Below are 40,917 nucleotides of genomic sequence, written 5' to 3' on the forward strand. Positions count from 1 at the left end.
CAACGCATCTGATTGAATGCAACGATCAGGATCTGGCACAGGAAGTGATCCTCGACGGGCTGAAACGCCAGTACGACGATCGGCTGGTCGCGCTGATGCCGAAGCTGCGTTCGGGTAATCCTGAGCAACTGGAAAAAACACTGCGTCAGTTGATCAAACAGAATGGCACAACGCCGCTGCTGAGCAGCACGCTAGGTCAGTTGCTGATGAAACACGGTGAATGGCAACAGGCGAGCGAAGCCTTCCGTGAGGCGCTGAAACAGCGTCCTGACGCGTATGATTACGCCTGGCTGGCTGATGCGCTGGACAAGCTGCATAAACCGGCAGAAGCAGCGGAGATGCGCCGTGAAGGGCTGATGCTAACCCTGAATAATTCGCAGCAACAGTAATAACCTTGCTGTCTGTAAAAGGCTCCTTCGGGAGCCTTTTTTATGTCGGTCGTAAATTTCAGACAAAAAAAACACTTGTCTGGAAGACAAGTGTCTAAAAACAATCAGGTCTAGGACAACAGATTTAGTGCCTCACTCAACGTTTTGCCTTCTGGATGATAGCGCTTGCGCGTTATCGGTCAGGATGACAATAGGCACTGTAAATTGGCTCTGCATCATTCCCAGGTTTATGAAGCCGGAGCAAACATAATAGGTGGAATGAGCATCTACGGCGAGAATATTGCAGGACGCGTGCCAATATGGCAAGAGTCCGTTTAAAATTTTTTATTTAACTGATAATTAACAGCTTTATTTTCACTAACCCTCAGCAGTCAATTTTTGGAAAGCCAGAGACTTCCCGTTAAACCGCCATTCTGTCGCCAGTGAGCGACGTGTGAATGTCAGCTTATGTGAAGCTTTATTTATCAATAAGATAAGTGTCTCCTGCAAGAGACAGGCATACAGCGGAATGTCGCAGATAAACAACAGGGTGAGTTGAGAAACTCCAGACGAAAAAAAACCTGCTTTAAAAAAGCAGGTTTCTTCGAATGTGGTCGGCGAGAGAGGATTCGAACCTCCGACCCACTGGTCCCAAACCAGTTGCGCTACCAAGCTGCGCTACTCGCCGATGTCGTGCATCTTACTACTTTCTGACGCTAACTGCATCATTTAAATGTATTTTGTGTGTGGTGCGAAGGGAGGGACTCGAACCCTCACATCCGAAGGACACTAACACCTGAAGCTAGCGCGTCTACCAATTCCGCCACCATCGCATGTCACAATCACAAAATCATTTTTAGAGTGGGGTGGCTAATGGGACTCGAACCCACGACAACTGGAATCACAATCCAGGGCTCTACCAACTGAGCTATAGCCACCATATCTCTAACTAACGTGAATTGTCTGACTTCAACATTCCACCGCAACTCTAGCGCATACTAAATGGTGCGCCCGACAGGATTCGAACCTGAGACCTCTGCCTCCGGAGGGCAGCGCTCTATCCAGCTGAGCTACGGGCGCTTAGCGCCGTTGCGGGTGGGGATACTACGGTTTTAACGCTTGGCTGTCTAGTGCTTTTTATCAGAAATATTGCGTTTGATTACGCTTTATCCAATACGCAGTAAAAGTAAGCATCTTGCCTTCCCCACCCGTGACTTACGACGTTATTTTGCTTTTTCTGCCGTCAGCGCAGCGCGCTTATGCATGCCGAGACCGAAGTATATCAGCGAGACTGCCGCGATAAAAATACCGCCGACCAGTAAAGAAACCCGCGTATCCGGATTAATCGCCATACCGACCAGCACACATGCCAGGAAAATCAGCGTCAGGTAGTTGGTATAAGGGAAGAGAACCGATTTAAACGGATGGTTTTTCAGTTTCTCTTTATGTGCATCACGGAAACGTAACTGACTGATCAGCACCACAAACCACGGCACCATGCCCGGCAGTACGCTGGCACTGTAGACATACACGAACACTTTCTCAGGATTCGGGATGATGTAGTTCAGGCACGAACCGACCAGCAGACACAAAATGGTGATGGCAATACCGTAAACCGGCACACCACTTTTCGAGACATTGCTCAGAAACGCAGGCAACTGCCGATTCTTCGACAGTGCATAAAGCATACGTCCGCAGCTGTACATACCGCTGTTACAGCCGGACAACGCCGCCGTCAGCACCACGAAGTTGATAATGCCAGCCGCCGAAGCAATGCCAATCTTCGCGAATGTCAGGACAAACGGGCTGCCGTGTGTGCCCATTTCGTTCCATGGGAAAATGGTGATGATGACGAAAATCGCACCGACGTAGAAAATCAGGATACGCCACAGGATATTGTTGATAGCGCGTTTGAGCGTAACCTGCGGATTCTTCGCTTCACCTGCGGTAATCCCCACCAGTTCCACGCCCTGATAGGACGCCACAACGATACACAGCGCAAACAGGAAACCTTTCCAGCCGCCTGCGAAGAAACCACCGTGCGCGGTCAGATTGGCAAAACCGACAGCTTCGCCGTGATTGCCAAAGCCGAAGAAGATTACCGCCAGCCCCACCACGATCATCACAATGATGGTAGTGATTTTGATCAGCGCAAACCAGAACTCCATTTCGCCATACAGTTTAACGGCGGCAAGGTTCGCGGCGGCTACAATCGCCACAGCCATCAGCGCGGGGATCCACTGTGGTAAATCCGGGAACCAGTATTGGGCGTATACTCCGATAGCGGTGATTTCAGAAATCCCCACTGCTATCCACATAAACCAGTAACTCCATGCGGTCAGGTAGCCGTAATATGGCCCAAGATATTTATGGGCGTAGACGGCGAACGAACCGGCAACGGGCTCCAGGTGCAGCATCTCGCCCATCGAGCGCATGATAAAGAAGACGAACACGCCCGCCAGAATATAGGCCAGCAATACTGACGGCCCGGCCCATTTCAGGGTACTGGCCGCGCCCATAAATAATCCAACCCCGATGGTGCCGCCGAGCGCTATCAGCTCAATATGTCTCGCTTCAAGCCCCCGGTGTAGCCCACCCTTTTCCTCTTGATTCGCCATAGTTCCTCAGTTTCTCTTTAATTGTGTTTGCCTTCCGGAATGACCGAAATGTTATTTTTATTTGTGATGATGCCCATATAGGGCGGAAAAACGGCGCTATGGTTCCGCATTTCAGCATGAGTTGCAAATCACAATTGAGAAAGATCCGCACGGGTAGACATGTCAGGGTGAAAACGACAGTAAACGATGGAGTGAAATGAGAGGTAAAACGCCGCGCTGAAGATCAGCCACGGCGCAAGTATTACAGACGACCGGTGTAGTAATAACGGATAAATTTAAGCAGTTTGAGCTGACGACGTAAACGGCTCGGCTGTAAAATCAACCGGTAGAGCCATTCCAGCCCCAGATTTTGCCAGATTTTAGGCGCACGTTTAACATGTCCGGTAAAGACGTCATAGGTTCCGCCGATGCCCATATAAAGCGCATCAGGATGCACAAGGCGGCAATCGCGCATCAGGATTTCCTGTTTTGGTGAACCCATTGCCACGGTCACGATAGCCGCGCCGCTGCTTTTCACCCTTTCGAACAATGCCTCGCGCTGTTCCGGCACAAAATAACCATTCTGGCTACCGACAATATTGACGTTCCACTTGGCGCGCAGCTTTTCTTCTGTCTGCGCCAGTACTTCCGGCTTACCGCCTATCAGAAAGACCGGTGTTCCTTCACGGCCTGCTCGCTCCATCAACCCTTCCCAGAGGTCAGCACCCGCGATACGCGAGACGTGTGACTGCGGGTATTTACGCCGTATAGCCCGCACAATGCTGATCCCGTCAGGGTACTTAAATTCCGCGTGCTCGATCAGCGTACGCATTTCAGGATTGCTTTCGACCGTCAGCACTTTCTCTGCATTTATCGCCACCAGCGAACCGTTTTTCACCTGATGACCGGCAAAAAGATAATCGAGAAAATGCGCCATATTGCGAAAGCCCCAAAGGCGGATCCCACGGATGTCGTATTGCGGGATTTTATTCTCCAAATTCATCCATCTTCCTTACTGCCAAAGGCTCCATGAGGTTTTTCCTGACCGGCATTTTGGCACGTATCAGCCCGGCAGCGTCAAACATCCAGTACAACAGTTTTGCGACAATCAGGCAGGCGCCGAATACGACACAGAAAAACACCACCCGCGAGAAAAAGGAATCCACGCCTTCGCGGGCAAGTACGATCATATTGAACACAGCACCAAAGCAAAAACTTTGCAAAATGGCGGCCTTATAAATGTTGGTGTCGGCTTTGCCTTTTTCATAAAGCCAGTCGAACCATTTAATGATCATGCCCACAGCCACTGCGCCAAGCGGGATAAACCAAACGCCGCCCATCACAACCAGTGAGCCAATTAGCGTCGGCGAAATGGCCAGACCGGAATGGTTGTCGAGCACATCCCAGGTGAAATAGTTGGCCGTGTTGAGCACTACGCCCGGACGGTCATGCCACAGCCAGCCGGGGATAAAGACGTAGAAATCACGGACAATAGGCGCCAGCCCCTGAAAACTAATTTTGTCGTAATTTTGCAGCAACAGCCCCAGATTTTCCCATGGCGAGAACGTATCACGCGTCAGATAAAGGAACGTGTAAATCGCCTCAGGGCCGCTGACATTCAATCCGTAGCGTTTAAGTGCCAGCCAGAACATACCAACGATACCCAGTACGCCTGCCGCCGCCAGCATCCACAAACTAATCCAGCCGCGTACAATGCCGATAAACAAAAACAGTGCGAACGCGATGATAATATTCGCGCGCGTCCCGCCGACGATGATGTACGTCAGCAGGCCAAATGCGACGGTACTCACCAGGAAAAACAGCCAGCGCTGCGGATTGGGTTTGAGGAAGAACACCACCAGCATCGCCGGCAGGAAGAAATAGAAGAAGCGTTTAAGCGCAACTCCGGACACATCACTGGAAAAAATCTGGCTGTACGACTTGAGCTTAAACAGCAAAAAGCCGTTATGCGCAAAGAAAATAGAAACCGTCACCACCGCAATCAGCGCCAGCAACATCCAGGTGAGATGGGTTTCGACACGGTTCATCGTAAACAGCGGGCGGGACGGGCCTTCATGTTTCGCCCTGAGCCGCGTTTTATAGCTGACATAATAAATACCGTAAAAACAGGTTGCGGCCAGCATCGCCTGTAACAGGTTTTCAACCGGTACGACGTTGACATCGAACTGGAAAACCAGCAGACAGGTCAGCGGAAAACCAAAATAAAATGTCAGCAGATACAACAGCGAAAACAGGACGTTGAAGTTAAAACGCACGCGGCGGAATTCTTTATAAGTCAGCGTCAGAATGAACAACAGCGAGAACGCATAAACGACAGACAGGCCGCCAAGCTGTGCCATTGTCATGATGTTTCTCCTGCCGCCAGCAGTAATGCCTGTTGCCAGCCCGCGATGTAATTCGGGTTGAAGAAGGCGATATTCTCCCGATCCGTGTTCAGCAACTGACGGCGCGCTTCGGCCACGGTTCTGGCATCCAGCGCATCACCATAAAACAGTACCGGCAGATTTTGCTCCGCCAAATCCTGCCAGAACGGGTTCTGACGGCTTACCACAAACGGCACGCCGAACTGAATCAGCAAACACTGCGTCCCGATACCCTGCTGGCGGTCGAAAATAAAATACCCCAGCGAGCAACGGCGCAGCACATCAAGATAATCAGCAAAAGGCATCGAGCCAGTCATCACTTCAATGTTTTCGGGCGCAAACAGTTTCAACGCTTCACTGTGAACCTGGTCGATGTACGCATGATTATTGGCCGGATACCCCATCGGGATAATCACCCGGATATCCGCACCAAACTGCTGATGCAACGAACGCAGTGCTTCAACATGTCGGTTAGTGCGGTCACCGGAATTGCCGACCAGCACCGTCATCGGCCCTGTCGGTTCAGGCTGACCGGCTGGAAGCGTCAGTGACGGATCCATGCGCGTCGGAAAATACAGTAATGAGGACGGTACACGCGGATGTCGCTGATGGAAATAAATCAGATCGCCGCGGGTAGCGAAAACATGGCCGATACGTCCCTGTGCCAGACGACGCATCAGATAGAACAGACGGAATTTCAGACCACCTGCCGATTCATAAAGATCGGCACCCCAGATGTGCCAGCTGGCCTGTTGCGACTTAATTTTGCCGGTCAGCAGCGCCAGCCAGAGCGTCGGGTTGAACTGACCATGGAAGAAGAAGTGATGTGTGCGATCCTGGGCGCGGGAAATAACCGCATCGGCCAGCGATTTTTTGTCCGGATAAACACGAATATCCAGACGAGTGAATTCAGCAAATGCTGATGCATCCGCTGCCGCCACCATAAAATGATAAATCAGCTTTTCAGGCGCACATTCGGCCAGAACATCATTAAAAAAGCGCAGCACGGTGACATTATGGTGGGGAATGTCAGATCCCAAAACGTGAATCAGCGTTGTCATGCTCGTCTACGATAAATAACAAATACGGTACAGCACAGGGCGAAATAAACGACATACGTCGCCATATACGCTTGCGCGGCGCCAAGAGAACCCCGTATCGGGATCAACCAATGTGAAAAACCCGTCAGTAACGCAAACTGGCTGATTTCAGTCAGCACGTAAAAGCGCAGAGACGCTCTCGCAATCACCAGATAGCCAAAAACATACGAGCCGACTTTCAGTACGTCACCGACTAACTGCCAGGCAAACAAATCGCGCATTGCGATAAATTGTGTTGAAAACAGCAACCAGATGGCGAAGTCGCGCAGCAGCCAGACAGTAAAACTGACGGCCGCCACGGCGGGCAGAACAAATTTTAGCGACTTAACGATTTCACGCGAGACATCGCGTTTGTCAGTCATGCGCGATAACGTCGGCAATAAATACACGCTGAAAGAAGCGGTGATAAACTGCAAATAGGCATCAGAAATACTGCTGACGCCCTGCCAGATCCCCACATCCTTCCAGCTGTAATGCTCCGCCAGCAGATTTCGCATCATCACATACGCCACGGGCAACGTAACAGACGTGATCAGCGCCATCAGGGTAAATTTCCCCAAATGGCTGGCGATAAAGCGATCCCAGCCCGGTTTTAAGTAGGCCAGCGGAAAGGATTTTCGTCGCCACACCATGCCACCCGCAGGGAGTATTACCAGTGCAGGCACCAGCGCCAGCCCGGCCAGCGCGCCTTCATAGCCACCCAGTTTGAAACACAACAGATAGGCCAGTAAACCAATCAGACTGCCGCCAATCACGGCCAGCGCATTACCCATCGCATCACGATAACCTTTCAGGATGGCCTGAAAGTAGTTGGCGTAAGCAATGCCCATCTGGATAAAGGCCACGGCCCGGACAACGGCCTGATAGCGATCGTGCCCGAACAACCCGACACTGATGGGCCCGGCGGCCAGCAAAAAGATGGCGGCCAGCAGCGTCGAGAAACCCAAAATCAGCGAAGACGACGTGCCGAGTACGGCTTTAAGCCGCTCAGGATCCTGATGATATTCGGCAACGTATTTGGTTATACCATTGAAAATACCTGCACCGGACAGAACGCCAAGTACGGTTACGAGCTGGCGGAAATTGCCTGCCTGCCCCACGCCTTCAGGGCCGAAGGTTACGGCCAGCAATTTCACCACCAGCAACCCGGCACCAATTTTAATCAGCGTAGAACCGGCGGTCCAGACTGATGCTTTTGCCAGCGACATATCAGGCGAAATATTGCAGCATGGCCGCAATCACGACGCGCTGCGTGTCATCGGTCATGTTGTAAAACAACGGTAAACGCACCAGCCGCTCACTCTCTTTTGTCGTGAAACGATCGACACCCGCGAAACGACCAAAATTTTCGCCCGCCGGACAAGCATGCAGCGGGATGTAATGGAATACGGTGAGAATATCGGCCGCTTTCATGTGACGAATAAACGCGTCGCGGTCGTCGATATCGTTCAGGCGCACATAGAACATATGGGCGTTTTGCACACAATCTTGTGGAACCGAAGGCAACTGAATGCGGCCTGCATCGGCCAGATCCTGCAACACCTCATAATACTGATTCCAGATTGCCAGACGGCGCTGATTAATCTTTTCAGCCGCATCCAGATTTCCCCACAGATACGCAGCCTGCAAATCGGACATCAGATAACTGGAACCGATATCACGCCAGGTGTATTTATCCACCTGACCGCGGAAGAACTGGCTGCGGTTGGTGCCTTTTTCACGAATGATTTCAGCACGATCAATCAGGGCCGGATCATTAATCAGCGTGGCACCGCCTTCGCCGCCCGCCGTGTAATTCTTGGTTTCATGGAAACTGAAGCAACCGATATGGCCGATAGTGCCCAGCGCTTTGCCTTTGTAAGTCGACATCACGCCCTGCGCGGCATCTTCCACCACAAACAGATGATGTTTTTCGGCGAGCGCCATAATGGTGTCCATTTCACAGGCCACGCCCGCGTAATGCACCGGGACAATCACTTTCGTTCTTTCCGTGATAGCCGCTTCAATCAGGGTTTCATCAATATTCATGGTATCCGGGCGGACATCCACAAACACGATCTTCGCACCGCGCAAAACGAACGCATTGGCCGTCGAAACAAACGTGAAGCTCGGCATAATCACTTCGTCGCCGGGCTGAATATCCAGCAGCAACGCGGCCATTTCCAGCGAGGCCGTACAAGACGGCGTGAGCAAAACTTTCGGACAGTTGAAACGCTGTTCAAACCATTTCTGGCAGCGCAGGGTAAACCCGCCGTCACCGCACAGTTTGCCGCTGTTCATCGCCTCGCGCATGAAATCAATTTCAGTACCCGCAATCGGTGGCGCATTAAAAGGGATCATCGTTTCACCTGTACAACCAGTACGCCGTGCGGATAACTTTGCCACCGCTGGCGAGATAAAGATTTAAGGCCGCGATATTGCCGGTTTGCGTGGCCACATACATTCGCGACACGCCCTGTTCAGCACACCATTTTTTCGCAGCCGCCATTAACTTTTTGCCCGCTCCCTGCCCCTGATATTCAGGTCTGACAGCCAGCAGGCCAATTCTTGCTTCGTCTTGCGAAATACGACGCAAGGTGACAAAACCCAGCGCATTGCCCTGCTCGTCATCGGCCCAAAGACAAAGATGGTCGAACGTACCCAGCACCGCCTTTTCCGCCCACATCGCATAGAAACGGGCGCTGTCATCAGGCTGATACCAGGGCGCGCGAAAACGGCTGAGATGAAAAGCCTGACGGGCAATCGCGGTCACATCCGCAATATTGTCCGGTACCGCCAGACGCCCGGCCATCAGCGCATTATCTTGCGTCGTCACCGCGACACAAATGTCCGTTTCACCTTCTGCCAGCCGGAAACCCAGCGCAGAAAGTGCGTCCAGCGTGTGCGTTTGTGACGCATCCACTTTCGACTGCACCAGCGCATATTGTTCCAGCCTCTGCGGCGTGATTTCACCGGCAGAGGCCTCTGGCGTCAGACGCGCACTGTTGAGCTGGAAGAAATCACTCTCCCATTCGAGCGGGGCGATATTGCCGTGCAAAGGCAGGTTTATCGCCATACGCCTTTGGTATCCACAATCCATGACTGCCGGACCTGATCAGCAGGGATCGCTTTGAACGGCTTGTGATCGACTAACATCACCAGCAGATCGGCTTCTTCCAGCGCGCGATCAAGGGGATGTAACGTCACTTTGTCCGCCAGAGAAGCAGGAAGCTGATGCACATTAGGCTCAACCGCCCAGGTTTCTCCGGCGTGCCAGTCGGCAATCAGGTGCGTCACTTCCACTGCCGGGCTTTCACGGAGATCGTCAATATTCGGTTTAAACGCCAGACCAAAGCAGGCGATTTTGATGTCGGCTGCACGTTTGCCCGTGGTAGTCAGGCAATCTGCCAGTGCCGCTTTCACGCGCTCCACCACCCAGTGCGGTTTGCTGTCGTTCACTTCACGCGCCGTGCGGATAATTCTTGCCAGCTCAGGGTTTTGCGCAACAATGAACCACGGATCAACCGCAATACAATGCCCGCCCACACCCGGCCCCGGCTGCAAAATATTTACCCGCGGATGGCGGTTCGCCAGGCTGATCAGTTCCCAGACGTTAATGCCCTGCGCATCGCAAATCAGCGACAATTCATTAGCAAAGGCAATGTTTACGTCGCGGAAACTGTTTTCCGTCAGCTTGCACATTTCGGCAGTGCGGGAGTGGGTAATAACACATTCGCCTTCGAGAAAAATGTTATACAAATCGCTGGCACGCCGTGAACAAACTGATGTCATGCCGCCAATCACGCGGTCATTTTTAATCAGTTCAACCATCACCTGCCCTGGCAACACGCGCTCCGGGCAATAGGCAATATTGATATCGGATTGCTCACCGGCCTGCTGAGGGAAGCTCAGGTCAGGGCGGACTTCTGCCAGCCAGGCGGCCATTTGCTCTGTCGCACCCACTGGTGACGTGGATTCCAGAATGATCAGATCGCCTTTTTTCAGAACCGGCGCCAGAGAACGTGCCGCAGATTCGACGAATTTCATATCCGGTAAATGATCGCCCTTAAATGGCGTCGGGACAGCGATCAGGAAAGCATCCGCAGGTTCAGGCTGAGTCACTGCCCGCAAAAATCCCGCATCAACCGCCTGTCTGACCAGAAGGTCGAGATCGGGTTCAACAATGTGGATCGCACCGCGGTTAATCGTCTCCACGGCATGCTGATTGATATCAACACCCACCACCTTTTTCTGGCGTGAGGCAAAAGCGGCGGCGGTTGGCAGACCGATGTAGCCCAGTCCGATAACAGAGATAGTGTTAAAACTCATTGTGATACCCAATGATTTTTCAATGCGTCAAGAATGTGGCGGCAGGCATGCCCGTCGCCGTAAGGATTGTGCGCCCGGCTCATGCTGTTGTATTCGTTTTCATCGTTCAGCAGACGGTTCACTTCCTCGACTATTTTAGCGGGATTTGTACCCACCAGCCGGACTGTTCCGGCATCAACCGCTTCCGGACGTTCTGTGGTTTCACGCATCACCAGCACGGGCTTGCCCAGTGAAGGCGCTTCTTCCTGCACGCCGCCGGAGTCGGTCAGGATCAGATAGGCTTTATCCATCAGATAAACGAACGGCAGATAATCCTGAGGATCAATCAGCACGATATTGTCGATGCTTTGCAGAATGCGGTTCACCGGCTCGCTGACATTGGGGTTGAGATGCACCGGATAAACAATTTGTACATCAGGGTGCTTGCACGCAATTTCCGCCAGGGCCGAGCAAATCCGCTCAAAGCCTTCGCCAAAACTTTCACGGCGGTGGCCCGTCACTAAAATCAGCTTTTTGTTCACATCAAGAAATGGATAGTTATCAGCCAGTTGTTGGGCCAGCGAGGCATCGCTGTTAAAGCGGTCGCGAACCCAGAGCAGTGCATCAATCACCGTATTTCCAGTGACAAAAATATTCTCTCCGGCAATATTTTCCCGCTGCAAATTGGCACTGGCATTCTCGGTGGGCGCAAAGTGCCATTTCGCCAGATGACCTGTTAACAGGCGATTGCCTTCTTCCGGCCACGGAGAAGACAGATCTCCGGTACGCAGGCCTGCTTCAACATGCCCGACGGGGATCTGGTGATAAAACGCCGCAAGGCTGGCGGATAACGTCGTGGTGGTATCACCGTGAACCAGCACAATGTCAGGCCTGAACTCATCCAGAACAGGCTTAAGCCCGGTCAGGATCCGGCTGGTAATTTCTGTCAGACCCTGCCCTGGTTTCATGATGTTGAGATCATAATCCGGAGTAATTTCAAAGAGGCGCAATACTTGATCGAGCATTTCACGGTGTTGAGCCGTAACACAAACTTTAGATTCAAAAGCCGCATCCTGCGACAAAGCAAGCACCAGCGGGGCCATTTTGATGGCCTCCGGACGAGTGCCAAAAATCGTCAACACTTTCACAATGTGTTTCTCTTATTTTTACGGCGAGTCAGGGCAACGCCAGCCCCGATTAAACCACCGACAATGCCCCACATAATCATCAGTAATGCCCGGCGCGGGCTGTCACGTTTTACAGGTTCTTCAGGCGTTCTCAAATAACGATAAGTCTGGAATTTTGCCGTAAGCGTTGGCCCGACGTTGAGGGTCGACAGCATCGCACGGTTCTGATCGTAGTCCAGATCATACCCCGGACCGGATGCTTGCAGTAATTCAAGACGGGCCTTGAGCATGGGCACACCCAGCAGGAACATATCGGAATCCGGTAATTCTTCAGCGGGGGTGTCAGTCACACTTTTATGAATGTTTTGCTGCTGAGCAATCTTCAGTGCCTGCTCAGTATTATGCGTGGTGCGCTTGAAAATAGTCTGAGCAACTTCTTCCTGACGTTTGACCTGCGCTTTCATTGACTGCGTTCGTGCCGCCCACGCACCTTCCAGTTCATCATACAGATGCTGTGCAGCACGCTGGCTGGCAAAATCGACATACTGGCGTAAAAGCTTATTAGCATCAGCGGCGTTTTCCGCAGTGAGTTTCACAATATCGTTCGGCACTTTCGGTACATCACGGGCAGTAAACTGAATGTCATTGATCATTTCATCCAGCAAAACGGCATCAGCACGCGCATCATTTTCCTGACGTTGCTTGTAATAAGGGCTATGCAGCCAGAAATCCCGGCGGGTGTCATAAGCCGCGAGTTGCATGACAAACTCGTTGTAGGCTTCATCAGAAATGGGTGGCCTGCTGGCGTCTGACTGCGGCGCGTTATGCACATCCAAATTACGCAGAAACTGTGCCTGCGAGAAATAGGACGAAAGATTATTGACCGTAGGTCGATCCGTGATCGCCGTGGAACTCCATTCCTGTTTCATCAGGTAAGACGAACCCAGGGCGATTAAGGCAAAGAGTATCGCCAGACCTGCAATCCAGAATTTTCCGTTCCATAAAGTGCAGCACAACCCACGGATATCAAGCTCGTTCTCGATGGCGTGTTCGTTCTGGTTTCTCATCATTTCTGGTTTATCCACAGCCAGTATGCCCTTGCTTAAAAGAGTGATTATTGATTAGAGGAACGGCGCAAACGTCTTTTAACCCGTTTAATAAACCGCGCCACGCGCCAGGCGTGCTTGATGCAAATGCCGTACACCAGGAAGGCAACGAAGAATAAAGCCAGCATTATCCATTCGGGAACAAAACTCAGATGTTCGCCCACCACGCCAATCCCCGCCAGAATGGCGGCAGCGACGGTAATTAAGACGAAAGCCTGGCGAGAAGTAAAACCTGCACGCATGATCAAATGATGAATGTGCTGACGATCCGCTGAGAACGGGCTCATTCCTTTGCGAAGGCGTCGGTACATGATGGCAACCATGTCCATCAGGGGAATAGCGATAAGCCAAAGTGCCGTCACCGGATTCATCGGATGAGATTCACCTTGCGTACTTTGCAGGAGGATCCAGATGACAGTAAACCCTATCAGCGTGCTGCCAGCGTCACCCATAAAGACTTTGTAACGGGGCCCTAAAACACCCAGATTGAGTAAAATATAGGGGATGATCGCGGCAATCATCGCGAAGCACCAGAACGCGAGTTCCATGTGTCCGCTGTCGTACATGATAATGCCTAACGAACCAAAGCTGACACAAGACAAGCCACCCAGTAAGCCATCAATACCGTCGACCATGTTGAAGGCATTAATAGCAGCCCAAACGGCAAACAGGGTGACAAGATAGCCAAACGGGCCTAATACCATTTCCCAGGGACCAATCAGATGTCCGAGGCTGCGAAGGGTGAGGTTAGCAAAACTCATCATCGCAACAGCGACCACAGCCTGAACCATCGCCCGGGTTTTGACACTGATATCGAAACGGTCATCCAGACCACCGACTAATACCAGTAGTCCGGCGCAGGCAAGGTAAAGATAGCCATGGGGGATGGTATAACTGGTGATCAGAAAGGCAAAGCAAACGCCAGCAAATACAGAGATCCCACCCACCAGTGGGATCAGTCCCTGGTGACGCTTACGAAAATTTGGCTTATCAACAAGTCCGATTTTATTCGCTACCTTCCGGGCAACGAATAAAAAGAGGAATGAAAATACGAAAACAACAGCTAGCTCAGTACTCATATTGAGTAAATTCACAGTTAAGAATTCTCTTCTGCAAAAATAAGGTGTGTGGAGTCGAAAGCATCATAAACCTCACAGCCTTAAATCATATCCTATGGTGGCAGTTATGGTTTTGTCTCGGGCAAGACCTTATCTGCTGCCATTTCTTGGGCAATCAACCGACAAAGTAAAGAAAGGGCACGTGGAAAACCATCAGCTATTATCCGAATAGTCTGACAATCTTCCCAAAGTAGCATTATGGTAGCCACCAAAAGCAAAAAACGCCACGACTGTGCGTGGCGTTGATCTGACGTTACACCAAATTACGAACGTTTCATCATGTCGAAGAAGTCGTCATTTGTCTTAGTCATTGCAAGCTTGTTGATGAGGAATTCCATCGCATCAATCTCACCCATCGGATGAATGATTTTACGCAGGATCCACATTTTTTGCAGTTCTTCAGAAGTGGTCAACAGCTCTTCTTTACGGGTACCAGAGCGGTTGTAGTCGATGGCAGGGAATACACGTTTTTCAGCGATTTTACGCGCCAGATGTAATTCCATGTTGCCGGTACCTTTAAATTCTTCATAGATAACTTCATCCATTTTAGAACCGGTATCGACCAGCGCAGTAGCGATGATGGTCAGGCTGCCGCCCTCTTCCACGTTACGCGCAGCACCGAAGAAACGTTTTGGACGGTGCAAGGCGTTGGCGTCCACACCACCGGTCAGTACCTTGCCTGAAGCCGGTACCACGGTATTGTAAGCACGTGCCAGGCGGGTAATGGAGTCCAGCAGAATGATCACATCTTTCTTATGCTCAACCAGACGCTTCGCCTTCTCGATCACCATTTCGGCGACCTGAACGTGTCGGGATGCCGGTTCGTCAAAGGTGGAAGCGATAACTTCGCCTTTCACCAGACGCTGCATCTCGGTCACTTCTTCCGGACGTTCATCAATCAGCAGAACCATCAGTACGCAATCAGGATGGTTATACGCAATGCTGGTCGCGATGTTTTGCAGCAGCATGGTTTTACCGGCTTTCGGCGGCGCAACAATCAGACCACGTTGGCCACGGCCAATTGGAGACGCTAAGTCCAGTACGCGAGCGGTCAAATCTTCTGTTGAACCGTTACCCCGTTCCATACGCAGACGTGAATTTGCGTGCAGAGGGGTTAAGTTTTCAAACAGGATTTTGCTGCGGGCGTTTTCTGGTTTGTCGTAGTTAACTTCGTTAACTTTCAACAGGGCAAAATAACGTTCACCTTCTTTAGGTGGGCGGATTTTACCGGAAATGGTGTCGCCAGTACGAAGGTTGAAGCGGCGGATTTGGCTTGGAGATACGTAGATGTCGTCGGGGCCTGCGAGGTAGGAACTGTCTCCGGAGCGGAGGAAACCAAATCCATCCTGCAATATCTCCAGTACGCCATCACCGAAGATGTCTTCTCCGCTTTTCGCATGCTGCTTCAATATTGAAAAGATAATGTCTTGCTTGCGCATGCGGGCCTGGTTTTCCAGTCCCATATTTTCGCCGAGTGCAATCAGGTCAGAGACCGGCGTATTCTTTAATTCGGTAAGATTCATAATGGTGGGTTCTTAAACTCGGGGTATGTCTCGAACATCTGTCGTGAATGGGTATGGCAGGGTCATCCATGCCTGTTTATTGTATGACACTTAAATAACAGCCCGGAAATCCAGCCGCAGGTAGTCGCTCGCGGGCGATTCTTGAGGGATAGTGCTGATATTGAAGGTGTCTTAAAGCCGATTTTGTCAAAACCGTTAGATGGTCAAGCACAGTGCCAGTTCAATTTAATTATTATTCAAAGAAACTTTATAGGCAGATGTTTTTGACACAACAGAGTAAAACGTAAGAATCAAACTACAGGTAAGCTCTATTTGCAGTAAGCGTAAACTTAGCACGCTTCTTGACAGGCGTCTAGCGGACAATGTGAAAAACACGACAGCCCGCTAAACACCTGGCTTGGGTCATCCCGACCGATTACAGATTAGCTGTTAAGAACTCTTTCAGCTGACCTTTCGACAGTGCGCCAACTTTAGTTGCTGCGACTTCGCCGCCTTTAAATAACAGCAGGGTAGGAATACCACGGATGCCGTATTTAGGTGCAGTACCTGGGTTTTCGTCGATATTCAGTTTCGCGATGGTCAGCTTGCCTTCGAACTCAGTGGCAATTTCATCCAGAATTGGAGCGATCATCTTACATGGTCCGCACCACTCTGCCCAAAAATCGACCAGCACCAGCCCTTCGGCTTTCAATACGTCGTTGTCGAAACTGTCATCGGTCAGGTGAATAATTTTATCGCTCATGTTTACTCCAAAGGATTATCTTTACCTTGTTGATGTAGCATTAACCAACATCAGGTTGACTTTATTTCACCGGATACGCTTTCGTAAAGCAATAGTTAGCTGATATTCTACCACACTATGAGCAAAACACACTTGACCGAACAGAAGTTTTCCGACTTCGCCCTGCACCCGCTGGCAGTAGAAGCCCTTGAAAAGAAAGGGTTCCATTACTGTACTCCTATTCAGGCATTGGCATTGCCAATCACGCTCGCTGGGCGTGATGTTGCAGGTCAGGCGCAAACCGGTACCGGCAAGACGCTGGCTTTTTTAGCGTCTACTTTCCATTATCTGCTTTCTCACCCTGCTGCGGAAGGTCGTCAGACTAACCAGCCGCGTGCCTTGATCATGGCACCTACGCGTGAACTCGCGGTGCAGATTCACTCCGACGCCGAAGCATTATCTGAATCTACCGGGCTGAAATTAGGTCTGGCGTATGGCGGCGACGGTTACGACAAACAGCTTAAAGTGCTGGAAAGCGGCGTGGACATCCTGATCGGAACCACCGGCCGTTTAATCGATTACACTAAACAGAACCACATCGACCTGGGCGCGATCCAGGTGGTGGTACTGGATGAAGCAGACCGTATGTTCGATCTGGGCTTCATCAAAGATATCCGCTGGTTGTTCCGCCGGATGCCTCCTGCTAATCAACGCCTGAACATGCTGTTCTCAGCAACGCTTTCCTATCGTGTGAAAGAACTGGCGTTCGAAAACATGAATAATGCCGAGTCGATTGAGATCGAACCGGAACAAAAAACGGGCCACCGTATTCAGGAAGAGCTGTTCTATCCTTCAAATGAAGAAAAAATGCGCCTGTTACAGACGCTGATTGAAGAGGAATGGCCGGATCGTTGCATTATTTTTGCAAACACCAAACACCGTTGTGAAGATGTCTGGGGCCATCTGGCTGCCGACGGACACCGCGTCGGTTTGCTGACCGGTGACGTCCCGCAGAAAAAACGCCTTCGCGTTCTGGAAGACTTCACTAAAGGCACGCTGGATATTCTGGTTGCGACCGACGTTGCTGCCCGTGGTTTGCACATTCCTGCCGTGACACACGTCTTTAACTATGACTTGCCTGACGACTGTGAAGACTACGTGCATCGCATTGGTCGTACCGGCCGTGCGGGTCTGAGTGGTCATTCCATCAGCCTGGCGTGTGAAGAATATGCCCTGAATCTGCCCGCGATTGAAACCTATACCGGCCACAGCATTCCGGTGAGTAAATACAACAGCGATGCGCTGTTAACTGATTTGCCTCCTGCAAAACGTCTTGCCCGCTCGCGCACCGGTAACGGCCCGCGCCGCAACAGTAATTCGTCTTCACGTCGCAGCAGTGCACCACGTAGCAACCGTAAACGTCCGGGCTGATAACCTATGTTAAGTTCCACCTCACTGTATGCAGCGATTGATCTGGGCTCTAACAGCTTTCACATGCTGGTTGTTCGTGAGGTGGCAGGCAGTATCCAGACCCTCGCCAGAATTAAGCGCAAAGTGCGTCTGGCAGCCGGTCTGGATAAACAAAACCTGCTTTCTCAGGAAGCGATGCAGCGTGGCTGGCAATGTCTGAAACTATTTTCTGAAAGATTGCAGGATATCCCGCGCGACCAAATTCGTGTGGTTGCCACCGCAACGCTGCGTCTTGCCAGCAATGCCGATGAGTTTCTGGGTAAAGCTCAGGCAATTCTCGGTTGCCCGATTCAGGTCATTACCGGTGAAGAAGAAGCACGTCTGATTTATCACGGCGTTGCTCACACCACGGGCGGGCCAGATAAACGTCTGGTGGTCGATATTGGTGGTGGCAGCACCGAACTGGTGACCGGCATTGGGGCTCAGGCCACCACGCTTTATAGCCTTTCGATGGGCTGCGTCACCTGGCTCGAGCAGTATTTTGCAGATCGAAATCTGGCAAAAGAAAACTTTGATCAGGCTGAACAGGCTGCGACCGACATGATCCTTCCTGTGGCACCTGAGCTGATTGCCAATGGCTGGCAGATTTGTGTCGGCGCTTCAGGTACCGTGCAAGCCTTGCAGGAAATCATGGTCGCTCAGGGCATGGATGAACGCATCACTCTGCCTAAACTTCAACAGCTCAAACAGCGCGCCATTCAGTGCGGCAAGCTGGAAGAACTGGAGATTGAAGGTCTGACCCTTGAACGTGCGCTGGTTTTCCCGAGCGGACTGTCTATTCTGATCGCCATTTTCAAAACGCTGAACATCGAGATGATGACACTGGCGGGTGGTGCACTGCGTGAAGGTCTGGTTTACGGCATGCTGCATTTGCCGATCGAGCAGGATATCCGTCAGCGTACGCTACGTAATCTGCAACGCCGTTATCTGCTGGATAACGAGCAGGCCGAGCGCGTGGCGCAACTGGCCGAGAACTTTTCGCTGCAGGTGGCTCAGGAATGGAAGCTGGATGCCCGTGCCCGTGAATTGCTCAACAGTGCCTGCCTGATCCACGAAATTGGTCTGAGTGTCGATTTCAAGAAAGCACCGCATCACGCAGCCTATCTGATCCGTCATCTGGATTTACCGGGTTTCACGCCGGCGCAGAAAAAACTGCTGGCGACGTTACTGCAAAACCAGAACAACATGCTCGATTTACCGTTGCTCAATGAGCAAAACGCCGTGCCGCCGCGTCAGGCACAACGTCTTTGTCGTATTCTGCGCCTGGCGATTATATTTGCCAGCCGTCGTCGCGACGACACACTGCCGGCTGTGCGTTTACGTGCTAATGATGATGAACTGAGTGTGATTGTGCCGCAGGGTTGGCTGGAACAGCATCCTTTGCGCGCTGAAGAATTAGAGCAGGAAAGCCACTGGCAAAGTTATGTCCACTGGCCGCTGTTTGTCGAAGAACAGTGATGAGCAGTTGTAAAACGTTAGAAAAGCAGAGACCTGATTCATCAGCCTCTGCTTTTTTAATGGCTCATGTTTAATGCCTAATTGCCGCCTTTCGCTTTCGCCAGTTGCTCGCGAATTTTCTCCAGATGGCTTTGCCCTTTCACCATGCGTTCCTGCGCACTTACCACTTTACGTTCGCTTTCCCAGGCCAGGTCATCCTGCGGTAACTCCAGCAGGAAGCGGCTCGGTTCCGGACGGATCAGCTCGCCGTACTGACGGCGTTCGCGACAGAGTGTAAACGTCAGCTCTTTTTGTGCCCGGGTAATCCCCACATAAGCCAGACGCCGCTCTTCATCCACGTTGTCTTCATCGATACTGCTCTGATGCGGCAGCAAACCTTCTTCCATACCGACCAGATACACATACGGGAACTCCAGCCCTTTCGAAGCATGCAGCGTCATCAGCTGAACCTGGTCCAGCTCTTCGTCGTTCTCACCGCGTTCCATCATGTCACGCAGCGTGAAGCGGGTGACCACCTGCGTGAGCGTCATTGGCTCATCCAGATCGGTACCCTCAAGCATTTCCGTCATCCAGCTGAACAGCTGATTAACGTTTTTCATGCGCATTTCAGCCGCTTTCGGGCTTGGCGAGGTTTCAAACAGCCAGCTTTCATAGTCAACGCCGTGGATCAAATCCCGGACAGCCGCAACCGGCTCACGTTCGGCCAGCTCAGAGATATTGCCCATCCAGTGCGTGAAACGTTGCAGGGATTCCAGCCCGCGTCCGGTCAGAGACTGGCTCAGCCCCATATCAAAACTGGCTTTGAACAGCCCTTTGTTGCGCTGATTGGCCCACTCCCCCAGTTTCTGCAGGGTGGCCGCGCCGATTTCACGACGTGGCGTGTTAACGATGCGCAGGAATGCGCTGTCGTCGTCCGGATTGGTCAGCACACGCAAATAGGCCAGCAGATCTTTAATCTCCGGTCGGGAGAAGAAGGACGTGCCGCCGGAAATCCGGTACGGGATGCGGTTTTGCATCAGCATTTTTTCAAACAAACGCGACTGGTGGTTACCACGGTACAAAATCGCGTAATCGCCATAAGCGGTTTTGTTGATGAAATGATGAGCAATTAGCTCACCGACCACCCGCTCGGATTCATGATCTTCATTATTCGCCGTCACGACCTTCAGCGTTTCGCCATAAGCCAGTTCAGAGAACAAGCGCTTCTCGAACACATGCGGATTATTGGCAATCAGAATGTTGGCAGCTTTCAGAATACGCTGGGTGGAACGGTAATTTTGCTCAAGTTTGATGACCTGTAACTGCGGGAAGTCTTCTTTCAGCAGCACCAGGTTTTGCGGTCGAGCACCGCGCCAGGAGTAAATCGACTGGTCATCGTCACCAACAACGGTGAAACGTGCGCGGTTGCCAACCAGCAATTTCACCATCATGTACTGGCTGGTGTTAGTGTCCTGATATTCATCGACCAGCAGATAACGCAACTTGTTCTGCCAGCGTTCACGCACTTCTTCATTACTTTGCAGCAGTAACGTAGGCAACAGGATCAGGTCATCGAAGTCGAGAATATTACACGCGCGCATATGATCGTGATAAAGGCTGTAGCAGTGCGCAAAGATTTGATCACGTTCAGATCGCGCCAGCCCGGCGGCATGCGAAGGATCAACCAGATCGTTTTTCCAGTTGGAGATCGTGGAAACCAGCTGCTGCAATAATGTTTTATCGTTCTCCAGCCATTTTTCGCTCAGCTCTTTCAGCAGCGCCAGCTGGTCCTGATCATCAAATAAAGAGAAGTTAGATTTCATCCCCAGGGCAGCAAATTCGCGTTTGATGATTTCCAGCCCGAGCGTGTGGAACGTTGCAATAAGCAAGCCCCGCGCTTCTTTGCGACCGAGGGTTTGTGCAACACGCTCTTTCATTTCACGCGCGGCTTTATTGGTAAAGGTGACAGCCGCAATGTGACGTGCCTGATAGCCACATTCACGGATCAGGTGTGCGATTTTATTGGTAATTACACGGGTTTTACCGGAGCCAGCCCCCGCCAGAACCAGGCAGGGTCCGGTGACGAATTCGACGGCGTGTTGTTGGCTGGGGTTTAATCGCATGGCGTATTTTTGCTCACCTGATAGACAAGGACGGCGATTGTAGCAGAAACATCGCCTGAGATTGACAGGCTTTAAGGCGCAATTTGTGATGTATGGAATGCAGGCCGGATTCCCCCCGCAGTGTTTCAGATGTTACATTACGCCTCTGGAAACACTCTCGCAAAAAGGTCTTATCATGGCAAAAACTGCCGCAGCAATGCATATCCTGGTAAAGGAAGAAGCACAGGCACTTGATCTTCTGGAACAACTGAAGAACGGTGGCGATTTTGAGAAACTGGCTAAAAAACATTCCACCTGTCCGTCAGGCAAGAAAGGCGGCCATTTAGGTGAATTCAAGCAAGGCGCAATGGTGCCAGCTTTCGATAAAGTGGTTTTCTCTGCGCCGCTGATCGAGCCACAGGGCCCGCTGCACACTCAGTTCGGTTACCACATCATTAAGATTTTGTACCGCAACTAAGTTCTGCCTCAGACAGAACCAAAAGAAAGGGCACCGCATTTTCATGCAGTGCCCTTTTTATTTCTATTTCATACCTGAGGGTTAATGAATTAACTCGCTACAGCAATGCGTTTCATATCGGTCATATAGCCACGCAGGGTGCGGCCGATGGACTCAATCGGGTGATTGCGAATCGCTTCGTTAACATCGCGCAGCTGCGCGTTATCAACCTGAGTTTCGGCAACTGATTTGCCCAAATCGCCTGCCTGCAGAGTGGTCATGAACTCTTTCAGCAACGGTACGGCAGCGTTAGCGAACAGGTAGTTACCGTATTCAGCCGTATCGGAGATTACCACGTTCATTTCGTACAGACGCTTACGTGCAACGGTGTTGGCGATCAGCGGCAGTTCGTGCAGTGATTCGTAGTAAGCAGATTCTTCGATGATGCCGGAAGCTACCATGGTTTCGAAAGCCAGCTCAACACCTGCTTTCACCATCGCAATCATCACAACACCGTGGTCGAAGTATTCCTGCTCGGAGATTTTACCTTCGAACTGTGGCGCGTTTTCGAATGCGGTTGCGCCCGTCTCTTCACGCCACGTCAGCAGTTTCTTATCGTCGTTCGCCCAGTCAGCCATCATGCCGCTGGAGAATTCGCCAGAGATGATGTCGTCCATGTGTTTCTGGAACAGCGGCGCCATGATCTCTTTCAGTTGTTCAGACAGCGCATAAGCACGCAGTTTCGCCGGGTTAGACAGACGGTCCATCATCAGCGTGATGCCGCCTTGTTTCAGCGCTTCGGTGATGGTTTCCCAGCCGAACTGCAGCAGTTTTTCTGCGTAGGCTTCGTCAACGCCGTCAGCAACCAGTTTGTCGAAGCACAGCAGAGAACCCGCCTGCAACATGCCGCACAGGATAGTCTGCTCGCCCATCAGGTCAGATTTCACTTCGGCAACGAAGGAAGATTGCAGAACACCTGCACGATGGCCGCCGGTTGCTGCTGCCCAGGCTTTAGCGATCGCCATGCCTTCGCCTTTCGGGTCGTTTTCCGGGTGAACGGCGATCAGTGTTGGTACACCGAAACCACGTTTGTATTCTTCACGCACTTCGGTACCCGGGCATTTCGGCGCAACCATCACCACGGTGATGTCTTTACGGATTTGCTCGCCCACTTCAACGATGTTGAAACCGTGGGAATAGCCCAGTGTTGCGCCGTCTTTCATCAGAGGCTGAACCGCTTTTACTACTGCGCTGTGCTGTTTGTCTGGTGTCAGGTTGATAACCAGATCTGCCTGCGGGATCAGTTCTTCGTAGGTACCGACTTTAAAGCCGTTTTCGGTCGCTTTACGCCATGAAGCACGCTTCTCAGCAATCGCTTCTGCACGCAGGGTGTAGGACACATCCAGACCGGAATCACGCATGTTCAGCCCCTGGTTCAGGCCCTGTGCGCCACAGCCTACAATCACCACTTTTTTACCTTTGAGGTAGCTGGCTTCGTCCGCGAATTCATCGCGACCCATAAAGCGGCATTTGCCCAGTTGTGCCAGCTGCTGACGCAGGTTCAGTGTGTTGAAATAGTTAGCCATGTCTTGCTCCGTTCTATCGAGGTAAGTGCTGTTATTTTTTGTTTCACCGGTGAGCCGGTGAACGCCGTGAATTCACTATATGTCATGTGACACATTGCTTAAATTGATATATTACGAAGATGACGTTGCAAATTATGCAATATACTTAGCCTGTCATCTGTGAAACCAAAGAGCCGGATATTCTTTATGGACTTACGTGATCTGAAACTGTTTTTACATCTGGCGGAAAGTCGCCATTTTGGCCGTTCGTCGAAGGCGATGCATGTCAGCCCGTCCACGTTGTCACGCCAGATCCAGCGGCTGGAAGAAGAACTCGGCCAGCCGTTATTTCAGCGTGATAACCGCACCGTGCAACTGACCAGTGCCGGTGAACAACTCAAAAACTTTGCCCAGCAGACGCTGCTGCATTACCAGCAACTGCGCAGCGGGCTGGATCAGCATGGCCCGACGCTGAGCGGCGAACTGCACCTGTTCTGCTCGGTGACGGCCGCCTACAGCCATTTGCCGCCAATCCTTGACCGCTTCCGTGCGCAGCATCCGCTGGTCGAAATCAAACTCACCACCGGCGACGCTGCGGATGCGGTTGAAAAAGTCCAGTCCACCGAAGCGGATCTGGCGATTGCCGGACGTCCGGAAAGTTTGCCGGGCAGCGTCGATTTCACGCAGATCGGCGAAATCCCGATGATCCTGATTTCTCCTTCCCTGCCCTGCGCCGTCCGCACCCAGGTCAGTGAGCCGCATCCGGACTGGTCACAAATTCCGTTCATCCTGCCGGAACATGGCCCGGCGCGAAAACGCATTGACGTCTGGTTCAAACGCAACCGCCTGAGCAATCCGCTGATTTATGCCACGGTATCCGGCCACGAAGCGATTGTATCGATGGTCGCGCTCGGCTGCGGCATCGCGCTGATCCCGTCCGTGGTGGTCGATAACAGCCCGGAACCGGTACGCAACCGTATTTCCATTCTGGATAACATCACGCTCGGCGCGCCGCTGGAACTGGGCGTCTGCGTGCAAAGAAAACGCCTTAGCGAGCCACTGATCGACGCGTTCTGGCAGTTGCTCTGAACGTTTACAGAATAAAAAAGGGGCACTTTTCAGATGCCCCGTTTAGTTTTAGCCCGCCAGGAAGAAGCGGAACGCCGGATTATCACTTTCGTTGTGACAGTCATAACCCAGCGCCGACAGGTTCTGCTCGAACTCCGGCTCTTCTTCGTTCAGCTCAAATGCGGCCAGCACACGACCGAAATCGGTACCGTGACTGCGGTAATGGAACAGCGAAATATTCCAGTGCGCGCCCAGCGTATGCAGGAATTTCAGCAAAGCCCCTGGAGATTCCGGGAATTCAAAGCTGTAAAGCCGCTCGCGCAGAGGTTTGGTCGGACGCCCGCCCACCATGTAACGCACATGAAGTTTCGCCATTTCATCGTCGGACAGATCCACAACCTGATAACCGTCGTGATTCAGTTCGTCGATAATTTCCTGACGCTCAGCGTGACCGCGCGTCAGACGCACGCCCACAAAAATGCAGGCGTTGTCGGCATCGGCATAACGGTAGTTGAACTCTGTCACCGAACGGCCACCCAGCAACTGGCAAAACTTCAGGAAACTGCCTTTGCGCTCAGGAATGGTCACCGCCAGCAGCGCTTCGCGTTGCTCGCCCAGTTCACAGCGTTCCGACACATAACGCAGACCGTGGAAATTCACGTTCGCGCCGGAAAGCACATGCGCCAGTCGTTCGCCCTGAATATTGTGCTGCTGCACGTATTTCTTCAGTCCTGCCAGCGCCAGCGCACCGGAAGGTTCAGCAATCGCACGCACGTCTTCGAACAAGTCTTTCACCGCGGCACAAATTGAATCGCTGTCGACGGTGATGACGTCATCAAGATATTCGCGACACAGGCGGAACGTTTCGTTGCCGATACGTTTCACCGCCACGCCTTCTGCGAACAAACCCACACGCGCCAGGTCGACCGGTTCACCGGCGTCCATTGCCGCGCGCAGACAGGCAGAATCTTCGGCTTCAACACCGATGACCTGAATCTGCGGCATCAGTTGTTTGATCAGCACGGCGACACCAGCGGCCAGACCGCCACCGCCGACAGGCACGAATACGCGGTCGAGATGCGCATCCTGTTGCAGCAACTCCATGGCCAGCGTGCCCTGCCCGGCAATCACCGCCGGATGATCAAATGGCGGCACAAAAGTCATGCCCTGTTCCTGCGACAGCGTGATCGCTTTGGCTTTCGCCTCATCGAAATTCGCGCCATGCAGCAACACTTCACCGCCAAAGTTACGCACGGCATCCACTTTGATGTCCGCTGTGGCAACCGGCATCACAATCAGAGATTTGATGCCTTTTTTGGTCGCCGACAATGCAACGCCCTGCGCGTGATTTCCCGCGGACGCAGTGATAACGCCACGCGCAGCCTGTTCTTCCGTCAGGCTGGCGATCATCGAATAGGCACCGCGCAGTTTAAAACTGTGGACGGCCTGACGATCCTCCCTCTTCACCAGAATGGTGTTACCCAACCGGGAAGAGATCTTTTCCATGACCTGCAAAGGCGTAACCTGTGCGACTTCATAAACCGGCGCACGCAGCACGGCACGCAGGTATTCTGCGCCGCACGGCTGGTCGGGTAGAGGTTGTGATACCGCCATGACTGTCAGCCTCCCAGCTTAGACTTGTCGCGCACTGCGCCTTTGTCCGCGCTGGTTGCCAGCAATGCGTAAGCACGCAGCGCCAGAGAAACCACACGTTCACGGTTTTTCGGCGTCCAGGCTTTGTCGCCACGTGCCAGTTCAGCTTCGTGACGCGCCGCCAGTTCTGCCGCAGGCACATCCAGCACCATGCTACGGTTCGGAATGTCGATATCGATGATGTCGCCATCTTCCACCAACGCAATCAGGCCGCCGCTGCCCGCTTCCGGAGAAACGTGGCCGATAGACAGACCGGATGTGCCGCCGGAGAAACGACCATCGGTAATCAGCGCGCACTCTTTGCCGAGACCCATGGATTTCAGGTAAGTGGTCGGATACAGCATTTCCTGCATGCCCGGCCCGCCTTTCGGCCCTTCGTAACGAATCACAACAACGTCGCCGGAAACCACTTTGCCGCCGAGAATCGCTTCAACTGCGCTGTCCTGGCTTTCGTACACTTTTGCCGGACCACGGAAAGTCAGGTTGGATTTATCCACGCCCGCCGTTTTAACGATACTGCCCGCTTCGGCGATGTTGCCGTAAAGCACGGCCAGACCACCGTCTTTGCTGAACGCATGCTCAAGCGAACGGATACAGCCGTCGGCACGGTCATCATCCAATGTGTCCCAGCGGCAGTCTTGCGAGAACGCCTGCGTGGTGCGGATACCGGCCGGGCCTGCGCGGAACATTTTTTTCACGGCTTCGTCTTTGGTCAGCATGATGTCGTACTGATCCAGCGTCTGGTTCAGGGTCAGGCCAAGAATGTTTTTCACGTCGCGGTTCAGAAGATTGGCGCGATCCAGTTCACCCAGAATCGCCAGCACGCCACCGGCACGGTGAACGTCTTCCATGTGGTATTTCTGAGTGCTTGGCGCGACTTTACACAGGTGCGGGACTTTGCGTGACAGACGGTCGATGTCGGTCATGTCGAAGTCGATTTCGCCTTCCTGCGCGGCAGCCAGCAGGTGAAGAACGGTGTTAGTCGAGCCGCCCATCGCGATATCCAGGATCATGGCGTTTTCGAATGCCGCTTTGCTGGCGATGTTGCGCGGCAATGCGCTTTCATCGTCTTTTTCGTAATAACGTTTGGTCAACTCAACGATGCGGCGACCGGCGTTAAGGAACAAATCGCGGCGATCGGCGTGAGTAGCCAGCAATGAACCGTTACCCGGCTGAGAAAGGCCCAGCGCTTCGGTCAGACAGTTCATGGAGTTGGCGGTAAACATACCGGAACAGGAGCCGCAGGTCGGACAGGCAGAACGTTCGATTTGTTCGCTGTCGGCATCACTGACGTTCGGGTTTGCGCCCTGAATCATCGCATCGACCAGGTCGAGTTTGATGATTTTGTCAGACAGTTTGGTTTTACCGGCTTCCATCGGACCACCGGAAACGAAGATCACCGGAATATTCAGGCGCAGTGACGCCATCAGCATTCCCGGGGTGATTTTGTCGCAGTTGGAAATACACACCATGGCATCAGCGCAGTGCGCGTTAACCATGTATTCCACCGAGTCAGCAATCAGTTCGCGTGAAGGCAATGAATACAGCATGCCGCCATGCCCCATGGCGATCCCGTCATCCACAGCGATAGTGTTGAATTCTTTCGCCACGCCGCCAGACGCTTCGATTTGCTCGGCAACCAGCTTACCCAAATCGCGCAGATGCACGTGGCCCGGCACGAACTGGGTGAATGAGTTGACGACGGCAATAATGGGCTTACCAAAATCGTTATCCGTCATGCCGGTAGCGCGCCATAATGCGCGGGCGCCAGCCATGTTGCGGCCGTGTGTCGTGGTGTGGGAACGGTACTTAGGCATGCTCTGTTCACTCCAAATCATTTCTGTTTAGCAGGCAGCGATATCGCCACCTGCTGAATTTCTTATTTACCCTGAATCATTCGGGTTGCACCAGGCAGCGAACGCGGAGGCGGCCTGAAGGATGACGGGTAAAATTATTGTGGGTTGATTGGATCCAGCCAACCCCATTTATCTTCGGTTTTGCCGGTGAACAGGCCGAAGAATGCATCCTGAATTTGTTTGGTCACCGGACCACGTTTACCGATACCGACCTGAATGCCGTCAACGCTGCGCACCGGGGTGATTTCTGCAGCGGTACCGGACATGAAGACTTCGTCTGCCAGATACAGGGATTCACGGGACAGAACTTGCTCACGCACTTCAAGACCCAGGTCTTTTGCCAGTTTAATAATAGCGTCACGGGTGATACCTGGCAGGGCAGAAGAGGTAAATGGCGGTGTGAACAGAATGCCTTCTTTCACTTCAAACAGGTTTTCGCCAGCGCCTTCAGACACATAGCCGTGAATGTCCAGCGCGATACCTTCCTGATAACCGTGACGACGTGCTTCGCTGCCGACCAGCAGGGAGGACAGGTAGTTACCACCGGCTTTCGCAGCGGTTGGAATGGTGTTTGCAGCAACGCGGTTCCATGAAGACACCATCGCGTCGATACCCTGCTCCAGCGCTTCTTCACCCAGATACGCGCCCCACGGGAAGGCGGCGATGATCACATCAGTTTTGTAGCCGTCCGGCGGATTAACGCCCATACCCACATCGCCGACAAACACCAGCGGACGGATATACGCGCTGACCAGATTGTTTTTGCGCAGGGTTTCGCGGCAAGCTTCCATCAGCTCGTCCACGCTCTGGGAAACAGGCATACGGTAAATTTTTGCGGAATCGCGCAGACGCTGCATATGTTCACGGTGACGGAATACGACCGGGCCTTTATGGGAGTCGTAGCAACGCACGCCTTCGAAAACGGAAGTGCCGTAATGCAGTGCGTGTGACATGACATGGACTTTAGCTTCTGCCCACGGAACCATCTCGCCGTTGAACCAAATGTAATCAGCTTTCTTCGTCATTCTCTCGTTCCTTTACTCACGCATTCGCGCGTATTTGTTGTGATGTATGTTGCTGGATCTCGACACAAGCGACATCCATAAGTTTGCGTAACTGTGAAGACAGTAAATCTACGGGCCGCTGACTGGCAACGGTCAATTCGATATTTATGTTTTCCGCATTGACCATCGGCGTCATGTTCATTGCGCACACCTGAAAACCACGGTGACGGACGACGCGTAATACGCGCTCTAACATTTCGGGGCGGAAGCGGGCCTGAATTGAGACGTTATGTTGCATCATGACATTTTCTCCAGCATGGTTTCGTTGCCTGCGCCCGGTGGAACCAGCGGCCAGACATTCTCATTTTCGTCGATGGAAACCTGGAGCAAATACGGACCTTCACTGTTGAAGAAAGCGTCCAGAGCGGCATCGACTTGATCTTTACGGTGGATACGCTGGCCGGGGATGTTGAATGCGCTGGCCAGCGTGACAAAATCGGGGTTATCGGAGAGGTTGGTTTCACTGAAGCGTCCGTCGAAGAACAATTCCTGCCACTGTCGAACCATCCCTAATCGCTGGTTATCCAGCAACAGGATTTTGACGGGCAACTGTTTTCGCTTGATGGTGCCCAGCTCCTGAACATTCATCATGAATGAACCGTCACCGGAAACGCAGATCACCATATCGTCGGGGCGGGCAACCTGTGCGCCGACGGCGGCAGGAACGCCGAAACCCATCGTGCCCAGACCGCTGGAGGTGATGAAGTTTTCCGGGCGAGTGAACTGCATATGTTGCGCGGTCCACATCTGATGCTGGCCGACGTCGGTGGTCACCACGGTATTGGCCGATTTACGGTCAGAGATTTGTTTCAGTAACAACGGCGCATAAATCGCTTCACCCGGATGATCGTAGCGCCATTCGCCCTGCGCTTTCAGCGTCATCACTTCATCACGCCAGGCGTTGATGTTCAGGGGTTGTTGCAGCGCCGGTAACAGCGCATTCAGATCACCCTGCAACGCCACATGCGCCCGGCGCAATTTGTTCAGCTCGGCCGGATCGATATCCATGTGGATAACCGCGGCGTCTGGCGCAAAAGTATTCAGCTTGCCGGTCACGCGGTCGTCGAAACGCGCACCGACGGCAATCAGCAAATCGCAGGACTGAACAGCCAGATTCGCCGCTTTGGTACCGTGCATGCCCAGCATACCCAGATAACATGGGTCGCTGGCATCCGGCGCCCCCAGACCTTTCAACGTTGCTACCGCAGGAATGCCTGTCGCAGTAATGAATTCGCGTAATGCCGGAACGGCCTGCGCGATACCGACACCGCCACCGACGTAAACCATCGGTTTTTGCGCGGCAGCGATCATGGCGCGGGCTTGTTGTAATTCAGCCGCAGGATGCGGAAAAGTTTCTTCAACCGCCACCAGATGCGGCGGTAATTCACCCACGGCCAGCTGGATATCTTTCGGAATGTCGATCAGAACCGGGCCCGGACGACCAGAGCTGGCGATGGCAAAGGCTTCCGCCATGATTTCCGGCAGCGCTTCCAGAGATTCAACCAGGAAGCTGTGTTTGGTGCAGGCCAGGGACAACCCTAAAACGTCGATTTCCTGGAAGGCATCGGTGCCGATGAAGGCAGAACCAACCTGCCCGGTGATGGCCACCAGCGGAACGGAGTCTAACAGCGCGTCGGCCAGACCGGTGATCAGGTTGGTCGCGCCAGGACCGGAAGTGGCGATACAGACGCCAACTTTTCCGGTAGAACGGGCATAGCCGATGGCGGCCATTGCAGCACCCTGCTCATGCCGGCACAACAGGTGTTCCACGCCGCCGTCATACAATGCATCGTATACCGGCATGATTGCCCCGCCAGGATAACCAAATACTGTATTTACACCCTGCGCACGCAACGCTTGTACTACCCATTGTGCTCCGTTCATCTTTATTCTCCTGCCTTTTTGCGACAAGTGCAGAATATTATGCTGTTGCTCATTTTCCGACCCCGCTTCTCTGTTCTCTGAAATTCCTGACCCAAAAAAAAACCCCGGACCTTTCGGTGCGGGGTTTCTTTTCAGGTTCAGGCTTGTTTAATAAGCCTTTCTTCGTCCAAGTGCAGCCCCGCACGGTGGGATAATAATCACCACCACGCTAATCACGACTAGGCTAACTACGAGGAGAAGGGCTTTCATTTTTAGGTTTCTAAAATTCATATTGCGAACGATTGCCTACAGAGTTATCACAGTAAGATGATTAATGACAACATTTTTCTTGCGTTATTATTTGCAGTCCGTTGCAGAAACCATGAAAAATCATCTGAAAAATCAAAACTTAGCGTGATGATTTGCCGTTTGATTATTTATTGCTCCAGCAATCGCTTTTCCACGGGTATCCCGGCCAAATGCCACCAGAACAGAAATCAGAATGGCGACAGTACCGGCCACAATTGCCATCGCCAGTCCGTAGTTGTGTCCGTGGCTTTCGGCAATGTAAGCCTGAAGCGTCGCATTAACCGAAGCAATCAGATTACCGAGCTGGTAAACAAACCCCGGCAGAACCGCGCGCGTGTTAGCAGGCACCAGTTCGGTCAGATAAGTCGGCACGACGCCCCATGCGCCCTGCACCATAAACTGCATCAGGAACGCGCCCAGCCCCAGCATCCATGAACCGCCGGAGAAAGCCCATAATGGAATGACCGGCAGTGAAAGCAACGCGGCGATAATAATCGCTTTCTTACGACCAATTTTCTCAGACAGCGAACCAAAGAAGATCCCACCGATAATTGACGCAATGTTGTAGCTTATGGCGATTAAACTGACGGTATGTGCGTCAAAACCGTGCTGAACTTTCAGGAACGTCGGATAGAGATCTTGCGTACCGTGGCTGAAGAAATTAAAACCCGCCATCAGCACAACCAGATAAATACATAGCTTCCAGTTTTTCTTCAGCACCGGCATCAGTGCCGTGCTTTCGTTGCGTTCCCGCGCCGCCAGCCAGACCGGCGATTCCTGTACTTTGAACCAGATGAAAGGCAGCAGGAAAACCGGCACAGCACCAATCACAAACATGCCGCGCCAGCCGACCACATTAAACAGCAAACCATATACCACCGCCGCCAGCAGATAACCAAACGGATAACCCGCCTGAAAAATCCCCGACATCACGCCACGGGAACGGTCAGGTATGGTTTCCATCGCCAGAGAAGAAGCTACGCCCCAGACACCGCCCATCGCAATGCCGTAAATCACGCGAAGGATCAGGAAAACGGTCAGGGAAGGTGCCGCCGCAGTACACAGCTCGAAGAAAGAAAATAGCGCGATATTGACCATCAGCACCGGCTTGCGCCCGTACTTTTCCGCCGCACGCCCGAACAGCAACGCCCCAATCGGTCGCACGGCCAGCGTCAGCAGTATTGCCAGCGTGACCTGTTTGATATCTACCTGAAATGCCGATGCGATATCGCTGAGCAGGAAGACCAAAATGAAGAAATCGAAAGCGTCGAGAGTCCAGCTCAGAAAGCTGGCGATGGCAACGTTACGCTGCCGAGAAGTCCAACCAAACATGGGTGAGTCCCTATTTCGGAATAGCTGCAGGTAGTGCACTCACCAGGGCATTGCGGAAAATCCCTGGTCAGGCAGAGAGATGTTAATCAGTGTTCTGTATTTGTTTATTTATTGTTAAATACAGCAAGATTAAACACCCCTGCCGGTATTTGCGGCAACTTAATTAGTCCGCTAATTTGTTTCCAGAAACCTTAAACTGTTAAGGAGTATTGCTGTCGTTGCGAAGCAGTTCGCATCCCTTCATGTTAAGTCGGTGACTTGCAGATTATTTTCCCATCGCATTACGCATTGCAGCAAACTTCTTCCCGAAAGCGTTTCCAGCTCAGGCATGCTGCCGTCAGCAGAGCTCATAGCAAAGGAAAAAGCATGTCATTAGCCGTGGTATATACCCGCGCATCGCTGGGGGTTCAGGCACCCGGTGTCTCGATTGAGGTCCATATCAGCAACGGATTACCGGCCCTGACACTGGTCGGTTTACCGGAAACCACCGTCAAGGAAGCCAGAGATCGGGTTCGCAGCGCCATCATCAACTGCGGGTTTACCTTTCCGGCCAAACGCATCACCGTCAATCTTGCACCCGCTGATTTACCCAAAGAAGGCGGCCGGTATGATTTGTCCATCGCGCTGGCGATTCTGGTGGCCTCAGAGCAGCTTCAGGGCGATAAGCTTGAGGAGTACGAGTTTCTGGGTGAGCTGGGCCTTTCCGGTGCGCTGCGCAGCGTAAATGGCGCGATTCCGGCGGCACTTGAGGCGCAAAAAGAAGGCCGGGTGTTGATCCTGCCGCAAAGTAATCAGACGGAAATGACGCTTCTTGATCCCGGTGTAGCGCAGGTGGCCGGGCACTTATTGCAGGTCTGCGCATTCCTTCAGGGCGAGGACAATTTGCCACCGATTGAATTTCCGGCGACGGCGCCTCCGCCCGAGTATCAACCTGACATTGCCGATATCATCGGACAGGAGCAATCAAAGCGCGCGCTCGAAGTGGCGGCAGCGGGAGGGCATAATTTATTGTTGATTGGGCCTCCTGGCACCGGAAAAACCATGCTGGCTAGCCGGTTGCCCGGTTTACTGCCGCCCATGAGTAACGAGGAAAAGCTGGAAACGGCCGCCATTGCCAGCCTGGTGTATAACCCCGAAGATGACGGCGAGTTTTCACGCATCCGCCCCTTTCGTGCACCGCATCACAGCACATCCATGAGCGCGCTGGTGGGAGGCGGGTCGTTACCCAGACCGGGAGAAATATCACTGGCACATAACGGCGTATTGTTTCTCGACGAACTGCCAGAATTTCAGCGCCAGGTTCTTGATGCTCTGCGCCAGCCAATGGAATCCGGCGAAATCACCATTTCCCGTGCACGGGCGAAAGTCCGCTATCCGGCAAGAGCGCAACTGATTGCAGCGATGAATCCCAGCCCGACCGGACACTATCAGGGCATTCATAACCGCACACCGCCACAGCAGGTTTTACGCTACCTGAGCCGGCTTTCCGGGCCATTTCTCGACAGATTCGATCTGTCGATTGAAGTCCCGCTCCTGCCGCCCGGCATTTTGAGCCAGCAAAACCATACGCCTGTGCTCAGGGAAAATAGTGTACAAGTACGGGAACGGGTACTGACCGCCAGAGAAATTCAGTTAAAACGCGCGGGAAAAGTCAACGCGCATCTGAGCAGTAGCGAAGTGGAGACGTACTGTGTGTTAACCAAAGCAGATGCTGAATTTCTGGAAGAAGTCCTGCACAAACTGGGATTATCGGTCAGAGCCTGGCATCGCATTCTGAAAGTCGCGAGAACATTGGCTGATTTGGGTGGCGAGGAATCGATTGAACGAAGACATATTGCTGAAGCACTGAGCTATCGCAGCATGGATAGGCTATTGTTAACTCTACATAAGAGCCTGGCATAAAAAAACGGGGCATCGCCCCGTTTCATTAGTCATCGCTTTCCGTGTAGTCTTCTACAGCGTCAGCCTGCGGTTTACCGCCAGACAACGTGTGGAATTTCTTCGGACGACGAGTGCGGACAATGTATTTGTTCCACACTTTTTCTGCATCCGTTACCGGTTCGCGCGTACCACGGCAAACCTCCAGGAACAGTTTTTCTTCGTCGGTAACGGGCTCACGTTTTCCCAGATCCAGCTCGTTAAAAGCAAAGCCGTAACGTTCTAGCATTTGCGCTTCTTTAATGGTGAAATCGCCATGCCGGGAGAACCCGCGAGGGTAATGTTTATTATCAAAAAAACGACTTGTCGTGGTGAAGCTTTCCGCCATCTGACACGCTCCTAATTCTCTCATGGTCGTGCTGTTATGGCGCGGAGTATTAGTTAGGCTTGACATTGTGTAAAACAAAACATTTAAATCTTAACGACAAAAAATATTGGAGATAGTTTTGGACACGGAATTACTGAAAACCTTTTTGGAGGTCAGTAGAACTCGCCACTTTGGTCGGGCGGCGGAATCCCTTTACCTGACTCAATCCGCTGTCAGCTTTCGTATCCGGCAACTGGAAACCCAACTTGGCGCCAATTTATTCACACGGCATCGCAATAACATCCGCTTAACGCCCGCAGGAGAACGTCTGCTGCCTTATGCAGAGAATCTTATGTCAACGTGGCAAATGGCGAAAAAAGAGGTTGTACGCTCGTTACAGCACACAGAATTGTCGATTGGTGCGACGGCGTCGCTCTGGGAAGCCTATCTGACCCCGTGGCTGCAGTCTCTTTACACCCAGCGTGGCACGCTTAGGCTTGAGGCGCGCATTGCACTGCGTCAGTCGCTGGTCAAACAATTGCATGAAAGACAACTGGATTTGCTGATCACCACCGAGCCACCAAAGATGGACGAGCTCTCAAGTCAGTTACTAGGTAATTTCTCGTTACGACTATTCTCATCGCAGAAAACGGTCAGAAGCGAACAATCACCGTATGTGAAGCTGGAATGGGGCGCTGATTTTCCTCAGCAGGAAAAACTGCAAAACAGCGATCAGGAACCGGTGTTAACCACAACCTCTGCACATCTGACGCGTCAGTTGCTGGAAAATACCGGCGGTTGTGCGTTCCTGCCTGCGCACTGGGCCAAAGAATATCCGCAACTGGCCGCACATGAAGATGTTCCGCCGGTGATCCGCCCGCTTTACGCCGTCTGGCTGCAAACCAGCGACCAGCAAGTGTTGATCCGTCAGTTACTCAAAACACCGCTGATCACTAATTTCTGATACCGTCCTGTTTCAGGACGGTTCTGGTCGCGGATGGCGCGCTCTTCTGGCTGTCCAGAAGCTGCCCATCCCTTTTTGCAATCCGATGAAGATAAACAACAAAACGCCCATCACGATTTTGGTCCACCACGAACTAAGCGTACCATCGAAAGTGATGTAGGTTTGGATCAGCCCCTGAATAAGCACACCAAACAAGCTGCCTAAAACCGTGCCTACGCCGCCACTCAGTAACGTCCCGCCAATCACAACAGAGGCGATAGCATCCAGTTCTACACCACTCGCCGCGAGTGCATAACCCGCAGAAGTGTAGAGCGAGAAAATGATGCCCGATAAGACCGCCAGCGTACTGGACAGCATGTAGATATAAATCGTGGTACGCCTTACCGGCACCCCCATCAGCGCAGCCGACACATTGCTGCCGCCAACGGCATAGACGTTGTTACCGAATCGCGTACGGTGAGCCAGAATAATCCCGCCAAGCACCACCAGCAGCATAACCAGAGCCAGCAATGTGAAACGACCACCACCGGGCATTTTCCAGGCATAATTGGCGAGGAATTCATAAACCGGATGGTTAATCGGCAACGATTCTTCCGAAACAATAAAACTCATACCGCGCACAAAAAACATGCCCGCCAGCGTGATGATGAAAGCAGGCAGTTTCAACGTATCAATGATCCATCCCATCAGCGCACCAAACGTGGTGCCCATCAACAGCACGATGACAAAGGCATAGCCAGGCGCGATGCCATAAGCACCGATGAGTTTCGCCAGCAAAACACCGGTGAAAGCGATAACAGAACCCACTGACAGATCGATGCCGCCGGATAAGATGACAAATGTCATCCCGACGGCCACGATGCCGAGAAACGCGTTATCCGTCAGCAAATCAAAAAACACGCGTGTGGATGCAAAACCGGGGAACTGAGTGAAGCAATAGGCGTATCCGGCCAGGAAAACCACGATCGTAATCAGCAGGGGCAGATTTCTTTTGAGCATTATCCTTTCCTCCGGAACAGATTACTGAAAGAGACGCGGGGAGACTGAACTACCAGTACAGCGAGCACCACCAGAGCTTTCAGCACCAGGTTGAATTCCGGTTTGAAGCCGGAGAGCAGAATGCCGGTATTCATTCCCTGAATGATCAGTGCACCGACAACCGAAAGAAGCAGGTTAAAACGTCCACCCAGTAACGAGCCGCCGCCGATGACGACGGCAAGAATGGCATCAAGTTCCAGCCATAGTCCGGCATTATTGGCGTCCGCTCCGCGAATATCAGCCGTTATGATAACGCCCGCAACGGCCGCGCAAATCCCACAAATGACGTAAGTGGAGATCAGCACTAAACGGGCATTTACGCCGGCGTTATAAGCAGAACGGATATTGATGCCGACTGATTCGATGAACAGGCCAAGCGCTGTTTTCCGCGTCAGCGCCCAGACAAGAACCAGCATGGCGACGGCAATGATCACCGGCATTGGCAGATAGAACAAAGAACCACTGCCAAACTGCGATAGACCATTGTGTTCAAACGTGACGATTTGCCCTTCCGTAATCAGCTGTGCGATGCCACGTCCGGCGACCATCAGCATCAGCGTGGCAACAATCGGCTGAATTTGCAGAACAGCGACCAAAAAGCCATTCCACAAACCGCATATTGCCCCCACCCCGACCGAGGCCAGCAGCACGATCATCAGCGGATATCCTTGCACCGTCATGGTCGCGGCTGTTGCACCGGCAATCGCCATGACCGCACCGACGGAAAGGTCGATGCCGCCGGTCGCGATAACCAGCGTCATCCCGAGAGCCAGCAAAGCGACAGGGGCACCACGGTTGAAAATATCCACCAGGCTGCCAAACAAGCGGCCATCCTGAATATGGATAGAGAAAAAGCCCGGGGCGACCAGGCTGTCTATGATTAATATTGCGACGAAAGCACCGATTTGCGTGGCGCCTTTTGGAAATACCCATCTTACTTTGCGCGGTTTTCCCGTCATTGGCAGGCTCCTGTTATTCATCACTATCTCCCCTCATTGCGCCGCAATGGCTTTCATAATGGCTGGCACGGAGATATCAGCCTGCTCAATTTCGGCAATATGACGACGGTCTCGTAAGACAACAATACGATCGGCATAACCCGCCAGTTCTTCCAGCTCAGAGGAAATAACCAGTAACGCCAGGCCTTCGTCACAAAGTTTTTCAATCAGACGGATGATTTCTGCATGGGCACCGACGTCAATCCCACGGGTAGGTTCATCGAGAATGAGGAAACGAGGATTGGTTGCAAGCCAGCGGGACAGCAATACTTTTTGCTGGTTACCACCGGAAAGATACTGAATTTCCTGCTCAGTGCCCGGTGTACGGATGCCAAGGAGTTTGATAAATTTTTCGGCGATCTGATGCTGCTCTTTCATGGGTAAAGGACGCAACCAGCCGCGCTGCGCCTGTAAGGCAAGGATGATATTTTCACGCACTGTAGCCGCGCCGATAATGCCATCGGTTTTACGATCTTCCGGGCAGTAACCAAATCCCAGTTTAGCCGCTTTTCTGGGCGTGCTGATGGCGACTTCTTTGCCATCGACACGTGCATTGCCGCTGTCATGCCCTTTAATGCCAAAAATCAGCTGAGCGGTTTCCGTCCGTCCTGATCCCAGTAAACCCGCCAGTCCGACGATTTCACCCCGACGTACTTTCAGGTCAAAATGTTCGACCACACCTCGACGCCCATAGCCTTTGAAATCCACTAATGGCTCGCCCGTTACATTTCTATGTTCGGTGCGTTTGAGCAGGTTTTCATCAAAACTGTGTCCCAGCATCATCGGCACGAGATCGATACGCGGTAAATCCACCGTTCGTTCAGACCCCACACGCTTACCGTTTCGCAAAACGGTAATCCGGTCGCTGATCCGATAAACCTGATCGAGGAAATGGGTGACGAAAATCATCCCCACCCCTTTATTACGCAGTTGAACCAGAATATCGAGCAACATACTGACTTCTTTGGCATCAAGGCTGGCGGTGGGTTCATCAAGAATTAAAACCTGTGCAGACAGGTCAACAGCGCGGGCAATTGCCACGATTTGCTGAATCGCAATGGAGTAGGTTGAGAGTGGCTGGCTGACATCCAGATGCAGCCCATAGCCTTCCAGAAGGGCGTCGGCCTGTTGTTCCATCTTGCGCTGATTGACCAGACCGAAACGGGTTGGCTCGCGCCCGATGAACAAGTTGGCAGCAACAGAGATATTTGGCAGGAGATTTACTTCCTGATATACCGTACCAATCCCCAGCGACTGGGCATCAGCAGTACTGATTGGCTCGATCGGTTTTCCGTTAAGAAAGACCTGGCCAGCAGAACGTTTATAGACACCGGTGAGGGCCTTAATCATTGTGGACTTACCGGCGCCGTTCTCACCCAAAAGGGCAACAATTTCACCGCGTTCGAGGGTAAAGTCGACATTTTCCAGCGCTTTTACGCCGGGGAATTCAACTGATAAACCGCGTACTTCAAGCAGCGTTTCTGAACCAGGATTATCCGTCACGTCACTACTCCTGCTGCATTCGCTATAAGCGAAAAGGGAATAATTGTTACCGGCTTGCCCGTGAGACAAGCCGGTAAACCGGCTCAGTAACCCATGTTTTTCTTCATGTCATACTCTTTCTGAGCCATGTCCGGCAGGATCAACGCGGATTGAGTCTGAATGAATTTCTTCGGTTGCGTACCATCCTTTTTCATCGCAATCAGCGCATCAAATGCCGGGCCAGCCATGTTTGGTGTCAGCTCAACAGAAGCATTCGCTTCACCCGCCAGCATAGCTTTGTAGATATCAGGAACACCGTCGATAGAGACGATTTTGATCTGCGAACCCGGTTTCAGGCCAGCTTCTTTGATAGCCTGAATTGCACCGATCGCCATATCGTCGTTATGGGCGTAAACAGCACAAATGTTCTTACCGTTTTGCTCAGCCTTGATGAAGCTTTCCATTACTTCTTTGCCTTTACTGCGGGTGAAATCGCCGGACTGTGAGCGGATAATTTTGACGTTTGGTGCAGCTTTCAACGCATCTGCAAAACCTTGTTTACGATTTAACGCCACACTGGCACCGACCGTACCCTGCAATTCGACAACATTACATGGTTTGCCAGCAGCGTCCTTCACCAGCCAGTCACCCGCCACTTTGCCCTCATACACGCTGTCAGAAGCGACTGCAGCAGTGTAAAGAGACGGATCACTGACTTCGATCGTACGGTCTAACAGGAACACAGGGATCTTAGCTTCTTTAGCTTCGGTCAGAACCGGAGCCCAGCCAGTAGCAACAACAGGAGCGATGAAAATGGCATCAACACCCTGTGCGATGAATGAACGTATTGCTTTGATTTGGTTCTCTTGTTTTTGCTGAGCATCAGATATTTTCAGTGTAATACCACGTTTTTCCGCTTCTGATTTAGAGACTTTGGTTTCCGCAGAACGCCACCCAGACTCAGAGCCGATCTGCGAAAAACCAACAACCAGCGGAGCCGCCTGAACTGCGCCACAAAATGCTGTTGCTACTGCTGCTGCCACAAATAAGCGTTTGTACATGTTTCTTTCCTCGCGTGTAGTCTGAGCTACTTTTTGTTATGACTCGTAGGGTACGGCCAGGACGTTTACCCGACATACGCATTCAGCCGCTACGACAGTTTTGTCGGAAAAAGGATAAAAGAATGCTGTCAGGGTCTGATAGTCGTCATAAGACGATGATTAGGTTTAGTACATAGGGAAAATGGGAGCATGAGCGAGGTCACATACGGGGAGAACAATCAATTCGTGCATGTATTCAGCCAAAACATGACAAAAAACAACTGGCAAAAGCGAAGATTTTGAGCCCATTGGTGCAAATAATCCCCAGAATAGTGGGGCTAAGGGGAAGAGGTTAAAAAAATAGAGAGGAGTTTCAGGAAATTGAGACGAAAAAAAACCCCTCGCTTTCGCGAAGGGTTTAAATATGGCAGGGGCGGAGAGACTCGAACTCGCGACACCCGGTTTTGGAGACCGGTGCTCTACCAACTGAGCTACGCCCCTAAATTACGCTTACTATTATGCCTGCTAATTTAGCAGGCATAATTTTTAATAATTGGCGGAACGGACGGGGCTCGAACCCGCGACCCCCTGCGTGACAGGCAGGTATTCTAACCAACTGAACTACCGCTCCACCGGTTCTTTC

At 52.3% G+C, this 40,917-nt stretch carries 34 protein-coding genes and 6 tRNA genes (1 of these 40 running past the window's edge); 7 read left to right on the forward strand and 33 right to left on the reverse strand.

Annotated features, from left to right (window positions below):
• A protein-coding gene (hemY, locus tag ABIC79_RS22965; RefSeq protein WP_013577524.1) for a protoheme IX biogenesis protein HemY crosses the window boundary here: on the forward strand, positions 1-389 show its 3' end. 808 nt of this gene lie to the left of the window's left edge; 389 of the gene's 1,197 nt are visible here — the last part of the coding sequence; its start codon lies off the left edge, out of view; it ends in the stop codon at positions 387-389.
• Between the two features lie 590 nt (positions 390-979).
• Here the strand turns inward: hemY and ABIC79_RS22970 are convergent.
• From ABIC79_RS22970 to trxA, 17 genes are all read right to left on the reverse strand, one after another.
• A tRNA-Pro gene (locus ABIC79_RS22970) sits at positions 980-1,056 on the reverse strand.
• 59 nt (positions 1,057-1,115) lie between these two features.
• Positions 1,116-1,201: transfer RNA gene (locus ABIC79_RS22975), tRNA-Leu, on the reverse strand.
• A gap of 29 nt (positions 1,202-1,230) precedes the next feature.
• Positions 1,231-1,306: transfer RNA gene (locus tag ABIC79_RS22980), tRNA-His, on the reverse strand.
• A 65-nt stretch (positions 1,307-1,371) separates the two neighbouring features.
• Positions 1,372-1,448: transfer RNA gene (locus ABIC79_RS22985), tRNA-Arg, on the reverse strand.
• A gap of 143 nt (positions 1,449-1,591) precedes the next feature.
• The gene (thrP, locus tag ABIC79_RS22990; RefSeq protein ID WP_013577525.1) at positions 1,592-2,986 is read right to left on the reverse strand and encodes a bifunctional threonine/serine APC transporter ThrP; all 1,395 of its coding nucleotides are present in this window, start codon (positions 2,984-2,986) and stop codon (positions 1,592-1,594) included.
• Between the two features lie 241 nt (positions 2,987-3,227).
• Entirely contained in the window at positions 3,228-3,968 is a 741-nt protein-coding gene (gene wecG / locus ABIC79_RS22995) for a lipopolysaccharide N-acetylmannosaminouronosyltransferase (protein ID WP_013577526.1), read from the reverse strand.
• Positions 3,952-5,331 (reverse strand): ECA oligosaccharide polymerase, encoded by a 1,380-nt coding sequence (gene wzyE, locus ABIC79_RS23000; RefSeq protein ID WP_112198178.1) that lies wholly within the window; start codon positions 5,329-5,331, stop codon positions 3,952-3,954. The genes wecG and wzyE overlap by 17 nt, the downstream gene beginning before the upstream one ends.
• Positions 5,328-6,410 carry a TDP-N-acetylfucosamine:lipid II N-acetylfucosaminyltransferase gene (locus ABIC79_RS23005; protein WP_013577528.1) on the reverse strand — a complete coding sequence of 361 codons (1,083 nt, stop codon included), beginning with the start codon at positions 6,408-6,410 and terminating at the stop codon, positions 5,328-5,330. Before ABIC79_RS23005 ends, wzyE begins: the two co-directional genes overlap by 4 nt.
• Positions 6,407-7,657, reverse strand: coding sequence for a lipid III flippase WzxE (gene wzxE / locus ABIC79_RS23010; protein WP_112152378.1), 1,251 nt, complete (start codon positions 7,655-7,657; stop codon positions 6,407-6,409). Before wzxE ends, ABIC79_RS23005 begins: the two co-directional genes overlap by 4 nt.
• A 1-nt stretch (position 7,658) precedes the next feature.
• The gene (gene rffA / locus ABIC79_RS23015; protein ID WP_241916839.1) at positions 7,659-8,789 is read right to left on the reverse strand and encodes a dTDP-4-amino-4,6-dideoxygalactose transaminase; all 1,131 of its coding nucleotides are present in this window, start codon (positions 8,787-8,789) and stop codon (positions 7,659-7,661) included.
• A 4-nt stretch (positions 8,790-8,793) separates the two neighbouring features.
• A complete protein-coding gene (rffC, locus tag ABIC79_RS23020; RefSeq protein WP_112152380.1) occupies positions 8,794-9,528 on the reverse strand; it encodes a dTDP-4-amino-4,6-dideoxy-D-galactose acyltransferase in 735 nt (244 codons plus the stop codon).
• Positions 9,495-10,757, reverse strand: a complete 1,263-nt coding sequence (gene wecC, locus ABIC79_RS23025; protein ID WP_112152381.1) for a UDP-N-acetyl-D-mannosamine dehydrogenase — start codon at positions 10,755-10,757, stop codon at positions 9,495-9,497. Before wecC ends, rffC begins: the two co-directional genes overlap by 34 nt.
• Positions 10,754-11,884 carry a non-hydrolyzing UDP-N-acetylglucosamine 2-epimerase gene (wecB, locus tag ABIC79_RS23030; RefSeq protein WP_037035449.1) on the reverse strand — a complete coding sequence of 377 codons (1,131 nt, stop codon included), beginning with the start codon at positions 11,882-11,884 and terminating at the stop codon, positions 10,754-10,756. The genes wecC and wecB overlap by 4 nt, the downstream gene beginning before the upstream one ends.
• Positions 11,881-12,933 (reverse strand): ECA polysaccharide chain length modulation protein, encoded by a 1,053-nt coding sequence (gene wzzE / locus ABIC79_RS23035; protein ID WP_013577534.1) that lies wholly within the window; start codon positions 12,931-12,933, stop codon positions 11,881-11,883. The genes wecB and wzzE overlap by 4 nt, the downstream gene beginning before the upstream one ends.
• 44 nt (positions 12,934-12,977) lie before the next feature.
• Positions 12,978-14,063, reverse strand: coding sequence for a UDP-N-acetylglucosamine--undecaprenyl-phosphate N-acetylglucosaminephosphotransferase (gene wecA / locus ABIC79_RS23040; RefSeq protein ID WP_015690588.1), 1,086 nt, complete (start codon positions 14,061-14,063; stop codon positions 12,978-12,980).
• A gap of 287 nt (positions 14,064-14,350) precedes the next feature.
• On the reverse strand, positions 14,351-15,610 hold the full coding sequence (gene rho / locus ABIC79_RS23045) for a transcription termination factor Rho (protein ID WP_013577536.1): 1,260 nt from the start codon (positions 15,608-15,610) through the stop codon (positions 14,351-14,353).
• Positions 15,611-16,025: 415 nt separating this feature from the next.
• Positions 16,026-16,352, reverse strand: coding sequence for a thioredoxin TrxA (gene trxA / locus ABIC79_RS23050; protein WP_013577537.1), 327 nt, complete (start codon positions 16,350-16,352; stop codon positions 16,026-16,028).
• A 117-nt stretch (positions 16,353-16,469) separates the two neighbouring features.
• Between trxA and rhlB the strand changes: the two genes are divergently transcribed.
• Together rhlB and gppA are read left to right on the forward strand one after the other, a co-directional pair.
• Entirely contained in the window at positions 16,470-17,762 is a 1,293-nt protein-coding gene (gene rhlB, locus ABIC79_RS23055) for an ATP-dependent RNA helicase RhlB (protein ID WP_013577538.1), read from the forward strand.
• A gap of 6 nt (positions 17,763-17,768) precedes the next feature.
• A complete protein-coding gene (gene gppA, locus ABIC79_RS23060) occupies positions 17,769-19,259 on the forward strand; it encodes a guanosine-5'-triphosphate,3'-diphosphate diphosphatase (protein WP_013577539.1) in 1,491 nt (496 codons plus the stop codon).
• A gap of 77 nt (positions 19,260-19,336) precedes the next feature.
• On the opposite strand, the gene rep is transcribed toward gppA, so the two are convergent.
• A complete protein-coding gene (rep, locus tag ABIC79_RS23065; RefSeq protein ID WP_013577540.1) occupies positions 19,337-21,361 on the reverse strand; it encodes a DNA helicase Rep in 2,025 nt (674 codons plus the stop codon).
• A gap of 175 nt (positions 21,362-21,536) precedes the next feature.
• Between rep and ppiC the strand changes: the two genes are divergently transcribed.
• The gene (gene ppiC / locus ABIC79_RS23070; RefSeq protein WP_015690589.1) at positions 21,537-21,818 is read left to right on the forward strand and encodes a peptidylprolyl isomerase PpiC; all 282 of its coding nucleotides are present in this window, start codon (positions 21,537-21,539) and stop codon (positions 21,816-21,818) included.
• Between the two features lie 89 nt (positions 21,819-21,907).
• Here ppiC and ilvC read toward each other — a convergent pair whose 3' ends face one another.
• Entirely contained in the window at positions 21,908-23,383 is a 1,476-nt protein-coding gene (gene ilvC / locus ABIC79_RS23075) for a ketol-acid reductoisomerase (protein ID WP_013577542.1), read from the reverse strand.
• A 186-nt stretch (positions 23,384-23,569) separates the two neighbouring features.
• On the opposite strand from ilvC, the gene ilvY reads away from it, so the two are divergent.
• Positions 23,570-24,451: an HTH-type transcriptional activator IlvY gene (ilvY, locus tag ABIC79_RS23080; RefSeq protein WP_013577543.1), complete on the forward strand. Its 882-nt coding sequence runs from the start codon at positions 23,570-23,572 to the stop codon at positions 24,449-24,451.
• Positions 24,452-24,499: 48 nt separating this feature from the next.
• Here ilvY and ilvA read toward each other — a convergent pair whose 3' ends face one another.
• The 7 genes from ilvA to ABIC79_RS23115 form a co-directional block, all read right to left on the reverse strand.
• Complete coding sequence (gene ilvA, locus ABIC79_RS23085) at positions 24,500-26,044, reverse strand: threonine ammonia-lyase, biosynthetic (RefSeq protein WP_354568609.1); 1,545 nt, start codon at positions 26,042-26,044, stop codon at positions 24,500-24,502.
• A 5-nt stretch (positions 26,045-26,049) separates the two neighbouring features.
• Entirely contained in the window at positions 26,050-27,900 is a 1,851-nt protein-coding gene (gene ilvD, locus ABIC79_RS23090) for a dihydroxy-acid dehydratase (RefSeq protein WP_013577545.1), read from the reverse strand.
• Positions 27,901-28,034: 134 nt separating this feature from the next.
• Positions 28,035-28,964, reverse strand: a complete 930-nt coding sequence (locus ABIC79_RS23095; protein ID WP_013577546.1) for a branched-chain amino acid transaminase — start codon at positions 28,962-28,964, stop codon at positions 28,035-28,037.
• 16 nt (positions 28,965-28,980) lie between these two features.
• Entirely contained in the window at positions 28,981-29,244 is a 264-nt protein-coding gene (gene ilvM, locus ABIC79_RS23100; RefSeq protein ID WP_013577547.1) for an acetolactate synthase 2 small subunit, read from the reverse strand.
• Positions 29,241-30,887, reverse strand: coding sequence for an acetolactate synthase 2 catalytic subunit (ilvG, locus tag ABIC79_RS23105; protein WP_112152382.1), 1,647 nt, complete (start codon positions 30,885-30,887; stop codon positions 29,241-29,243). Before ilvG ends, ilvM begins: the two co-directional genes overlap by 4 nt.
• 147 nt (positions 30,888-31,034) lie before the next feature.
• On the reverse strand, positions 31,035-31,136 hold the full coding sequence (gene ilvL, locus ABIC79_RS23110; protein ID WP_015699153.1) for an ilv operon leader peptide: 102 nt from the start codon (positions 31,134-31,136) through the stop codon (positions 31,035-31,037).
• Between the two features lie 132 nt (positions 31,137-31,268).
• Complete coding sequence (locus tag ABIC79_RS23115) at positions 31,269-32,507, reverse strand: MFS transporter (protein WP_013577549.1); 1,239 nt, start codon at positions 32,505-32,507, stop codon at positions 31,269-31,271.
• A gap of 366 nt (positions 32,508-32,873) precedes the next feature.
• Here ABIC79_RS23115 and ABIC79_RS23120 point away from each other — a divergent pair, with 366 nt between their 5' ends.
• Complete coding sequence (locus tag ABIC79_RS23120) at positions 32,874-34,409, forward strand: YifB family Mg chelatase-like AAA ATPase (RefSeq protein ID WP_121020201.1); 1,536 nt, start codon at positions 32,874-32,876, stop codon at positions 34,407-34,409.
• Positions 34,410-34,434: 25 nt separating this feature from the next.
• Here the strand turns inward: ABIC79_RS23120 and ABIC79_RS23125 are convergent, their stop codons facing one another.
• Complete coding sequence (locus tag ABIC79_RS23125) at positions 34,435-34,773, reverse strand: MaoP family protein (RefSeq protein ID WP_013577551.1); 339 nt, start codon at positions 34,771-34,773, stop codon at positions 34,435-34,437.
• A 118-nt stretch (positions 34,774-34,891) separates the two neighbouring features.
• Between ABIC79_RS23125 and hdfR the strand changes: the two genes are divergently transcribed.
• Entirely contained in the window at positions 34,892-35,716 is an 825-nt protein-coding gene (hdfR, locus tag ABIC79_RS23130) for an HTH-type transcriptional regulator HdfR (protein WP_013577552.1), read from the forward strand.
• A 12-nt stretch (positions 35,717-35,728) separates the two neighbouring features.
• Here the strand turns inward: hdfR and yjfF are convergent, their stop codons facing one another.
• The 6 genes from yjfF to ABIC79_RS23160 all read right to left on the reverse strand — a co-directional run bounded on the left by yjfF (position 35,729) and on the right by ABIC79_RS23160 (position 40,905).
• A complete protein-coding gene (yjfF, locus tag ABIC79_RS23135) occupies positions 35,729-36,715 on the reverse strand; it encodes a galactofuranose ABC transporter, permease protein YjfF (RefSeq protein ID WP_013577553.1) in 987 nt (328 codons plus the stop codon).
• On the reverse strand, positions 36,715-37,734 hold the full coding sequence (ytfT, locus tag ABIC79_RS23140) for a galactofuranose ABC transporter, ATP-binding protein YtfT (protein ID WP_148232211.1): 1,020 nt from the start codon (positions 37,732-37,734) through the stop codon (positions 36,715-36,717). The genes yjfF and ytfT overlap by 1 nt, the downstream gene beginning before the upstream one ends.
• A gap of 12 nt (positions 37,735-37,746) precedes the next feature.
• Entirely contained in the window at positions 37,747-39,228 is a 1,482-nt protein-coding gene (ytfR, locus tag ABIC79_RS23145) for a galactofuranose ABC transporter, ATP-binding protein YtfR (protein WP_183065415.1), read from the reverse strand.
• A 110-nt stretch (positions 39,229-39,338) separates the two neighbouring features.
• On the reverse strand, positions 39,339-40,295 hold the full coding sequence (gene ytfQ / locus ABIC79_RS23150; protein ID WP_013577556.1) for a galactofuranose ABC transporter, galactofuranose-binding protein YtfQ: 957 nt from the start codon (positions 40,293-40,295) through the stop codon (positions 39,339-39,341).
• Positions 40,296-40,699: 404 nt separating this feature from the next.
• Positions 40,700-40,775: transfer RNA gene (locus ABIC79_RS23155), tRNA-Trp, on the reverse strand.
• A gap of 53 nt (positions 40,776-40,828) precedes the next feature.
• Positions 40,829-40,905 (reverse strand) — tRNA-Asp (locus ABIC79_RS23160).
• Between the last annotated feature and the right edge of the window lie 12 nt (positions 40,906-40,917).

The organism is Rahnella sp. 2050 (genome assembly GCF_040544515.1).
Classification (GTDB): Bacteria; Pseudomonadota; Gammaproteobacteria; order Enterobacterales; family Enterobacteriaceae; genus Rahnella; species Rahnella aceris.

Coding starts and splice junctions, on each gene's coding strand:
- ppiC (WP_015690589.1), top strand. CDS start 21,537: ATGGCAAAAACTGCCGCAGCAATGCATATCCTGGTAAAGGAAGAAGCA.
- ytfQ (WP_013577556.1), bottom strand. CDS start 40,295: ATGTACAAACGCTTATTTGTGGCAGCAGCAGTAGCAACAGCATTTTGT.
- rffC (WP_112152380.1), bottom strand. CDS start 9,528: ATGGATTGTGGATACCAAAGGCGTATGGCGATAAACCTGCCTTTGCAC.
- ABIC79_RS23095 (WP_013577546.1), bottom strand. CDS start 28,964: ATGACGAAGAAAGCTGATTACATTTGGTTCAACGGCGAGATGGTTCCG.
- ABIC79_RS23005 (WP_013577528.1), bottom strand. CDS start 6,410: ATGACAACGCTGATTCACGTTTTGGGATCTGACATTCCCCACCATAAT.
- ilvD (WP_013577545.1), bottom strand. CDS start 27,900: ATGCCTAAGTACCGTTCCCACACCACGACACACGGCCGCAACATGGCT.
- ABIC79_RS23115 (WP_013577549.1), bottom strand. CDS start 32,507: ATGTTTGGTTGGACTTCTCGGCAGCGTAACGTTGCCATCGCCAGCTTT.
- ilvL (WP_015699153.1), bottom strand. CDS start 31,136: ATGAAAGCCCTTCTCCTCGTAGTTAGCCTAGTCGTGATTAGCGTGGTG.
- gppA (WP_013577539.1), top strand. CDS start 17,769: ATGTTAAGTTCCACCTCACTGTATGCAGCGATTGATCTGGGCTCTAAC.
- wzzE (WP_013577534.1), bottom strand. CDS start 12,933: ATGATGAGAAACCAGAACGAACACGCCATCGAGAACGAGCTTGATATC.
- ilvY (WP_013577543.1), top strand. CDS start 23,570: ATGGACTTACGTGATCTGAAACTGTTTTTACATCTGGCGGAAAGTCGC.
- rffA (WP_241916839.1), bottom strand. CDS start 8,789: ATGATCCCTTTTAATGCGCCACCGATTGCGGGTACTGAAATTGATTTC.
- ilvG (WP_112152382.1), bottom strand. CDS start 30,887: ATGAACGGAGCACAATGGGTAGTACAAGCGTTGCGTGCGCAGGGTGTA.
- wzxE (WP_112152378.1), bottom strand. CDS start 7,657: ATGTCGCTGGCAAAAGCATCAGTCTGGACCGCCGGTTCTACGCTGATT.
- wzyE (WP_112198178.1), bottom strand. CDS start 5,331: ATGACAATGGCACAGCTTGGCGGCCTGTCTGTCGTTTATGCGTTCTCG.
- ilvC (WP_013577542.1), bottom strand. CDS start 23,383: ATGGCTAACTATTTCAACACACTGAACCTGCGTCAGCAGCTGGCACAA.
- wecC (WP_112152381.1), bottom strand. CDS start 10,757: ATGAGTTTTAACACTATCTCTGTTATCGGACTGGGCTACATCGGTCTG.
- wecG (WP_013577526.1), bottom strand. CDS start 3,968: ATGAATTTGGAGAATAAAATCCCGCAATACGACATCCGTGGGATCCGC.
- yjfF (WP_013577553.1), bottom strand. CDS start 36,715: ATGCTCAAAAGAAATCTGCCCCTGCTGATTACGATCGTGGTTTTCCTG.
- rep (WP_013577540.1), bottom strand. CDS start 21,361: ATGCGATTAAACCCCAGCCAACAACACGCCGTCGAATTCGTCACCGGA.
- ytfT (WP_148232211.1), bottom strand. CDS start 37,734: ATGAATAACAGGAGCCTGCCAATGACGGGAAAACCGCGCAAAGTAAGA.
- rhlB (WP_013577538.1), top strand. CDS start 16,470: ATGAGCAAAACACACTTGACCGAACAGAAGTTTTCCGACTTCGCCCTG.
- thrP (WP_013577525.1), bottom strand. CDS start 2,986: ATGGCGAATCAAGAGGAAAAGGGTGGGCTACACCGGGGGCTTGAAGCG.
- rho (WP_013577536.1), bottom strand. CDS start 15,610: ATGAATCTTACCGAATTAAAGAATACGCCGGTCTCTGACCTGATTGCA.
- ABIC79_RS23125 (WP_013577551.1), bottom strand. CDS start 34,773: ATGGCGGAAAGCTTCACCACGACAAGTCGTTTTTTTGATAATAAACAT.
- ilvM (WP_013577547.1), bottom strand. CDS start 29,244: ATGATGCAACATAACGTCTCAATTCAGGCCCGCTTCCGCCCCGAAATG.
- ABIC79_RS23120 (WP_121020201.1), top strand. CDS start 32,874: ATGTCATTAGCCGTGGTATATACCCGCGCATCGCTGGGGGTTCAGGCA.
- trxA (WP_013577537.1), bottom strand. CDS start 16,352: ATGAGCGATAAAATTATTCACCTGACCGATGACAGTTTCGACAACGAC.
- ilvA (WP_354568609.1), bottom strand. CDS start 26,044: ATGGCGGTATCACAACCTCTACCCGACCAGCCGTGCGGCGCAGAATAC.